This window comes from Burkholderia sp. MSh2 (assembly GCF_000731655.1).
Classification (GTDB): Bacteria; Pseudomonadota; Gammaproteobacteria; order Burkholderiales; family Burkholderiaceae; genus Burkholderia; species Burkholderia paludis.
Map to the genome: position 1 here is coordinate 1 of NZ_JPGM01000036.1, position 55,785 is coordinate 55,785.

Annotated in this window: 55 protein-coding genes (1 of these 55 only partly in view); 30 read left to right on the top strand and 25 right to left on the bottom strand. The window is 67.3% G+C overall.

Going from position 1 to position 55,785, the window contains the following annotated elements:
• Positions 1–1,002: efflux transporter outer membrane subunit (locus GQ57_RS22810; RefSeq protein ID WP_034199085.1), on the top strand; the 1,002-nt coding region annotated here is incomplete at its 5' end.
• A gap of 39 nt (positions 1,003–1,041) precedes the next feature.
• Positions 1,042–1,683 carry a TetR/AcrR family transcriptional regulator gene (locus GQ57_RS44280; RefSeq protein ID WP_052001434.1) on the top strand — a complete coding sequence of 214 codons (642 nt, stop codon included), beginning with the start codon at positions 1,042–1,044 and terminating at the stop codon, positions 1,681–1,683.
• Between the two features lie 356 nt (positions 1,684–2,039).
• On the opposite strand, the gene GQ57_RS22820 is transcribed toward GQ57_RS44280, so the two are convergent.
• A complete protein-coding gene (locus GQ57_RS22820) occupies positions 2,040–2,537 on the bottom strand; it encodes a MarR family winged helix-turn-helix transcriptional regulator (RefSeq protein ID WP_052001435.1) in 498 nt (165 codons plus the stop codon).
• Positions 2,538–2,841: 304 nt separating this feature from the next.
• Positions 2,842–3,792, bottom strand: coding sequence for an amidohydrolase family protein (locus GQ57_RS22825; protein ID WP_034199086.1), 951 nt, complete (start codon positions 3,790–3,792; stop codon positions 2,842–2,844).
• A 122-nt stretch (positions 3,793–3,914) separates the two neighbouring features.
• On the opposite strand from GQ57_RS22825, the gene GQ57_RS22830 reads away from it, so the two are divergent.
• Positions 3,915–4,799: a LysR substrate-binding domain-containing protein gene (locus tag GQ57_RS22830; RefSeq protein ID WP_031400440.1), complete on the top strand. Its 885-nt coding sequence runs from the start codon at positions 3,915–3,917 to the stop codon at positions 4,797–4,799.
• Positions 4,800–4,844: 45 nt separating this feature from the next.
• On the opposite strand, the gene GQ57_RS22835 is transcribed toward GQ57_RS22830, so the two are convergent.
• A complete protein-coding gene (locus GQ57_RS22835; protein ID WP_326929186.1) occupies positions 4,845–6,812 on the bottom strand; it encodes a sigma 54-interacting transcriptional regulator in 1,968 nt (655 codons plus the stop codon).
• A gap of 38 nt (positions 6,813–6,850) precedes the next feature.
• On the opposite strand from GQ57_RS22835, the gene GQ57_RS22840 reads away from it, so the two are divergent.
• From GQ57_RS22840 to dmpG, 13 genes are all read left to right on the top strand, one after another.
• Complete coding sequence (locus tag GQ57_RS22840; RefSeq protein WP_235215111.1) at positions 6,851–7,120, top strand: phenol hydroxylase subunit; 270 nt, start codon at positions 6,851–6,853, stop codon at positions 7,118–7,120.
• Between the two features lie 29 nt (positions 7,121–7,149).
• Complete coding sequence (locus GQ57_RS22845) at positions 7,150–8,160, top strand: aromatic/alkene monooxygenase hydroxylase subunit beta (protein ID WP_034199087.1); 1,011 nt, start codon at positions 7,150–7,152, stop codon at positions 8,158–8,160.
• Positions 8,157–8,429, top strand: coding sequence for an MmoB/DmpM family protein (locus GQ57_RS22850; RefSeq protein WP_031400444.1), 273 nt, complete (start codon positions 8,157–8,159; stop codon positions 8,427–8,429). The genes GQ57_RS22845 and GQ57_RS22850 overlap by 4 nt, the downstream gene beginning before the upstream one ends.
• 24 nt (positions 8,430–8,453) lie before the next feature.
• Positions 8,454–9,995, top strand: coding sequence for an aromatic/alkene/methane monooxygenase hydroxylase/oxygenase subunit alpha (locus tag GQ57_RS22855; protein WP_034199088.1), 1,542 nt, complete (start codon positions 8,454–8,456; stop codon positions 9,993–9,995).
• 67 nt (positions 9,996–10,062) lie between these two features.
• Entirely contained in the window at positions 10,063–10,428 is a 366-nt protein-coding gene (locus tag GQ57_RS22860; protein ID WP_034199128.1) for a phenol hydroxylase subunit P4, read from the top strand.
• Positions 10,429–10,439: 11 nt separating this feature from the next.
• Complete coding sequence (locus GQ57_RS22865; RefSeq protein ID WP_034199129.1) at positions 10,440–11,501, top strand: NADH:ubiquinone reductase (Na(+)-transporting) subunit F; 1,062 nt, start codon at positions 10,440–10,442, stop codon at positions 11,499–11,501.
• Positions 11,502–11,532: 31 nt separating this feature from the next.
• A complete protein-coding gene (locus GQ57_RS22870) occupies positions 11,533–11,808 on the top strand; it encodes a 2Fe-2S iron-sulfur cluster-binding protein (RefSeq protein ID WP_235215112.1) in 276 nt (91 codons plus the stop codon).
• A 41-nt stretch (positions 11,809–11,849) separates the two neighbouring features.
• Entirely contained in the window at positions 11,850–12,770 is a 921-nt protein-coding gene (locus GQ57_RS22875) for a catechol 2,3-dioxygenase (protein ID WP_031400449.1), read from the top strand.
• A 43-nt stretch (positions 12,771–12,813) separates the two neighbouring features.
• Positions 12,814–13,632: an alpha/beta fold hydrolase gene (locus GQ57_RS22880; protein WP_031400450.1), complete on the top strand. Its 819-nt coding sequence runs from the start codon at positions 12,814–12,816 to the stop codon at positions 13,630–13,632.
• 65 nt (positions 13,633–13,697) lie between these two features.
• Positions 13,698–14,588, top strand: a complete 891-nt coding sequence (locus tag GQ57_RS22885) for a SphA family protein (protein ID WP_200877993.1) — start codon at positions 13,698–13,700, stop codon at positions 14,586–14,588.
• Between the two features lie 29 nt (positions 14,589–14,617).
• Complete coding sequence (locus tag GQ57_RS22890) at positions 14,618–15,421, top strand: 2-keto-4-pentenoate hydratase (RefSeq protein ID WP_034199090.1); 804 nt, start codon at positions 14,618–14,620, stop codon at positions 15,419–15,421.
• A 13-nt stretch (positions 15,422–15,434) separates the two neighbouring features.
• On the top strand, positions 15,435–16,367 hold the full coding sequence (locus GQ57_RS22895; RefSeq protein WP_034199091.1) for an acetaldehyde dehydrogenase (acetylating): 933 nt from the start codon (positions 15,435–15,437) through the stop codon (positions 16,365–16,367).
• 4 nt (positions 16,368–16,371) lie between these two features.
• Positions 16,372–17,400, top strand: coding sequence for a 4-hydroxy-2-oxovalerate aldolase (dmpG, locus tag GQ57_RS22900; protein WP_034199092.1), 1,029 nt, complete (start codon positions 16,372–16,374; stop codon positions 17,398–17,400).
• 76 nt (positions 17,401–17,476) lie between these two features.
• Here the strand turns inward: dmpG and GQ57_RS22905 are convergent, their stop codons facing one another.
• Complete coding sequence (locus tag GQ57_RS22905) at positions 17,477–18,427, bottom strand: LysR family transcriptional regulator (RefSeq protein ID WP_235215113.1); 951 nt, start codon at positions 18,425–18,427, stop codon at positions 17,477–17,479.
• Between the two features lie 86 nt (positions 18,428–18,513).
• Between GQ57_RS22905 and GQ57_RS22910 the strand changes: the two genes are divergently transcribed.
• A complete protein-coding gene (locus tag GQ57_RS22910) occupies positions 18,514–19,386 on the top strand; it encodes an NmrA family NAD(P)-binding protein (protein WP_034199094.1) in 873 nt (290 codons plus the stop codon).
• 199 nt (positions 19,387–19,585) lie between these two features.
• On the opposite strand, the gene GQ57_RS22915 is transcribed toward GQ57_RS22910, so the two are convergent.
• Positions 19,586–20,212, bottom strand: a complete 627-nt coding sequence (locus tag GQ57_RS22915; RefSeq protein WP_031400458.1) for a TetR/AcrR family transcriptional regulator — start codon at positions 20,210–20,212, stop codon at positions 19,586–19,588.
• Between the two features lie 288 nt (positions 20,213–20,500).
• Here GQ57_RS22915 and GQ57_RS22920 point away from each other — a divergent pair, with 288 nt between their 5' ends.
• A complete protein-coding gene (locus GQ57_RS22920; RefSeq protein ID WP_034199130.1) occupies positions 20,501–20,836 on the top strand; it encodes an H-NS histone family protein in 336 nt (111 codons plus the stop codon).
• 4 nt (positions 20,837–20,840) lie between these two features.
• Here GQ57_RS22920 and GQ57_RS22925 read toward each other — a convergent pair whose 3' ends face one another.
• Entirely contained in the window at positions 20,841–21,503 is a 663-nt protein-coding gene (locus GQ57_RS22925) for a helix-turn-helix domain-containing protein (protein ID WP_034199095.1), read from the bottom strand.
• A gap of 331 nt (positions 21,504–21,834) precedes the next feature.
• Here GQ57_RS22925 and GQ57_RS22930 point away from each other — a divergent pair, with 331 nt between their 5' ends.
• A complete protein-coding gene (locus tag GQ57_RS22930) occupies positions 21,835–23,046 on the top strand; it encodes an alpha/beta hydrolase family protein (RefSeq protein ID WP_052001437.1) in 1,212 nt (403 codons plus the stop codon).
• Between the two features lie 92 nt (positions 23,047–23,138).
• Here GQ57_RS22930 and GQ57_RS22935 read toward each other — a convergent pair whose 3' ends face one another.
• Both GQ57_RS22935 and GQ57_RS22940 read right to left on the bottom strand, forming a co-directional pair.
• Entirely contained in the window at positions 23,139–23,897 is a 759-nt protein-coding gene (locus tag GQ57_RS22935; RefSeq protein WP_034199096.1) for an SDR family oxidoreductase, read from the bottom strand.
• Positions 23,898–24,036: 139 nt separating this feature from the next.
• Positions 24,037–24,981, bottom strand: coding sequence for a LysR family transcriptional regulator (locus GQ57_RS22940; protein WP_034199097.1), 945 nt, complete (start codon positions 24,979–24,981; stop codon positions 24,037–24,039).
• Positions 24,982–25,146: 165 nt separating this feature from the next.
• On the opposite strand from GQ57_RS22940, the gene GQ57_RS22945 reads away from it, so the two are divergent.
• On the top strand, positions 25,147–26,361 hold the full coding sequence (locus GQ57_RS22945; RefSeq protein WP_034199098.1) for an FAD-dependent monooxygenase: 1,215 nt from the start codon (positions 25,147–25,149) through the stop codon (positions 26,359–26,361).
• A gap of 127 nt (positions 26,362–26,488) precedes the next feature.
• Here GQ57_RS22945 and GQ57_RS22950 read toward each other — a convergent pair whose 3' ends face one another.
• Positions 26,489–27,424, bottom strand: coding sequence for an alpha/beta hydrolase (locus GQ57_RS22950; protein ID WP_031400465.1), 936 nt, complete (start codon positions 27,422–27,424; stop codon positions 26,489–26,491).
• 61 nt (positions 27,425–27,485) lie between these two features.
• Entirely contained in the window at positions 27,486–28,583 is a 1,098-nt protein-coding gene (locus GQ57_RS22955; protein ID WP_031400466.1) for an OpgC domain-containing protein, read from the bottom strand.
• A gap of 381 nt (positions 28,584–28,964) precedes the next feature.
• Between GQ57_RS22955 and GQ57_RS22960 the strand changes: the two genes are divergently transcribed.
• A complete protein-coding gene (locus GQ57_RS22960) occupies positions 28,965–30,119 on the top strand; it encodes a porin (RefSeq protein ID WP_031400467.1) in 1,155 nt (384 codons plus the stop codon).
• A gap of 27 nt (positions 30,120–30,146) precedes the next feature.
• Here the strand turns inward: GQ57_RS22960 and GQ57_RS22965 are convergent, their stop codons facing one another.
• A complete protein-coding gene (locus GQ57_RS22965; RefSeq protein WP_031400468.1) occupies positions 30,147–31,058 on the bottom strand; it encodes a LysR family transcriptional regulator in 912 nt (303 codons plus the stop codon).
• A gap of 141 nt (positions 31,059–31,199) precedes the next feature.
• Here GQ57_RS22965 and GQ57_RS22970 point away from each other — a divergent pair, with 141 nt between their 5' ends.
• The gene (locus GQ57_RS22970; RefSeq protein WP_034199099.1) at positions 31,200–32,201 is read left to right on the top strand and encodes an aldo/keto reductase; all 1,002 of its coding nucleotides are present in this window, start codon (positions 31,200–31,202) and stop codon (positions 32,199–32,201) included.
• A 112-nt stretch (positions 32,202–32,313) separates the two neighbouring features.
• The gene (locus GQ57_RS22975; protein WP_031400470.1) at positions 32,314–33,054 is read left to right on the top strand and encodes a sulfite exporter TauE/SafE family protein; all 741 of its coding nucleotides are present in this window, start codon (positions 32,314–32,316) and stop codon (positions 33,052–33,054) included.
• A 100-nt stretch (positions 33,055–33,154) separates the two neighbouring features.
• Here the strand turns inward: GQ57_RS22975 and GQ57_RS22980 are convergent, their stop codons facing one another.
• Both GQ57_RS22980 and GQ57_RS22985 read right to left on the bottom strand, forming a co-directional pair.
• The gene (locus GQ57_RS22980; protein WP_034199100.1) at positions 33,155–35,344 is read right to left on the bottom strand and encodes a hypothetical protein; all 2,190 of its coding nucleotides are present in this window, start codon (positions 35,342–35,344) and stop codon (positions 33,155–33,157) included.
• 484 nt (positions 35,345–35,828) lie between these two features.
• On the bottom strand, positions 35,829–36,725 hold the full coding sequence (locus GQ57_RS22985) for a LysR substrate-binding domain-containing protein (RefSeq protein ID WP_034199101.1): 897 nt from the start codon (positions 36,723–36,725) through the stop codon (positions 35,829–35,831).
• Positions 36,726–37,244: 519 nt separating this feature from the next.
• On the opposite strand from GQ57_RS22985, the gene GQ57_RS22990 reads away from it, so the two are divergent.
• From GQ57_RS22990 to GQ57_RS23000, 3 genes are all read left to right on the top strand, one after another.
• Positions 37,245–38,087 (top strand): peptidoglycan DD-metalloendopeptidase family protein, encoded by an 843-nt coding sequence (locus GQ57_RS22990; RefSeq protein ID WP_034199102.1) that lies wholly within the window; start codon positions 37,245–37,247, stop codon positions 38,085–38,087.
• A 175-nt stretch (positions 38,088–38,262) separates the two neighbouring features.
• Positions 38,263–39,162, top strand: a complete 900-nt coding sequence (gene bla, locus GQ57_RS22995) for a class A beta-lactamase (RefSeq protein ID WP_031400474.1) — start codon at positions 38,263–38,265, stop codon at positions 39,160–39,162.
• A 109-nt stretch (positions 39,163–39,271) separates the two neighbouring features.
• On the top strand, positions 39,272–40,144 hold the full coding sequence (locus tag GQ57_RS23000) for a LysR substrate-binding domain-containing protein (protein WP_031400475.1): 873 nt from the start codon (positions 39,272–39,274) through the stop codon (positions 40,142–40,144).
• A 34-nt stretch (positions 40,145–40,178) separates the two neighbouring features.
• Here GQ57_RS23000 and GQ57_RS23005 read toward each other — a convergent pair whose 3' ends face one another.
• The 9 genes from GQ57_RS23005 to sapR form a co-directional block, all read right to left on the bottom strand.
• Positions 40,179–40,514, bottom strand: a complete 336-nt coding sequence (locus GQ57_RS23005) for a type 1 fimbrial protein (RefSeq protein ID WP_034199103.1) — start codon at positions 40,512–40,514, stop codon at positions 40,179–40,181.
• Positions 40,515–40,896: 382 nt separating this feature from the next.
• Positions 40,897–41,151 (bottom strand): GlsB/YeaQ/YmgE family stress response membrane protein, encoded by a 255-nt coding sequence (locus GQ57_RS23010; protein ID WP_034199104.1) that lies wholly within the window; start codon positions 41,149–41,151, stop codon positions 40,897–40,899.
• Between the two features lie 129 nt (positions 41,152–41,280).
• A complete protein-coding gene (locus tag GQ57_RS23015; RefSeq protein ID WP_034199105.1) occupies positions 41,281–42,057 on the bottom strand; it encodes an ABC transporter ATP-binding protein in 777 nt (258 codons plus the stop codon).
• Positions 42,054–42,962 (bottom strand): ABC transporter ATP-binding protein, encoded by a 909-nt coding sequence (locus tag GQ57_RS23020; protein ID WP_034199106.1) that lies wholly within the window; start codon positions 42,960–42,962, stop codon positions 42,054–42,056. Before GQ57_RS23020 ends, GQ57_RS23015 begins: the two co-directional genes overlap by 4 nt.
• A 1-nt stretch (position 42,963) precedes the next feature.
• Complete coding sequence (gene nikC / locus GQ57_RS23025; RefSeq protein ID WP_031400480.1) at positions 42,964–43,878, bottom strand: nickel transporter permease; 915 nt, start codon at positions 43,876–43,878, stop codon at positions 42,964–42,966.
• Between the two features lie 66 nt (positions 43,879–43,944).
• Positions 43,945–45,015 (bottom strand): ABC transporter permease, encoded by a 1,071-nt coding sequence (locus tag GQ57_RS23030; RefSeq protein ID WP_031400481.1) that lies wholly within the window; start codon positions 45,013–45,015, stop codon positions 43,945–43,947.
• A gap of 10 nt (positions 45,016–45,025) precedes the next feature.
• Positions 45,026–46,627: an ABC transporter substrate-binding protein gene (locus GQ57_RS23035; protein ID WP_034199107.1), complete on the bottom strand. Its 1,602-nt coding sequence runs from the start codon at positions 46,625–46,627 to the stop codon at positions 45,026–45,028.
• Between the two features lie 70 nt (positions 46,628–46,697).
• A complete protein-coding gene (gene ddpX, locus GQ57_RS23040; protein WP_031400483.1) occupies positions 46,698–47,261 on the bottom strand; it encodes a D-alanyl-D-alanine dipeptidase in 564 nt (187 codons plus the stop codon).
• Between the two features lie 24 nt (positions 47,262–47,285).
• Positions 47,286–48,173: a sap1 transcriptional regulator SapR gene (sapR, locus tag GQ57_RS23045; protein ID WP_034199108.1), complete on the bottom strand. Its 888-nt coding sequence runs from the start codon at positions 48,171–48,173 to the stop codon at positions 47,286–47,288.
• 258 nt (positions 48,174–48,431) lie between these two features.
• On the opposite strand from sapR, the gene GQ57_RS23050 reads away from it, so the two are divergent.
• The 4 genes from GQ57_RS23050 (at position 48,432) to GQ57_RS23065 (ending at position 53,016) form a co-directional block, all read left to right on the top strand.
• The gene (locus GQ57_RS23050; RefSeq protein WP_031400485.1) at positions 48,432–48,680 is read left to right on the top strand and encodes a helix-turn-helix domain-containing protein; all 249 of its coding nucleotides are present in this window, start codon (positions 48,432–48,434) and stop codon (positions 48,678–48,680) included.
• A gap of 3 nt (positions 48,681–48,683) precedes the next feature.
• Positions 48,684–50,018, top strand: a complete 1,335-nt coding sequence (locus tag GQ57_RS23055) for a type II toxin-antitoxin system HipA family toxin (RefSeq protein ID WP_034199109.1) — start codon at positions 48,684–48,686, stop codon at positions 50,016–50,018.
• 354 nt (positions 50,019–50,372) lie between these two features.
• Complete coding sequence (locus GQ57_RS23060; protein WP_031400487.1) at positions 50,373–51,629, top strand: oxalate decarboxylase family bicupin; 1,257 nt, start codon at positions 50,373–50,375, stop codon at positions 51,627–51,629.
• 79 nt (positions 51,630–51,708) lie between these two features.
• Entirely contained in the window at positions 51,709–53,016 is a 1,308-nt protein-coding gene (locus GQ57_RS23065) for an Nramp family divalent metal transporter (RefSeq protein ID WP_034199110.1), read from the top strand.
• A gap of 20 nt (positions 53,017–53,036) precedes the next feature.
• On the opposite strand, the gene GQ57_RS23070 is transcribed toward GQ57_RS23065, so the two are convergent.
• From GQ57_RS23070 to GQ57_RS23080, 3 genes are all read right to left on the bottom strand, one after another.
• Positions 53,037–54,290: a hypothetical protein gene (locus GQ57_RS23070; protein ID WP_031400489.1), complete on the bottom strand. Its 1,254-nt coding sequence runs from the start codon at positions 54,288–54,290 to the stop codon at positions 53,037–53,039.
• A gap of 27 nt (positions 54,291–54,317) precedes the next feature.
• Complete coding sequence (locus tag GQ57_RS23075; protein WP_031400490.1) at positions 54,318–54,860, bottom strand: class I SAM-dependent methyltransferase; 543 nt, start codon at positions 54,858–54,860, stop codon at positions 54,318–54,320.
• A 172-nt stretch (positions 54,861–55,032) separates the two neighbouring features.
• Positions 55,033–55,785: the 3' portion of an ABC transporter substrate-binding protein gene (locus GQ57_RS23080; protein WP_034199111.1), read on the bottom strand. The gene runs 837 nt beyond the window's last position; 753 of the gene's 1,590 nt are visible here — the last part of the coding sequence; the start codon falls outside the window, past its right edge; its stop codon occupies positions 55,033–55,035.

Consider the following 55,785-nt stretch of genomic DNA (forward strand, 5'->3'; position numbering starts at 1 on the left):
GCACGGCAGGCGAGCGAGATCTCGCTGGTGTCGCAAGTCGCCGATCAGTACCTGACGCTCCTGTCGACCGACGACCTGCTGAAGGTCACGGAAAACACGCTGAAGACCGCGCAGGCGTCGTACAACCTGACGAAGCTGCAGTTCGACAACGGCACGGGCTCCGAACTCGACCTGCGCCAGGCGCAGACGGTGGTCGAGACGGCGCTCGCGAACCAGCAGTCGCAGGCGCGTTCGCGTGCGCAGGCGCTGAACGCGCTGGTGCTGCTGGTCGGCGAACCGCTGCCGGACGATCTGCCGGCGGGCATGCCGCTCGACGCGCAGAACCTGCTGACGGACGTGCCGGCCGGGTTGCCGTCGGACCTGCTGACGCGTCGTCCGGACGTGATGCAGGCCGAGCAGACGCTGCTGGCCGCGAACGCGAACATCGGCGCGGCGCGCGCGGCGTTCTTCCCGAAGATCTCGCTGACGGCGGCGTTCGGCACGTCGAGCACGACGCTGGGCGGCCTGTTCAAGGCCGGCACGGCGGCGTGGTCGTTCGCGCCGAACATCGCGCTGCCGATCTTCGAGGGCGGCTCGAACATCGCGAACCTCGATCTTGCACACGTGCAGAAGCGCATCGAGATCGCGAACTACGAGAAGGCGATCCAGTCGGCGTTCCGCGAGGTGTCGGACGGCCTGGCCGCGCGCGGCACGTACGACCAGCAGATCGCGGCGCTGGCGCGCAACGAGCACGCGCAGCAGCGCCGCTTCGACCTGTCGGACCTGCGTTACCGGAATGGCGTGGACAGCTATCTGTCGGTGCTGACCGCGCAGACGGATCTGTACTCGGCGCAGCAATCGCTGATCAGTGCGCGTCTGGCCCGCTGGACCAATCTGGTCGACCTGTATCGCGCGCTGGGCGGCGGGTGGATCGAGCGCGCCGGCGAGGCGCCGCGCGCGCCGGATGCGCCGGTCGAATATGGTTCCACCGGTTCGACGCCACCGTCTCCCCGTTCGAATTGATCTCCATCGGGGCCGATAGTGGCTAGGCGTACAAAGGAAGTGGCAACGCTCACTCGCGAAGCGATTCTCGACGCGAGTGAGCGTTGTTTCATCGAGCGCGGATATCGTGCGGCCTCGCTCGAGGAGATTGCCGAAGCAGCGGGGGTGACGCGCGGGGCGGTCTACTGGCACTTCAAGGACAAGAGCGCGCTGCTGTTGGGCGTGTTCATGCGCGTTCGTGCGCGCGTGTGCGACGAGTTGTCGAGACTCGCGGGCTCCGGCGAATCCGTACGGCCCGCGCGACGCCTGGTGCGCTTCTGTCGCGCGATGCTGGCCGAACCCGAGGCCGGGCGCATCAGTGCGTCCGCGGGAGCATGGATGATGCACTACGAATTGTTCCTGGCCGAACCCGTGACGGAAGGCCCCGCAAGGGAATTGTTCTGGACAACCCATGAAGCCCTGAACGACGTGTTGTGCCGGGATTTCGGGTTGGGCGCGCATGGGCGGAACAAGTCGGCCGAGCCGACTTCGGAAGCCGAGGCGTTGCATTTGCAGGCGTTGCTGATCGGGCTGGCGCAGCTTCGTCCGTCCGAGCGCTTCCTGCATCGCAAGAAGCTGTCCGGCGATCAGGTCATCCGCCAGAGCGTCGGCAAGATACTGGACGAAGCCGACGAGGTTTCCGCCACGCGGAAACGATCGTAGCAGCGGGGCGTGACTTGCCGGCCGGCAGCGCTCGCTGCAAGGCCGGCGCGCAACGGACGCCCGTGGGGCGATGCGTTCGTCGAGCGGGCACGGGATGGTGCAATCGCGAAGTCTTTATCTACATGGAAGGCACGCCGTCAGCCAGACCTGGCGCGCTATCGGCAACGACATTGAAGAACCCGACGCGGGCCCGATCGAACCGGACGTCGCCCGGCGCCTGCCTGGTGACGCTGCGGACACTCGGGTTCACGCGACATCCCCACCGATTCGAATCGTGCAGCGCTCCGGATTTCAGTCACTGAGCCGGGAGACCGGGCATGAGGAGGCGATTCGACGGCCAGCCCACCCCCTGCGTATCAGCCGTGACGCATCCCGTTCTCGACGACGCGGCCGAGCATGCTCTTGAGCGACAGGATTTCGTCCGGATCGAGCATCGACAGCAGCTCGTCGGAAACCGTCGAGACGATCGCCGGAATTCGCTCGGCGAGCAACCGGGCCTCCTGCGTGATCTGTAGTCGGACGATTCGCCGGTCACCGTCGCAGCGCTTGCGCGTCAGCAGGCCTTGCTGCTCCATGCGGCCGATCATCCGTGCGGCGGCGCCAGCGTCCATATCGAGTTCCCGTGCGAGATCGGCCGTCATGCAGAGCGGGCGATTGGCAAGCATGAGCAGGATGCGGGCCTGTGCGACCGTGATGCCCAGTCGGGCTTTCATGCGCGGCGAGATCGTGTGATAAATGGCCGCCCGGGTGCGGTACAGAAGAAGCTCCAGCCCGTCGCCGGTCGGCAGGGCTGCGGGGCTGACGTCGCGAGTTGAAGACGGATGGACCATCGTGCAGTGCTCGATTCGTTGCATGGCCCGGTCGATACGGGGCTTCTGCCGCCACCGCCTGCGAAGACATCGACGGCGGCAGGTTGACTGAACAGCGTGTGCGGACGGCCGCCGTCGACCACGGCGGCAGATCCCGGCGCCACGTCGGGCGCCGTATCGGGATATCCGCGCCGGACCCGTATTGGCGATTACCCGTCGGGTCACGATACAACCGTGAATCATGGCAGCAATCGGCGGCGTGCTTCACGCCATAGCCGGCCGGCAGCGCCCCGGCTGTCGGGACGTGATGCGCATGCCGCGCGCCGGGGGCGCGGCAGCGTGCAGCGCGTTACGGGTTCAACGCGGCGAGACGCGGGAACAGCGGCAGTGCGTTGCCGCGGTTGATCGCGGCGTGCTGGTCGGCGCCCAGCACGGTGCTGCCGTCTTGCTCGGCCGTAAACATCGCGCTGATGGGCGCGGGTGCGTACGGGAAATCGCTTCCGAACAGGATGCGGTCGGGCTTCGCGAACGCCGTGAGGCTCGGCAGCGCCGACGGAGACGACAGCGCGGTGTCGAAGTAGAACGACCGGAGCAGATCGAGCACGCCGTCGGCAGCCGGCACGTCGTTGCGTGCGAGCGGCGCCACTTGGGCGACGCGGTAAGCCGCGTACGGCAGGAACCCGCCGGCATGCGACAGGATGATGCGTACGTTCGGGTATCGGGAAACGACGCCGTTGAGAACAAGCTGCACCGCGGTGCGGGTCGTATCGAACGGATAGTCGAGCATCGGGCCGGGCAAGCCTGCCATCTGCGCGAGCGGGGGCATCGACGGGTGGATGAAGGCCACTGCGTTGCGGCGATTCAGTTCCGCCCACAAGGGTTCGAACGCCGCGTCGCCGAGGTAGACGCCATCGTAGTTGCTGAGCAGTACGACGCCGTCGACGTTCAGCGTGTCGAACGCGTAGCCGATTTCAGCGAGCGCGCCGTCGACGTCAGGCAGCGGCAGTGTCGCAAAGTTGCCGAACCGGGTCGGATGCTTCGCGACGACTTCCGCGGTGTAGTCGTTCACCTTGCGTGCGATGTCGCGCTTTTCCCGACCGTGCCATCCCTTCACGCCCGGCGCCGTCAGCGACAGCACGCCGGTTGCGGTGCCCACCGAATCCATGAAGGCGAGCGCGCTGTCCACGCTCCACGCGGGGCAGCTCCAGCCGGACGGATCGCCGCCATGCGCGGGCAATGCGTCGGCCCAGAAAGGCGGGACGATGTGCTGGTGAACGTCAATACGGTTGCGATCGGACATGATTGGACTCCTGTAAGAATGGGCTGTGTCGCAGCATCCGTTCACGAGTATGAGTGCAGTTGATTTTCCGATCTAATCGTTTAAATTTCAGGATTGATCGTTTCGAGTGATAAATAGACACCATGGATCTTCGTCATTTGCGCTACTTTCTTGCGGTTGCCGAGGAAGGCCATTTCGGCCGCGCGGCGGAGCGGCTGCATATCGTGCAGCCCGCGCTGAGCGCGCAGATCCGCGCGCTCGAGGAGGAACTGGGCGGGGCGCTGTTCGAGCGCAGCACGCGCAAGGTCGCGCTGACGGACGCCGGGCGACTGCTGGTGACCGAGGCGCGGCGCACGATCGAACAGGCCGAGCGCACGAAGACGCTGGTGCAGCGCGCGGCCAGCGGCGAGGCAGGCGTGGTGCGGATCGGCTTCGTCGGCAATGCGGTCGCGTCGGCACGGCTGTCCGAGGATCTCGCCGCGTTTCATGCGGCGTGGCCCGACGTGGTGCTCGACCTGCGCGAAATGGCGCCGGTCGCGCAGCAGGACGCGATTCTCGCGGGCCAGCTCGATATCGGCTATTGCCCGGTGTTCTGCAAGGACTTCGATGCGAAGCTCGACGTGCGAACGGTCGGCAGCTGGGCATGGGAAGTGGCGATGAGCGACCGGCATCCGCTGGCGAAACAGCGTTCGGTGAGCGTCGCGGCGGTGGCGGACGAGCCGCTCATCGTCTATGCCGCCGACCACGACAGCGAAGGGCAGCTGGAGATCCTGCGGCAGGTGCTCGGCAAGGAGCCGCGCGTCATGTACAGGATGGGCAGCACGCTGTCCGCGCTGGCGCTTACGGCGGCCGGTCTCGGGGTGGTGCTCGCGCCCGAGCCGGTGAAAAGGATCGCGCTGGCCAACGTGGTGTTCCGGAAGCTGGCGGGGCGCGCGCCGAAATCGGAGCTGGTCGTGATCAGCCGCATCGGCGGCGAGTGGGGCGCCACCCGGCGGTATCTGGAGATGCTCGGCGAGCGTGCGGGATGAAGGCGGCGCGCGCCGCGTATCGCAGCGCGCGTCCCGCGTCGTCGCTCATTCGGACGGAGTGGGCGGAATCCGCTTGCTGACGCGGTAGGCGATCTGGGCGCGCGACACGCCGAGCAGCCTGGCCGCGTGACTGAGATTGCTCTGGCTTCGTTCGATGGCGGCGTTCACGAGCAGCGTTTCGACGTCCTCCATGCGCATTCTCCTGTTCAGCGCATGTTCGATGAACTGCTCGACGATGTCGTCGCCCGACGACGAGATCCCGCCGTCGCGCGAGAGTCGCGCGGCTTTTCCCGTGCGCGTCGACGCGGGAAGTTGCGGGAACAACGATTGCAGGTCGATCCGTTCGCCGTCGGACGTGAGAATGACGCCGCGTTCGATCACGTTGCGCAGTTCGCGCACGTTGCCGGGCCATTCGTATTCGGACAGCGCAAACCGCGCCTTGTCGGTGAGGCCGGCGATTCGCTTTCCCTCGCGGGCGGCAAGCTCGCCCAGGAAGTGTCTGGACAGGACGGGGATGTCCTCCTTGCGATCCCTCAGCGGCGGGATGACGACGGGATAGGCATTGATCCGATAAAAAAGGTCCTTGCGAAAGCGTCCTTCGTCGACCGCCTTCTCCAGGTCCACATTGGTTGCTGCGACCAGGCGCACGTCGATCCTGCGTGTCGTGGTGTCGCCCAGGCGCTCGATCTCGCCCTCCTGCAAGACCCGCAACAGGCGGGTCTGCGCGCCGAGGCTCAGTTCGCCGATTTCGTCGAGAAACAGCGTGCCGCCGTTCGCACGCTCGAACCGGCCTTCCCTGGACGTCATCGCACCCGTGTACGCGCCTTTCTCGACCCCGAACAGTTCGGATTCGAGCAGCTCGGCGGGAAGCGCGCCGCAGTTCACCGCGACGAACGGCTTCTCGGCGCGCGGGCTGGCGTTGTGCAGCGCGCGGGCGAACACTTCCTTCCCCACGCCCGTCTCGCCGAGGAGCAGCACCGTGATCAGGCTCGGGGCCGCGCGCTCGATCAGCGACCAGGCGTCGCGGAACCGCGGGCTGTCGCCGATCAGCGAGGCCGGCACGCCGCGCTCCTGGATGGTCGAGCGCAGGGTTTCGACTTCCTGTCGCAAGGACAGGATTTCCTCGGCAATCGAATCCGCCTGGTAGTACTTGAGTTCGTCTGCGGCGTCGGGCCACTTTTCCAGCGGCATGCCGATGAACCGGCAGCCGTTGGCGGTGCGCTCCACCTCCCGGTGGAGCACGAAGCGGCCCATGAGCCCGCTGACGAAGCCGGTCGCGTGCCCGACCTCGGACCAGCAGACCGGGCCGTCGCTCGGGCCGAGCAGCTTGTCGTTGAGGTAGAGCTCGATCGAGTCCTTCCACAGGCAATCGACGTAGTAGTGGCCGCTCGCGATGTCGATTTCCATCCGGGTCGATTCGACTTTCGCAATGCCCTCGAGCGCATGAAGGAGCGGCCCCTTGTACAGCAGTTCGAGGTCGGAAATGCCCGGGTAGCGCTGGCGCACGATCCCGGCATCCCGGATGCCCGACGCATATCCCATGCGTGTCAGCACGCCCCTGGCGCGCTCGATGCCCAGGGTTTCGATGAGCTCGCCGCGCAGGCAGCACAGCGCGGAGGAGTGCATCAGCACCATCCGTTCCTCGTCCAGCCAGATCTGGGCCCTGTCGAACAGGAACCGGATCCGGCTCGCAACCTCCTCGATGCCCGGCGACCCGGGCTCCCACGTGGCTGTCTCCGCTCTACGTGCCTTGCTCATGCAATGTGCCTCTTCGGTTGAGGGTCGGTCTTGTGGGGCCGACGTCCGTCGTGATTCTCGAACAGCGGAGCTTACAAGCGCCGGCCCGCTCTGCAAAGTCAGGCCTTTACCGATCCCCGGATGCGCGGCTCGGCGCAGCTTGATGAATTTCGCAAGCGGCCGGCAATTGTCGAATTTTCGCAAGCCGCCTTCGCGGCACGTAGGCCGAGCCGCCCGGATTTCCGCAATGAAATCAACCGCCTCGTCTGCTGGCACGGGGGTTGCTAAAGGTCGTGCACACAACGGAGGCGATCGTGATCGATATCGAAGTTCCTGTTCCGAATCCGGGCGTGGTGCCCGATGCGTGTTTCGTACGCGTACTCGGCATGCGCAACGGGCGTTTCGTCGAGTTCGAGTTCTCGATCGGCGATCCCGACCTCGCGGTCGAAATGATCATGCCGACCCCGCTTTTCGAGGCGTTTTGCCTGCGTCACGGAGCACAGCGGCTGACCCCCGAGCAGGAGGCGGGGCTGGAACGGGATCGATGCAAATGGCAGTACGGGCAACCCGGTGTGCAGGACTGAGCCCGCGCGATTTTTCTGGAGGAGACAACGTGCAGATCGACATCAAGACCTCATCGGTGCAGCCGATCAGGAATACGTACGCCTATACGGCTCGACGCTTCGGCGACAAGCCGGCTTCGCGATATCAGGAAGCGAGCTTCGATATTCAGGAGGAGGTCAACTTCCATTACCGGCCCCTCTGGGAGCCCGAGCGCGAGCTTTACGACAAGGCGCGCAGCTCGATCGAAATGGCCGACTGGTACGCGTTGAAGGACCCGCGCCAGTTTTACTACGGCACCTACACGATGGCGCGCGCGCGTCAGCAGGACGTGTTCGAAAGCAATTTCGCACTCGCCGAACGCAGCGGCTTCGTCGCGCGCGTGAGCGCCGCCTTCCTGGAATTCGTGCGTGACGTGCTCGTACCGCTCCGGCATTACGAATGGGCGGCGAACATGAACAACGACTACGTCACCGCCTATGGCTACGGCGCGGCGCTGACCAACGCGACGATGTTCGCGACGATGGACCGGCTCGGCACGGCCCAGTACCTGACGCGGATCGGCCTGATGTTCGATCCGCAGCAGGGACCGCTGCTGGACGCGGCCAAGGATGCGTGGCTGCAAGGCGCGCAGTGGCAGCCGCTGCGTGCGGCCGTCGAGCGGAGTTTCGTCTGCCGCGACTTCTTCGAGCTGTTCGTGGCGCAGGACCTCGTGTTCGACGGGTATGTCTATCCGTTCGTGCGGCGATGCGTCGAGAGCTGGGCGGACGAGCGCGGCGGCATGGAGCTCGCGATGCTGACCGCCTTCATGAACGACTGGTTCGACGAGACGAAAGGGTGGGTCGATTCGGTCATCCGGACCGTGGTCGGGGAATCCGAGGCCAACCGCGACCGGGTGGAGCGCTGGACGAGCGAGCGACGCGCCGTGATTCAACCGGCCGTCGCGTCCATCGCGCAGGGTCTCGGGGAGCGGGTGCCGGAAGGCCTGCTCGCGGAGCTGGATGCGTCGTTCGAGGCGCGGATTCAAAAGCTCGGTCTGGCCGGTCGCGGAGGTGCGGCATGAGCAAGATGGTGTTCCTCGCGCTCCAGAGCAATGACGACACGCGGCCTATCGTGCAGGCGATCGAGGAGGACAACCCCCACGCGAACGTGGTCTACATGCCCGCGATGGTCAAGATCGATGCCGCCCGGCGGCTCTGCGTGAAGCGTTCGACGGTGGAGGCGCACCTCGGGCGCAACTGGGATGTACAGGAACTGCACGTGAACCTGATCAGCATATCGGGGAACGTGGACGAAACGGACGAAGAGTTCGTGATCGGCTGGTTCAACTAGCCGGAACAAGAGCGGAGACAGACAATGAATGCCCAGAATCAACCGGCAGCGGCGAAGAAACTGACCCTCAAGCAGCGGTACGGCCTGATGACGCGCGGCCTCGGGTGGGAGACCACCTATGCATCGATGGACGAGGTTTTTCCCTACGACAAGTTCGAGGGGATCAAGATTCACGACTGGGACAAATGGGAGGATCCGTTTCGTCTCACGATGGATGCCTACTGGAAGTATCAGGCGGAGAAGGAGCGCAAGCTCTACGCGATCATCGACGCCTTCTCCCAGAACAACGGCCATCTGAACGTCAGCGACGCACGCTACATCAACGCCATCAAGATCTTCCTGACGGGCGTCACGCCGATCGAATACAACGCGCACCGCGGCTTCGCGATGGTGGGGCGCCAGTTGCGCGGCGTCGGCCCGCGGGTGGCCTGCCAGATGCAGGCGATCGACGAGCTGCGCCACTGCCAGACGCAGGTGCACACGCTCAGCCATTACAACAAGTACTTCAACGGCTTCCATTCGTGGCCGCAGAATTTCGACCGCGCGTGGTACCTGTCGGTACCGAAATCGTTCGTCAACGATGCGATGACCGCGGGCCCGTTCGAGTTCCTGACCGCGACGTCGTTCTCGTTCGAGTTCGTCCTGACGAACCTGCTGTTCATGCCGTTCATGTCGGGCGCGGCGTACAACGGCGACATGGCGACCGTGACGTTCGGCTTCTCGGCGCAGTCCGACGAGGCGCGCCACATGACGCTCGGGCTCGAAGTGATCAAGTTCATGCTCGAGCAGGACCCCGACAACGTTCCGATCGTGCAGCGATGGATCGACAAGTGGTTCTGGCGCGGCTACCGCCTGCTGTCCCTCGTTGCGATGATGATGGACTACATGCTGCCGAAACGCATCATGTCGTGGCGCGAAGCCTGGGAGATCTACTTCGAGCAGAGCGGCGGCGCGCTCTTCGAGGATCTGTCGCGGTACGGCATCCGGATGCCGAAATACTGGGAGCAGTCGGTCAAGGAGAAGCACCACATATCGCACCAGACGTGGTCGCTTTTCTATCAGTACTGCTGGGGCGCGGGCGTGCATGCGTGGATGCCGCAGGACGACGAAATGGCCTGGCTCTCCGGGCAGTATCCGCAATCGTTCGATGCGCTGTACCGTCCGCGCTTCGAGCAGTGGAAGGCAGGCGAACAGGCCGGCAAGCGCTGGTTCAACACGAGCCTGCCGTGCCTGTGCCAGACCTGTCAGTTGCCGATGGTCTTCACCGAGCCGGACGACCCGACGCGCCTTGCGCACCGCGAAAGCCGCTATCTCGGCGACGCGTACCACTTCTGCTCCGACGGCTGCAAGGACATCTTCGACCACGAGCCGGAAAAGTACGTCCAGGCCCGGCTGCCGGTGCACCAGATCCTTCAGGGCAACGCCGGCGGGCCCGGGCTGGAGGATGTCATCCGCAGCGCTCATATCGACCCCGTCGCGGATGCCGGTGCGTTCGAAACGTCTCAGGACGCGCAGAACTGGGCGCGCTGGAAGCAGCCTGACTCGCCCGTCGTGCGCGCGGCCTGACGCCGCTCCCCGTCGATCCCGAAAAATATCGTGCGGTCACCGGAAGGTGACCGCCATGGAGACACTCATGCCTGTCGTATCCCTTCAGCCCGGTTACCAGGGCAACGTGACTGACCGTGTCGAGCATTTCCACGGTCAACAACTGCTGTTCGTCCGATGGGACGGCCATCTGAACTTCTGTTCGCCGATCACGTTGCCGGTCCCGCCCGACCTCACGTTCGGGGCGTTCGTCGAGACGGTTCTCCCGGCCACGACCTTCGCGTCCGATCCGGAATGGCCGCACATCGACTGGGCGCGCACCGAGTGGAGCGTGTCGGATCGGCGCGTCGATTTCGATCCGGCGCTGTCGTTTGCCGCGCTGGGCCTCGAACACAAGGCTTTCCTGTCGTTCCGGACGTTCGTCCCGCCGGCAGACCGCAACACGCTTTCCTGAAGGTGATGTCCATGACTTACCAGCTAACCATTGAGCCGATCGGTCAGGTCATCGACGTGGCGCAGGGGCAGACGTTGCTGGACGCCGCCCTGCGTCATGGCATCTGGTTGCCGCACGCCTGCTGTCACGGGCTGTGCGCGACCTGCAAGGTGCAGGTCGTCGATGGCGAGTTCGAGCACGGCGACCCCTCTCCCTTTGCATTGATGGATTCCGAGCGCGAAGAGGGGAAGTGTCTCGCGTGTTGCGCGACGCCGGTCTCCGACATCGTGATCGAGGCGGAGATCGAATCCGACGGCGATGCGCGGCCGATTCCGCTGCGCGACTTCGATTCGGTCGTCGAATCCATCGAGGACCTGACGCCGACGATCCGGCAGGTCAGGCTGCGCGTGCTCGACAGGGCGCTCGATTTCCAGCCCGGTCAGTACCTGAACCTGCACGTTCCGGGGGCCGGGCAACCGCGCGCCTTCTCGATCGCGAGCACGCCGTCCGCGGAGCTGATCGAGCTGCATGTCCGGAAAGTCCCGGGCGGCGTGGCGACGACGTATCTCCACGAATCGCTGCAGGCCGGCGAGCGCTTGCGCTTCTCGGGGCCGCTCGGCCGGTTCTACGTGCGCAAGTCGGATGCGCGCCCCGTCATCTTCGTCGCCGGCGGCTCGGGCCTCTCCAGCCCGAAGTCGATGGTCATGGACATGCTGGAAAGCGGCGACACCCGCGCGATCCATCTGTTCCAGGGGGCCCGCAATCGCGCGGAGCTGTACTACGCCGGGTTGTTCGAGGCGCTCGAGAAGGATTACCCGAACTTCACGTACGTGCCCGTCCTCTCGGACGAACCGGCCGATTCCGCGTGGCAGGGGCGCCGGGGCTTCGTGCATGAGGCCGCCGAGGCGGTGTTCCAGGGCGACTTCCGCGAGCACAAGGCGTACCTGTGCGGACCGCCGCCGATGATCGAAGCGTCGATCCGGGCGCTCATGAAGGGGCGCCTGTTCGAACGCGACATCTACCTGGAACGGTTTTTCAGCGGCGCGGACGCCGAGCAGCGCGGGACGCGCAGTCCGCTGTTCCGGAATATCTGAAGGGGCGTCCATGCACGAGACGGAATTTGTCGTGACCGTCGAGGACGACGGCGAGCGTTTCAGTTGCGGACCGGATGTCTCGCTTTTGCATGGCATGGAGAAGGCGCGCCGCGAGAGCGTTCCGGTCGGCTGCCGGAACGGCGGCTGCGGAATCTGCCGGGTCCGGATCCTGGAGGGCGCGTACCGCGTCCGGAAGATGAGCCGCGCACAGGTCAGCGAGGCGGACGAAGCCGAGCGGATCGTGCTGGCGTGCCAGGTCCTGCCGCTTTCCGACATCCGCTTGAAGAAGCTGGGAAGAAAGATTTAACAAGCACATCGGTACCCATCAATACATTCAGGAGACTTGAAATGAGCATGCAAGGTGTGTTGCGCCCGGGGCATGTCGCCCTTCGCGTGATGGATCTGGACGAGGCCGTTCGCCACTATTGCGACGTGCTGGGCCTGCTGGAAACGGGCAGGGACGCGGCCGGCCGCGTCTATCTGAAGGCGTGGGACGAGCACGATCATCACAGCGTCGTCCTGCGCGAGTCCGATTCGCCGGGGCTCGACTACATGGGCTTCAAGGTCGCCAGCGACGCGGCGCTGGACGAGTTGTCGGGGCGGCTTCGGGAGGCCGGCGTCCCGATCGAGTGGGTGCCGGAGGGGGAGCATCTCGAGACCGGGCGCCGGCTGCGATTCGTCGCGCCCACCGGCCACCTGTTCGAACTGTTCGCCCGGAAGACCCTGACAGGCAACGGCATGCCGACCACCAATCCGGGCGTGATGGCGGCGGGCCTGAAGGGCATTCACCCGACCCGGTTCGACCATTGCGCGTTGTACGGCGACGACGTGGACGGCGTGGCGGCGCTGTTCGTCGACGTGCTCGGATTCCAGGTCACCGAGAAGTTCGTCGACGGTGAAACGCTGGTTGCCGTTTTCCTGACGTGCAGCACCAAGCCTCACGACGTCGCGTTCATGCGTGCGCCCGTCAAGGGGAAGCTTCACCACGTGTCGTTCAACGTGGATTCCTGGTCCGACGTGCTCAGGGCGGCCGACCTGGTCGCGGAATACGACGTGTCCCACGATGTCGGGCCGACGCGTCACGGCGCGACACGCGGCGAAACGCTCTATTTCTTCGATCCTTCGGGCAATCGCAACGAAGTCTTCAGCGGCGGATACATCTGGTATCCGGATCGTCCTTCGTTGACGTGGACGGCCGACGAGATTGCAAGGGGACTCTTCTATCACGAAAGAAAAGTAAAGGAATCCTTTATTTCGGTCATGACCTGATTCGACAGATTCTCATTCTTGATCCGCATAACGGGATGTCATCATGAAAAGTATCGAAATTGCACACAGCATTCGCACGGGCTCGTTCGACACGAACTATCACGACCTTGGCGAGGGTTTTCCGATCGTCCTGATCCATGGATCGGGGCCCGGCGTGACGGCGTGGGCGAACTGGCGTCTCCTGATGCCGAAGCTTGCGGAGCATGCGCGCGTCATCGCACCGGACATGTCGGGATTCGGCTTCACGGAGCGCATTCCGGGGCAGGTTCACAGCATCGACGCATGGGTGCGGCAACTTGCCGATTTGCTGGATGCGCTCGACGTCGAGCAGGTTGACCTGGTCGGGAACTCGTTCGGCGGGGGCATCTCGCTGGCGTTCGCGATCCGCTATCCGGCGCGTGTGAGGAAACTGGTGCTGATGGGAAGTGCAGGCGCGCCGTTCACGCTGACGCCGGGACTCGATGCGGTGTGGGGATACACGCCGTCGAGCGAGAACATGCGCGGGATCCTCGACATCTTTGCCTACGACCGTACGCTGGTGACCGACGAACTCGCCGAATTGCGTTATCGGGCAAGCATCCAGCCCGGCTTTCAGGAATCGTTCGCGTCGATGTTTCCGGCGCCGCGCCAGCGGTGGGTCGACAGCATGGCCAACACGGAGGAAAGCCTGCGGCAATTGAAGATGCCCGCACTGATCATTCATGGCCGCGAGGATCGCGTCGTGCCGCTGGAAGCTTCCCTGACATTGTTCAACTGGCTCGAGCATGCGCAACTCCACGTTTTCGGGGAGTGCGGACACTGGGCGCAGATCGAGCACGCGGAACGATTCGCGAAACTCGTGAAGGACTTCATATCGGAATGAAGGCCGCGGTACCGAACGAATAACTAAAAGCAGTCGCGCATAAATTCAAATATTGGAGACAAATCTTGACGACGAAAGAGGTGCGGCGGGTTGCCGTTGCGGCGGCAATCCTGTGTGCGGTATCGGCCCATGCAACCGAGAATGGAGGGCAGACAGTGGGTTTGGGTGCGGAAGGGTTCGAGGCCGGCGCGCTTCCGCCCCCGGGGTTTTACGGGCTGATTTACTACAACACCTACAACGCGAGCCGGTTTTCCGGAAACGATGGAAATTCGATGATTCCGGGCTTCGGCGTGCATGCCAATACGATCGCGCCGCGACTGGTCTACATGACGGACAGGACGATTGCAGGCGGCCTGCTCGGGTTCTACGCATTGTTCCCGTTGACGACCCTCAGCATCAGCGCCGGAGGCCGTCACGACAGCCGCACGGGGCTGGGCGACAGTGTCTTCGCGCCGTTGCTGTCATGGCATCGGGGAAACTTTCACTGGGCGGTCGCCGCTGAAGTGGTGACGCCGACGGGGGCCTATGACAAGACCCGTCTCGCGAATCTCGGCAACCACTATTACTCGTTCCGGCCGATGGGCGGATTTTCGTATCTGGATCCGAACGGATTCGATATTTCGACGAAATTCTCGTACACCATCAATACCCGGAACAACGATACCGACTATCGATCGGGAGACTATTTCGCCGCCGATTACAGCATCGGCTACAACGTGCTGCCGCAACTGGCGCTCGCCGTCGAGGGGTATTACATGCAGCAACTGGCGAACGACACGGTGGGCGGCGTCGCGGTCGCGCCGGACGGATTCAAGGGGCGGGTGCTCGGCGTCGGCCCGGGTATCCGCTACCAGGCGAAGCACTTCTCGATCGAAGGTCGATTCATCAAGGAAGCGATGGTTCGCAACCGTCCGGACGGCAGCAGCGTCTGGCTGAAGGCGGTCGTGCCATTCTAGGAAAAGACAGGTTTGCAAAGGAGTACACAATGAGTACTGACGAGGTCATTCGCGCCATTGCGAATGAACTGTGCATCGCGGAATCGCACCGCACGCCGACCGGGCCGATACGCGAGCAATTCCCGGGCGGCGACAGCGGCATGTCCGCCGTCGAGTTCGCCTACGCGATTCAACAGCTCAACGTTTCCCGCCGCATCGAGGCGGGCGAGCGGCTGGTCGGCCGCAAGATCGGCCTCACGTCGCTTGCGGTGCAGCAGCAGCTGGGCGTCGACCAGCCCGATTTCGGCGCGCTGTTCGCGAGCATGGCGCATGGCGACGATCAGCCGATTGCGCTGTCGGAGCTGATCCAGCCGAAGGTGGAAGCGGAAATCGCACTGGTGCTGGCGCACGACCTCACGCGCGAACGGCATACGTTCGACGATATCGTCGCGGCCAGTGCCTGCGCGGTGGCGGCCATCGAGGTCGTCGACAGCCGGATCCGGAACTGGGACATCCGCTTCATCGACACGGTGGCCGACAACGCGTCGAGCGCCCGCTTCGTGATCGGCAGCCGGCAGGTGCCGCTTTCGCAGATCGATCTGACGGCCTGCGCGATGACGCTGTCGCGCGACGGTGACGTCCTTTCGCGCGGAAGCGGCTCTGCCTGTCTCGGCAATCCGCTCAACGCGGCCGTGTGGCTCGCCGACCGCATGGTCGAGCTCGGCACGCCGCTGCGCGCCGGCGACGTGGTGCTGACGGGCGCGCTCGGCCCGATGGTCGCCGTGACGGAACCCGGCGCCTACCTCGCGCAGATCGACGGCCTCGGCAGCGTACGCGCGACTTTCTCCGCCTGATACAGGAATTCCCATGGCTTCCGAAAAACTCAAGGTCGCGATCATCGGCTCCGGCAATATCGGCACGGATCTGATGATCAAGATCATGCGCAACAGCAAGCATCTGGAGATGGCGGCGATGGTCGGCATCGATCCGGCCTCCGACGGTCTCGCGCGCGCCGCGCGGCTCGGCGTCGCGACCACCCACGAAGGCGTCGTCGGCCTCACGAACCTGCCCGGGTTCAGCGAGATCGACTTCGTGTTCGACGCCACCTCGGCCGGCGCGCACGTGAGGAACGACGCGCTGCTGCGAACGTTCAAGCCCTCGATGCGCGTCATCGACCTCACGCCAGCGGCCATCGGTCCGTACTGCGTGCCGGTCGTGAACGTCGACGCTCACCTCGCGGCGCTCAACGTCAACATGGTGACCTGCGGCGGGCAGGCGACCATTCCGATGGTCGCCGCGGTGTCGCGCGTGACCAAGGTGCACTACGCGGAAATCGTCGCGTCGATCAGCAGCAAGTCGGCGGGCCCGGGCACGCGGGCGAACATCGACGAATTCACGGAGACGACGTCCCGGGCGATCGAGGCGGTGGGCGGCGCCGAGAAGGGAAAGGCCATCATCGTGCTCAATCCGGCCGAGCCGCCGGTCATGATGCGCGACACGGTCTACACGCTGTCCGAGCCGGCCGACCGCGACAAGGTCGAGCAGTCCATCGAGGAGATGGTCGCGAAGGTGAACGCCTATGTGCCCGGCTACCGCCTGAAGCAGAAGGTGCAGTTCGACGAGATTCCCGCCGATGCGCCGCTGAACCTGCCGGGCCTCGGCAGGTTCAGCGGCCTGAAGACGTCGGTGTTCCTCGAAGTGGAGGGCGCCGCGCACTATCTGCCCGCCTATGCGGGCAACCTCGACATCATGACGTCCGCCGCGCTCGCCACCGCCGAGCGCATGGCGCAAGGAGTTTAAGGCCATGAACCAACCGAACGGGAAGCTCTATATCTCCGACGTGACGCTGCGCGACGGAAGCCACGCGATCGGCCATCAATACTCGATCCGGAACGTGCAGGACATCGCGCGGGCGCTGGACCGGGCCAGGGTCGACAGCATCGAGGTCGCGCACGGCGACGGCCTGCAAGGATCGAGCTTCAACTATGGATTCGGCGCGCACAGCGATCTCGAATGGATCGAGGCCGTGGCCGACGTGGTCACGCACGCGCGGATCGCGACGCTGCTGTTGCCCGGCATCGGCACGATCCACGACTTGAAGGCCGCGTACGGCGCCGGCGCGCGTATCGTACGGGTGGCCACGCACTGCACCGAGGCCGATATCTCGAAGCAGCACATCGAGTACGCGCGCGAACTCGGGATGGACACCGTGGGCTTCCTGATGATGAGCCACATGACGACGCCGGAGAATCTCGCCGTCGAAGCGAAGAAGATGGAAAGCTACGGCGCGACCTGCATCTACGTGGTGGATTCCGGCGGCGCCCTCACGATGAACGACGTGCGCGACCGCTTCCGCGCAGTGAAGGCCGCGCTCAAGCCGGAAACGCAGACGGGCATGCACGCGCACCACAATCTCTCGCTGGGCGTGGCGAACTCGATCGTCGCGGTAGAAGAGGGTTGCGACCGAATCGACGCGTCGCTCGCGGGCATGGGGGCGGGGGCGGGCAATGCCCCCCTTGAAGTATTCATCGCGGCAGCGGAACGCATGGGCTGGAACCACGGCACGGATCTGTACGCGCTGATGGACGCCGCCGACGACATCGTGCGCCCGCTGCAGGACCGCCCGGTGCGCGTGGATCGCGAGACGCTCGCGCTCGGTTATGCGGGCGTGTATTCGAGCTTCCTGCGTCACACGGAAGTGGCCGCGAAGAAGTACGGCCTGAAGCCGGTCGACATTCTCGTGGAACTCGGCAAGCGCCGGATGGTGGGCGGGCAGGAGGACATGATCGTGGACGTGGCGCTGGACCTCCTCGAACGCACCGCGTCCGCGTAACCGTCGGCCCGGTGCAAGGCCGGGCCGTCCTGCGTGCGCGTCACGCCGGACGGTGCGGCGGGTGGAAGGCGGGCGATCAAGGCGCCGGGGGCGACGCCCGCGATTCCATCTCCTGCGCGACCTCCACGACCTGCTGCCGCAGCCACCGGTGCGCGGGATCGTCGTGCGTGCGCTCATGCCAGATCATCGACACCGTGAAAGACGGCACCTCGAGAGGCAGCTTCACGAGCGCGACCGGCATCGACAACGCGACATGCCGCGCAAGACGTTGCGGCAGCACCAGTGTCATGTCGCTTTTCGCGACCACCATCGGCGCCGCCAGGAAATGCGGCAGGCGCATCGCGATCCGCCGCTGCAGCCCCTGCCGCGCGAGCGCGGCGTCGACCCGTTCGCCGCCGCGGCCGCCGATCGTCACCAGCACGTGCGACAGCGCCGCGAAACGCTTCGGCGTCAGCCGCGCCGACAGGGCCGGATGCCCGTTGCGCACGATGCAGGTCAGACTGTCGTCGTAGAGCTTGCGGCGATAGATGCCGGCCGGCAACGTATCGTCGTCGAACGCGCCGAGCGCGATCCCGGCCGTGCCGTCCGTCACGAGTGCGGCGTTGTTGCCGCGTGACGGCGGCACCTCGAGATTCATGCCGGGCGCACGCCGTGACAGCCGCGCATTCACGTCCGGAATCAGCGTCAGCGCCAGGTGGTCGAGGCTGGCGATCGAGAATTGCCCGCGCGCGCCTGCCGGATCGAAGATCGCCGGCGCGACGATGCTGGCCGCCTCCGCGAGCACGCGCGACACGCGCAGCGCGAGCGACGCCGCACGCGGCGTGAATTCGAGCCCCTTCGGCGTGCGGACGACGACGCGATCGTCGAGCAGCGTGCGCAGGCGGCCCAGCGCGCGGCTCGCGGCGGGCTGGGTCAGGCCGAGCCGCACGCCGGCGCGCGTGACGCTGCGCTCCGTGAGCAACGCATCGAGCAGCTTGAGCAGGTTCAGGTCGACGGTGCGCAAATCCACTTCGTGCATGCTGGACATGATCGGTATGCATTTGAGTTATGGATGGCCAGCGTACATCATCGAAGCCATCGCTCCAACGGTTGGAGCGGCTGTCGGGAGAGCACATGTACGTTGTCACGGGGGTAACAGGGCGCACGGGGGCCGTCGCGGCCCAGGCGCTGATCGATGCGGGCGTGCCGGTTCGGGTGGTCGTGCGCGATGCCGCGAAGGCGGCGGGCTGGGCCGCGCAGGGCGCGCAGGTGGCGGTCGCCGATCTGGCCGACGCCGCCGCATTGACGCATGCGTTCGCCGGCGCGCGCGGCGCGTATCTGGTCAAGCCGCCCAACTATGCGCTGGAGAACCTGTTCGAACACGCGGACGCGACGGCGCGCGCCGTCGCCGAAGCGGCCCGCGCGGCGGGCTTGCCGAAAATCGTGCTGCTGTCGTCGGTCGGTGCGGATCGGGCCGGCGGCACCGGCGTGATCGCGACCAACCGCACGGCCGAGCAGCGGCTGGCGGAGCTGGGCGTCCCGGTCGTGTTCCTGCGCGCCGCGTATTTCATGGAGAACTGGGCGCGCGTCGTCGGTCCGGCTCGCGCGCAGGGCGTGTTGCCGAGCCTGCTCGCGCCGGTCGAGCGCGCGATTCCGATGGTCGCGACCGAGGACATCGGCCGCACCGCGGCAAGCCTGTTGCTGGAAGACTGGGCGGGCATCCGCAAGATCGGCCTGGCGGGGCCGGCTGCGTATTCGCCCGCGGACATCGCGGCAATCCTGGCACGCGTGCTGAGTCGGCCGGTGCGGGCGCTGGCGCTCGAACCTGCCGCGTGGGCCGGCGTACTCGCGATGAATCCGTTCTCTAGCACGGCAATCGACGGATTCATCGAGCTGAATCACGGGCTGAACAGCGGCCATATCGCGTTCGGGAGCGATGACGCAATCGAGCTTCGTCAGGGGCGTGTGCCGTTCGAACGTGTCGCGGAGGCGATCGCGAGCGTGTGACGACGGACATTCGTGTGCGGCGCATCGTCGTCGCGACGATGCACACGGACATGGCGGGTGGTCGGCGCACGCGAGAACGGCCCGGCGGCGCCGGGCGCCGTCGGGCACGCCGAACGGCCGCAACGGCTCGAACGGTGTCGCGCGCGATCCGGCTTCATCGCGGCGCCGGCGATTTCCCTGCCGCCCGTGACCTGGCCGGTCAGCGCACCGGCGCCGCAGCAGCCAGCAGGCTGCGCAGGAACACCATGATCATGCGCCCGATCGGCACCTCGGACAGGATCGACTGCTGCAGCGACAGCCCCTGCGAAAGGCCCATGAACGAGACGGCCAGTACGGTCGGCGATTCGGGCGGCACCTTCTTCATCCTCGCGAAAATCTGTTCGATGCAACAGGCGAGGCCATCGCGATGCGAATCGAGCAACGCCTGCGATGCCGTCGCGAACGCGGGGTTGCGTCGCCCCTGAAGCTTGAACTCGACGCCCAGCACCGACCACTCGGGTTCGGCGTCGACGGTTCGCGACCAGACTTCCAGCGCGTTCAGGATGTCGTCGCCGGACGCGGACGGGTCGCCCAGTGCCCGGGCGATATCTTCCACCTGCGTCCTTGAACGCTCCCGCATCAGTTCGACGAACAACGCCTCCTTGCTCGCGAAATTCGAATAGAACGCGCCCTGCGTATAGCCGGCCTCGGCCGCGATATCCCTGAGCGACGTGGCGCCGAACCCGCGGTCGACGAACAGCCGCTTCGCCGCGGCCAGCAAATGGGCGCGGGTCTGCAGTCGACTTTCTTCGCGGCTCGGCCGCGCGGGAAGGGGTGCCGTGGTCATGGCCGGAAGGATATCAGTTGATATTTGAGATAGATACCATTACGATTGCATTTCAAATATCACTTGATATGTGAAATGCGGCGCGCGATTGTGCATCCGACTGTTCACGTGCGGGGCTGGCCTCGTGCGGACGATCGTTCGGCGTGACGTTGCCGCCGCGGCGTCGGTTCACGGAGCGCGTCGCCTGGCGGGCAGGGGAATGCCTGCCCTCGCGGCGCATCGTGAGACGGTCTGTTAGTCATGCGAATCATGTCGGTTCTCATGCGGAAGCGGGGCAGGAAGCAGAAGATGAGCGTGAGCAAGACCTATGCGCAGCTCGTTGTCGAGCTGGCCGAACTGGACGAGCAAATCGAGCGCGCCCGTGCGCGCGAACGCGTCGATGCGATCGAGAAGGTTCACTCGTTGATGGACACGTATGCGATCAAGCATCGTGACCTGATCGGCCGCAACGGCCGCCGGGGCTCGTACGTCGTGAAAGCGCTGCCGGTGCGGTATCGCGATCCTGATAGCGGGAAGGAGTGGAGCGGGCGCGGCAACGCGCCGCTCTGGATTCGCGGCAAGGACCGCCGGCAGTTCGTCGTTCGCAAGCCGCCGCCCGTCGGCAGGAAAGCCAAGGCGGAATGACGCGCTACGGCGACACGGCTTTCGGCTGCGCATGGCCCGGCGGCGTCAGCACGACGAGCAGCATCGCGCCGTCCGGCGACGGCGCCACGTAGGCATGCGGTCGATGCGACGAAAACAGCGCGCTTTCGCCGGCCCGCAGCCGCGTCGGCTCGCCGTGCTCGAAGTGCAGCTCGAGTTCGCCCGACAGCACATAGCAGAACTCGTCGCCCTCGTGGCCGGCGAGCCCGCCGGCTTCTTCCACGGTGCGCGCGTCGACCTGCATGCGCAGCGTGATCATCCCGGCCGAACTGTCGCGATGCAGCAGCGCATACTCGTACGGAATGCCGGCGATCCGCGTCGTGACGATGTCTTCCGCGCGGTTGACGCTCAGCGAAGCGCGATGGCGCGGCTGGCTGGTCAGCACGTCGCGCCAGTCGAAACCCATGCCTTCGATGATCCGGTGCAGCACACCGAAGGTCGGCGACATCTTGTTCGTCTCGATGCGCGAAAACGTCGCCGCGGGCACGCCGGTCAGCCGGCTTGCCTCGTTCAGCGTGAGATCGCGCGACTGGCGCAGCGCGCGCAGCCGTTGGCCGATCTGGTCGGCGGGAACCTGCAGCGGCTCGCGGCGTCGCGGTTTGAGCGGCAGCGCCGACAGCAGCGACGCAACGCGGGTTTTCTTGCTCATGAACGTCCACCGGGGAGAAGGTTTTTACCGATACGTAACGGAAATATACCGCACCGGCACGAACCCGGGCGACGAGACGCATGACGCTTGTCGTGGCCCGTCATCGCGGCGTACACTTCCCGGGCGTTGGCGCGACAAGGACGGGGCACCCTCGATGCCTCGTTTTTTCGGCTCTTGAATTTACGTATATGTAAATTCAAGAGCAGGGGGCGCGACGCATCTAGCCCCGGCCGTCGGGACGCGATGCCGCACACATGATGACGGGAAACCCATGTTGCGACGCGGTCGCACGGCCGGAAATTTACGTATCGGTAATATCGGAGGGCATGACATGAATCGGCAGGACGACGGGATGACGGGCGCCTATCGCGCGGAAGGCTGGGTGCAGTGGCCCGGCGAGCCGGAGTTGAGTTTCCAGTTCGCGCGCACGCTGGGCGGGGCGCAAGAGGGCGCGAGCCTGATCGGCGAATGCTTTCGCGCGGCGTCGCGGATGACGCCGGGCGACACCGAGAGCTGGTATCGCGAATGGCAGGTGCTCGCGCAGGCCAGCGAGCGGCGCGCGCTCGACGCGTTCGAGCGCGGCTTCCTGCGCACCGCGAGCAGTAACTGGCTGCGCGCGGCCAACTACTACCGGTCGTCGGAGTTCTATCTGGCGCACGACGACGCGCGGCGGCGGGATACGTTCGACAGCGTCGAACGCTGCTCGCATCGCTATCTCGACGGGCTGACGCCCGCCGGCGAGGTCGTGCGGATCCCGTACGGGGACGGCGCGCATCTCGATGCGTATTTCATCCCGTGCGCGGGCGCCGGCGTGCGTTCGCCGGCCGTGATCGCATTCGGCGGGCTCGACGAGTACAAGGACGAGCTGCTCCACGAAATGCCGAAACACGCGCTCACGCGCGGCATGTCGCTACTGCTGGTCGATCTGCCCGGGCAGGGCGGCACGCTGCGCCGGCAGGGCATCGTCAATCGTCCCGATACCGAGGTGCCGGTCGGCGCGTGTGTCGACTACCTGCTCACGCGCGGCGACGTCGATGCCGGCCGGATCGCGCTGTACGGCGCGAGTGTCGGCGGCGTCTATGCAGCGCGCGCCGCGGCGTTCGAACGGCGCATCGTCGCGGTGGTGTCCGATTCGGTGATGTTCGACATGGCGTCGCTGTTCGCGGGCTGGCTCGATACGCCGGAGCGGCTCATCTGGCGACACCTGAAATGGGTGTTCGGCTGCACGACGCCGCAGGGCGTGGTGGACAAGGCGCGGGATTTTCGCCTGGCGGGCGTGATCGACCGGATCGCGGTGCCGTATCTGGTGCTGCAGGGCACCGAGGACTGGCTCGGGCTGAAGACGGCAACCGATACCTGGGAATACGCGAAGGCGCATGGCGTCGACGCGACGCTCCGGCTGTTCGATCCGGATGAAACCGGCGCCGCGCACTGCCAGGTCGACAATCCGACGCTCGGGCAGGAGTTCATCTGCGACTGGCTGGCGGCGCGCCTCGGCATCGACCAGCGCGACGTCCGGCGACGTACGCCGGCGCTCGCCTGAGCGATGCGCCGCGTGACGCGCGACGCGCGCCGGGGCCGGGAGACGTCGCGCCGCGTTCGGCGAGGTCTCCCGGTGCGGGCCGCTGCGCGCGTCTAGCCGCGCCCCACGAACGGCATCGCGGTCGCCATGATCGTCATGTTCAGGATGTTCGTGTCCAGCGGCAGATTCGCCATCTGGACGATCGCGTTCGCGACATGCGCGACGTCCATGCGCGCCTCGGGCGCGAGGCTGCCGTCGGCCTGCGGGACGCCTTGCGTCATCCGTTCCGTCAGCGGCGTCGCGGCATTGCCGATGTCGATCTGGCCGCATGCGATGTTGTACGGGCGGCCGTCCAGCGCCAGCGACCGCGTGATGCCCGTCACCGCGTGCTTGGTGGCGGTGTACGCGATCGTCTCGGGGCGCGGCGCGTGCGCCGAGATCGAGCCGTTGTTGATGATCCTGCCGCCCTGCGGCGTCTGCGCTTTCATCAGGCGCCACGCGGCCCGCGCGCACAGGAACACGCCGGTCAGGTTCGTCGCGACGACGCTGTTCCACACGTCGAGATCGTATTCGTCGAGGGAAAGGGGCGGGGCGTTGCGGCCCGCGTTGTTGAACAGCACGTCCAGCCGTCCGAACTGCTGCGCGATCTGCGCGAACGCGCGGTCGACCGACGCCTCGTCGGTGACGTCGGCGGGGAACATCCGCGCTTCACCGCCGGCGGCGCGGATCGCTTCCTCCGTTGCGCGCAGCGAATCCTCGTTGCGTCCGAGCAGCGCGACGGTGAAGCCCGCGCCGGCGAGCGCGACGGACGCCGCGCGACCGATGCCGGAACCGGCGCCCGTGACGGCGGCGAATTTCTTCGTGACAGACATGGCTTGATTTCCTGCTGGGTGAATGAGGGGCGTGGCGGCCGACGAGCGGGGCCGCCGCCACTTCGCCAATGTAGCCGAAATCCCCGGCGCGCACGGTCGGGCGCCGGGTCGCGCGCATTCGGTTGCGCGAACGCCCGGGCTATTTCTTCCGGCCGGGTGCGGCCTTGCGCGGCCGCGCGGGCGAATCCGCGAACAGGTCGACCACCACGTCGCGCAGCCAGCGGTTTCCTTCGTCCTGGTTGACCCGTGCATGCCAGAGCATATGGATCGGCGCGCCCGGCAGCGTGACGGGCAATGCGCGCCAGCTCAGCGAGAACGGCGCGGCGAGCTGCTGCGCGAGATGCTCCGGCACCGTCGCGATCAGGTCGGTGCGCTGCAGGATGTAGCCCACGCTCATGAAGTGCGGCACCGTCAGCCGCACCTGGCGCTGCACGCGGCGGCGCCTCAGCCATTCGTCCACCTGCCCGTGACCGGTGCCGGCCGACACCACGACGAGGTGTTCGGCCGCGCGCCACGCGTCGACCGTCAGCGGCGCCGCCTCGAGCGGATGCCCGCGCCGGAACAGGCACACGTAGCGCTGATCGAACAGCCGGCGCTGATAGAAGCCGCCCTTGAGCTGCGGCAGCAGGCCGATCGCGAGATCGACGCGGCCGTCGGCCATTTCGTCGCCGAGGTTGACGCTCGTGTTGCGCACGGTATTGAGCGCGATGCCCGGCGCCGCGCGCGACAGGTGTTCGAGCAGCGCGGGCAGGAACACCACTTCGCCGATATCGGTCATGCCGATCGTCAGCGTGCGCGACGCGCGCAGCGGATCGAAGCCGGTCTCGGGATTGAGCGCGGCATGCAGCGTCGCGAGCGCGTGCGACACGGGTTCGGCCAGGCGCAGCGCGAACGGGGTCGGCACCACGCCGCCGGGCCCGCGCACGAACAGCGGATCGCCGAGCCGGCGGCGCAGCTTCGCAAGCGCGTTGCTCACGCCCGGCTGGCTCATGTTCATCTGCTCGGCGACGCTCGACACGCGCCGCTCCTGCATCAGCCGCTGGAAAAGCAGCAGCAGGTTGAGATCGATATCGCCCAGTTCCATGGAGTCCGCCTTGCGTGAATCATTGCGTTTGGTGATGAAGTAGATTCAGGTCATTTTATTGCGGGATGAAAGTCCGCTTCCGACAATACCGGTACGGCGCATGCATTCGACACGACGCCGCGCTGGACCCTCACCCCACATCGGAAGACCGGAGACACTTTCATCATGCAGACGAACCTGAAGATTGCGATCGTCGGCGCCGGCATCGGCGGCCTGACGCTCGCGCTGGCGCTGCGCGAGCACGGCATCGACGCGCAGCTGTACGAGCAGACCGACGCGCTGCGCGAAGTCGGCGCGGCGGTCGCGCTGTCGGCCAATGCGACGCGCTTCTACGAACGCATGGGGCTGCGCGCGGCCTTCGATGCGGTGTGCGCCGACATCCCGGGCCTCGTCTATCGCGACGGGCGCAGCGGTGCGGTGATCGGCCGTCATCGCGGCGATCCCGACTATCGCCGGCAATTCGGCGGCGCGTACTGGGGCGTGCATCGGGCGGATCTGCAGGCCGTCCTGTCGAAGGCGGTCGGGCTCGAGTGCATTCATCTGGGCCATCGGCTGACCGATCTCGCGCAGCATGCCGATCGGGTCACGCTGTCGTTCGACAACGGCGTGCGCGTCGACGCCGATCTCGCGATCGGCGCGGACGGCGCGCGCTCGATCACGCGGCGCTGGATGCTCGGCTATGACGATGCGCTGTATTCGGGCTGCTCGGGTTTTCGCGGCGTGGTGCCCGCCGCGCGCCTCGACCGGCTGCCCGATCCCGAAACGCTGCAGTACTGGGTCGGGCCGCACGGGCATTTGCTGCACTATCCGATCGGCGCGAACGGCGACCAGAATTTCCTCCTGGTCGAGCGTCATCCGTCGCCGTGGCCGTCGCGCGACTGGGTCATGCCGGCGGAAGAGGGCGAGCAACTGCGCGTGTTCCGGGACTGGCATCCGGCGGTGGTGCAGATGATCACGGCCGTGCCGGTCAGCCAGCGCTGGGGGCTGTTCCATCGCCCGCCGCTCGGCCGCTGGAGCCGCGGGCGCGTGACGCTGATCGGCGACGCCGCGCATGCGCTGGTGCCGCACCACGGGCAGGGCGCGAACCAATCGATCGAGGATGCGGTGGTGCTGGCGGCGCAGCTGGCGCAGGCCGGCCCGGGGCGCTGGCGCGAAGCGCAGGAAGCGTACGAGCGCCTGCGCCGAGGCCGGACGCGCAAGGTGCAGTACGCGTCGATCTCGGTGGCCGACGTGCTGCACCTGCCCGACGGGCCGGCCGCGCAGGCGCGCAATGCGCGTCTTGCCGCACGCGACAGCGTGCTGCATCACCTGGACTGGATCCACGGTTTCGATGCGCTGGCCGGGGCGCCGAACGAACGGCAGGGCGGCACGTGGCTTTGAGCGTGCGGGGCGGGCCCGACGGGTGCGCCCGCGTGGCGCGGGCGGGACGGGGCGCAAGCCTGCGGCCCGCTGCCGGCCGGTTAGCGCGCGGCTCCGCCAAAATGGGCGGAGCCGTGCCCGTCCGCCGTCATTTCACGCATTCGAGCGCGTACTTCAACCCTTGCCCGAGCAGCCCGCGCCACACGTCCCACGTATGCCCGCCGTCGACGATGCGCAGCTCGGCCGGGTTCTGCGCACGGCGCAGGTGGGTGTACAGCACGCTCGATTCGGCCTGGATCGTCAGGTCGTCGTCGCCGGCCGCGATGAACATCGGGATGCGCCAGGTGCGAGCGAAATAGCCGCGCATCAGCGCCGGGTAATTGAGTTCATGCCACACGCGCGGATCGAACTGCCGGTCGCCGAACACGCCGACGTAGCGCGCGGCGGAATTGAGCGGCGGCTCGTTCGCATAGATCGCGGGGCTCAGCAGCATCGCGCCGCAGAACAGCCCGGGTTCGAGCAGCGAGAAGCGCAGCGCGCCGAAGCCGCCCATCGACACGCCGCCGATCGCTCGGCCCGCGCGCTGGTTCGACACCGCGAAGTGCGCCTCGACCTCGGGCAGCAGGTCGTTGAGGAACGCGCTCTGCATCTTCTCCTTGCGGTCGACGTACCAGTCGGTGCCGCCCTGCGGCATCACGATCACGACGGGCGGAATCTCGCGGCGCTCGATCAGCGTGTCGGCGGTGGCCTGCAGCCGGCCTTGCGTGATCCAGTCGTTCGCGTTGCCGGCGTTGCCGTGCAGCAGGTACATCACCGGGTAGCGCGCGCCTTCCGGGTTGTAGCCGGGCGGCAGGTAGACGGTGTACGACCAGTCGCGCTTCAGCGCCGCCGAGCGGAACGTGCGCAGCACGATGCTGCTGCCGGGATTGAGCTGCGGCTGCTCCTGGGCGGCCGACGGCGTCGTCGCGGTCTGGGCGGCCGGCGGCGGCGCGGGCGCGATGACGGGCGCGGCCGGCGTGGCGCGGGCGGTGGCGATGGAGCCGGCGAGCAGGGCAACGGCGAACGGAAGGGCGAGTCGGCGCATGTCGAATCGTTTCAGGAAAAATGCCGGCTAGCGTAGCAGCGGCGCATGACGGCGCGGCGCGTCATCGCCGCGAACGGAACGGCAGCCGCGCGACCAGCGGCCCGTAGAGTTTGGCCACGAGATACAGCAGGCCCATCGCCACGACGTCGGCGGCCAGGCCGAGCGGCACGTCGAGGTAGCCTTCGGTCGCCTGGTACAGCACCGAATCGACCGCGAGCGAAATGCCGGTGCCGGCGACGAAGCACAGCAGGCCCTGCCGGCCGATGGTGCCGATCCACGGCATCGCGTGCGCGACTTTCTTCATCCAGCCGAGGTGCACGAGCTTGGCCGCGAGCCACGCGATCGCGAGAAAGTTCACGAGCCGCACCGTGCCGAGGTTCTGCTTGATGGACGGATCGGTCGGGAACGGTTCGATCCGCAGCCGGTAGTACGCGCCGGCCGCGACGACCGCGAGCGAGGCGGCCGTCAGCAGCCAGCCCTGCGGCTTGGGCGCGAGCGTCTGGTAGACGGGCCGGCAGCGCGCGATCACGCCGATCACGAACAGGAACTGCCACGCGAACGGATTGAAATCCCACGGCGCGCCCTCGACGGTCGGCAGGAAGCGCGCGACATGCGGCGCCGCGTACCACAGCGATCCGCTGAACGCGACCAGCAGCCATGGCTGCGTGCGCGCGAGCGGCAGCGCGAGCGGGACGAGCAGCGCGAAGAACGCGTACATCGGCAGCACCGACGCCAGGTACGGCTGGCGGCGGAACAGCAGGATGTCGCGCAGCGCGGCGAGCGGCTTGTGGAGCAGGCCGTCGAGGTCGTTGGTCGGCATGTTCGGGCCGTCGATCGCGAACGCGTTCAGCGCGGCCGTGATCAGCAGCATCAGGCCGGCTGTCACGAGGAACGCGCGGTAGATCTCGAACGCCCGGCGGATGAAGCGCTGGCGCGCGGCGGCTTCGTCGTGCCGCTCGGCGAGCGAGTTGTACGCGATCGCGGTCGCGAAGCCGCCGAGGAACACGAACACCTCGGCCGCGTCGCACAGCGCGTACGCGTGCAGCGTCACGCGCGACAGGATGCTGCCGCCGATGTGGTCGACGACGATGACGAGCAGCACGAGGCCGCGGAAGAAATCGAGTTCGGCGTAGCGCCCGGCCCGGGCCGGTGCGGTCATCGGCCCGGCTCCCGGCGCGGGCGGCGCGCGCGGGCGGCACGCGCCGCGCATGAATCGGGGTGAAGCATGACTTCGTGAAGAAATGACGAACGGATGCGCATTGTGCCACCGATGCCGGGGATATCGGGTTTACGCGGATGGCCGGCACGCGCGTCGCTGCCGATAAGCCCGGTCAGGCAGTCTGCGCAACGGGGCAGTTGGACGAGCGCAACGTTTTGCGCAGGGTTCACTTACCCCGATGGACGGACGGTTTGCGACGTGACACCATTTTGTCCTCACGCGGCCGCACACCGCGTCGTCCGCCCTGCGGGCCACACATACAACAGACCAAACATTCGCCGGGCGCTCGACCTGCCCGGCCCCCGGCTCCGGAGATCCGTCATGAAGAAGCACGTCATTATTACCGCCGCGCTCGCCGCTTTCGCCGCGCCGGTCTTTGCCCAGAACAGCGTGACGCTGTACGGGGTGATCGACGAGGGCTTCAATTACACGAACAACGTGAACGTCAACGGGGTCGGAAAGACGAACTACCAGCTCGCGAGCGGCTACGCCCAGGGCAGCCGCTGGGGCCTGAAGGGCAGCGAGGACCTGGGCGGCGGGCTCAAGGCGATCTTCACGCTGGAAAGCGGTTTCGACGTGAACAACGGGCGGCTCGGCCAGGGCGGCCGCATGTTCGGCCGCCAGGCCTTCGTCGGGCTGAGCGATTCCCGCTTCGGCACGCTGACCTTCGGCCGTCAGTACGACTCGGTCGTCGACTATCTCGCGCCGCTGACCGCGAACGGCAACTGGGGCGGCACGCTGTTCTCGCACCCGTTCGACAACGACAACACGGACAACTCGTTCCGCGTCAACAACACGGTCAAGTACGCGAGCAACGACTGGAACGGCCTGACGTTCGGCGGCACCTACAGCTTCAGCAACAGCACGGGCTTTTCGAACAACCGCCAGTACAGCCTCGGCGCGCAGTATTCGCTGGCCGGGCTGCAGGTCGCGGCGGCGTACCTGCAGGCGAACAATCCGGGCGCCGGCAGCGCGGGCGCGATCGCGGCCGACGACGCGAACTTCATCGCCGACCGCCTGCGGATCTTCGGCGGCGGCGTCAACTACACGTTCGGGGCGGCCACGATCGGTTTCGTCTACACGAAGGCCGACATGAAGAACCCGGTGTCGACGGTCTACCTGCCGGCCTCGACGTTCGCCGGCCTCGGGCTGACCGCGACGAAGTTCCAGAACTTCGAGATCAACGGCAAGTACCAGCTCACGCCCGATTTCTATCTCGGCGCGCAGTACGTGTACACGGACGGCAAGTTCGATGCCGCGTCCGGCTCGATCAAGCCGCAGTACCACACGGTCGGCCTGATGGCCGACTACAGCCTGTCGAAGCGCACCGACGTCTACCTGCAGGGCGCATGGCAGAAGGTCGCCGGCGACAAGACCGGCACGGCGGCCGACGGCGGCTACATCGTCGGGACCGACGGCCCGTCGTCGTCGTCGAATCAGTTCGCGGTGCGCGCCGCGATCCGCCACAAGTTCTGATCGGGCGGCGCCCGGCGCCGGCCGTCGTCAGTCCGTCCGGGGCGTGCCGCGGAGCGTTTCCGCCAGCCAGTCGACGAAGATCCGCACGCGCGGCGCGAGATGCCGGCCGCTCGGAAACACCACCGACACGGGCAGCGGCCCGGCGCTCCATTCCGGCAGCACCTCGACCAGCGAGCCGTCGGCCAGCAGCGGCGCGAGCCCGTCGCGCGGCACCTGGATCAGCCCGAGGCCGGCCACGCAGCAGGCCAGGTAAGCCTGCGAGCTGTTGACCGACACGGTGCTGCGCATCTTCACGGCGTGCATTTCGCCCGAATCCATGTCCATGTATTCCCAATCCAGCTCGCGGCCGGTACGGCTCGAAAAATAGCCGACCGCGACGTGGTCGGGCAGTTCGTCCGGCGAGCGCGGCGTGCCGTGACGCGTGAGATACGCGGGCGACGCGCAGTTGATCTGCGTCATCTCGCCGACGCGCCGGGCGACGAGCGACGTGTCGGACAGCACGCCGATCCGCACCGCGCAGTCGATGCCGTCGGCCACGAGATCGACGAGGCGATCGGTGGTGCTGATCGCGACGCGCAGGTCGGGGTAGCGCGCGTGGAAATCCGGCAGCGCCGGAATCACCTGGTTCAGCGCGAAGCGTTCGGGCAGGTCGACGCGGATCACGCCGCGCGGCGATGCGCCGGCGTCCTCGAACAGCGTCTCCGCATCGTCGAGATCGGCCAGCAGCCGCACGCAGCGCTCGTAATAGGTCGTGCCCTCGACGGTCAGCGCGACGCGCCGCGTCGTGCGCTGCAGCAGGCGGATCTTCAGGTGCTTTTCCAGGTACTGGACGGCGTTGCTGACGGTGGGGCGCGGCAACTGGAGTTGCTCGGCCGCTTTCGTGAAGCTGCCGAGGTGGGCGACGCGCGCGAAGATGCGCATTGCTTGCAGATGGTCCATGCGGGGCGGGTGCGTTGACGGATTGGAACAGCCTCCATTGTTAATCAGCGTCGAACGGTTTGGTGGAGCGTTTCGCGTTTATCGCGCGCGGCCATGCGCCCAGAATCCGGTTCATTCACCCGCCACCGGAAGGAAACGAACATGGACACGCGTCAACTGGGCCGCACCGGCCCGCAGGTATCGGCGATCGCGCTCGGCTGCATGGGGATGTCGGATTTCTACGGGCCGACCGACCGCGACGAAAGCATCGCGACGCTGCACGCGGCGCTCGACAACGGCATCACGCTGCTCGACACCGGCGATTTCTACGGGATGGGCGACAACGAGATGCTGATCCGCGACGCGCTGCGCGGTCGGGCGCGCGACCAGGTGCTGCTCAGCGTGAAGTTCGGCGCGCTGCGCGATCCGGCAGGCGGGTTCGCCGGCTACGATGCCCGGCCCGACGCGATCCGGAATTTCGTCGCGTATTCGCTGAAGCGGCTCGGCACCGACTACATCGACATCTACCGGCCGTCGCGCGTCGATCCGGCCGTGCCGATCGAGGACACGGTCGGCGCGATCGCCGATCTCGTGAAGGCCGGGTACGTGCGCCATATCGGCCTGTCGGAAGCCGGCGCCGATACGGTCCGCCGCGCGGCGGCCGTCGCGCCGATTGCCGACCTGCAGATCGAATACTCGCTGCTGTCGCGCGGCATCGAGGCCGACATCCTGCCCGCCTGCCGCGCGCTCGGTGTCGGCGTGACGGCCTACGGCGTGCTGTCGCGCGGGCTGCTGGGCGGGCGCTGGAGCACGGCGCGGCAGGGCGAGCGCGATTTTCGCGCGGCGAGCCCGCGCTTCCAGGGCGAGAACCTCGCGCACAACCTCGCGCTCGTCGACGCACTGCGCGCAATCGCCGACGAGAAGGGCAGCAATCCCGCGCAGGTCGCGATCGCGTGGGCGCTGTCGCGCGGCGCGGACATCGTGCCGCTGGTCGGCGCGCGCAAGCGCACGCAACTGAAGGACGGCCTGCTCGCGACTGAATTGCAACTAACGGTCGATGATCTGGCTCGCATCGAAGCGGCGGTTCCCGCCGGGGCGGCTGCCGGCGAGCGCTATCCGGCCGCACAGATGGCGCACCTCGACAGCGAGCACGGGCGGGGGTGATGCAAGGGGCCCGATTCGGCGGGCCCGAGCCAGCCTCAGGCAAAACCAGATGGCGGACGGCGTGGCGGAGCGGCACCATCGGCGCCTGACGTGACCTGACGGGATGCCTTCCATGCCAATTCATACGCTGACGATCGTCGTGCTGGTGTTCCTGCTGGCCGGCGCGGTCAAGGGAATGATCGGGCTCGGCCTGCCGACCATCGCGATGGGGCTGCTGACGCTCGCGATGCCGCCGTCGGCCGCGGCGAGCCTGCTGCTCGTGCCGTCGTTCATCACCAACGTGTGGCAGTTGTGGCTGGGCCCGTCGTTCGGGCCGTTGCTGCGCCGGCTGTGGCCGCTGCTGGCGGGCCTGGCGATCGGCACGCTGACGGGCGGGCTGCCCGCGCTCGCGGCCGGCAGCACGTGGACGCACGCCGCGCTCGGCGTGGTGCTGATCCTCTACGGGCTGTGGGGGCTGGCCGCCGCACGGCTGCCCGCGCCGGGGCGCCATGAGCGATGGCTGTCGGCCGCGGTCGGCTACCTGACGGGTGTCGTGACGGCCGCGACCGGCGTGTTCGTCGTGCCCGCCGTGCCGTACCTGCAGGCGTTGCGGCTGTCCCGGGACGACCTGATCCAGGCGCTCGGGCTGTCCTTCACGGCGTCGACGATCGTGCTCGGCGTGCAGCTGCACGTGACGGGGGCGCTGCAGACGGTCGATCTCGGCGTGTCCGGGCTCGCGCTCGTGCCGGCGCTGGTCGGGATGGCCGGCGGGCAGTATGCGCGGCGCGTGATGAGCGAGAAGGCGTTCAAGCGCTGTTTCTTCGTGGGGCTGATCGCGCTCGGCGCGTATATGAGCGCGTCGGGGTGGCTGTGAGCGGGCGTCGCGCGGCGGGCGAGCCGTCCGCCGCCCCGGCCCGCCCCGGGCCTCGACATCCGGGCCGGGGACGGTCGCGGGACGGCGGCCGTCACGCCGCTCAGGCCGGGTCGGCGTACTTCAGCGTCCACCCGAACGTGCGGGTCGCGCCCGCGCCGAGCGCGAACGGCCGGGTCGTGCAGGCGAAGTCCGAATGCAGCTGGCCGATCGGCGTCGTCGACAGCGGATTCGTCGTCCCGTTCACCGTGTCGAAGGCGGACAGCGCGCAGTTGTCGAACCCGGAAGCCGTGTAGCCGGTCGCGGCGCCGTTCGCGTACGTCACCGACACGCCGTCGCCGTTCGCCCGCGTCGACGCGAAATCCGCGAACGACGTGAAGTCCGTCTCGACGGCGAGGTTGCCCGCGAGCGTGCCCGAACTCAGCGTATCGCTGCGCGCGATCGCGCCGTGCGCGAAGGTCAGCACCGTATGCACCTGCAGGTCGAGGTCCGTCGTGTACGCCGCGTTCTTCGATGCAAGCCGGAACTTCGCCGTATCGAACGACACGATCACCTGGCCGTTGCGCTGCTGCACGTTCAGGTTCCGGTAGTAGGTGACGGGAATGTAGGTTTTCCCGTTGTACGTCACCTGCGGCACCAGCAGCGCGTAGCCGAGATCGGTCGTGCCGTAGATCAGCTTGTCGGAGAACGGCACCGGGTAGTACGGCGTGTACGAGTTGTAGTCCGGCGCCTGGCTGAGGTTCAGGTTGATCACGCGCCGGCCGTCGCGCACGGTGAGCAGCGCCGCGTTGTACGGATGCGCGGTGTCGCCCGGCTGGTTGTACCAGGTGAGCGTGTAGCGCGGCAGCGCGTCGAGCCATGCGCCGTAGTCCGCGTCGGCCATCGGCGCCTTGCCGCCGAAGCCGAGCTTGTTCCACCACGCGTTCACGTACAGGTACTGGTGCAGCAGGCTGAAGTTCTCGCCCATCACGCGCGGCTTGCCGCGATACGCGTCGGTGCCGCGGCCCTTGACCCACATGTTCACCGACGGCGTCGGCAGCGTCGGGTCGTACCAGACCGTATCGAAGCGTTGCGCGGCCTTGTAGATGAACGCATACGCGATCTGCTTCTCCTGGTCGGACAGCACGTCCGCGTTGGCCGCGGCCGTCAGCACCTCCATGAACGCGGAATCGCCGTACGGGCCGATCGAGCGGCCGTAGTTGAAGCCCTCGCCATCCGCGTTGAGCTGCGGCAGGATCAGGTCGACCGACTTGCGCAGATAGCCCTTCAGCTCGGGCGTGAGGTTCGCCTCGTTGCCCATCTCGAACGTGCGCTCGGTCACCTCGCCGATCAGCAGCGTGCTGTAGCGGTCGAAGCGCGCCTGGTCGTAATAGGTCGTGTGCGTGTTCGACGCTTCGTCGGAGAACCCGCCCGACGAGTCGTTGCGGATGTGGTTCGTCAGCGTGTACAGCAGCGCATCGCGCGCGCCCATCGTCGCGACGGACGGATCGGTCTTCGACGCGAACGACGGGCTGCTCCAGCCGAGCTTCTGGCGCAGCCCGGCAATTCCGTAGGACACCGCATAGTAGTTCTGCGCGGTGTTGAGCGACGCGATGTCGATCGGCGTGCCGGCGGCCGGGCACGTATCGGTCTTGCCGCTCGCGTCGGGGCCGAACATGTCGCAGAACGTGAGCCGCTGCTGCAGCGTCGCGAGCATCGCGTCGCTGAACGCTTCGCCGAGCATGCCGTGCGCCTTCAGGTTGTTCAGCGCGACGAGGTAGTAGTACTCGCCCCACGACGTATTCGCATACGTGTAGTTGCCGCCCGACTGCGCCATCATCGCGGTCGTGATCGTCCGGTAGGTCGCGAGGTAGCTCGCGTACTGCGGGTCGTTCTTCGCCTTCATGTCGATCAGGATGTACGACAGGCCGAGCGCGAGCTTGCCGGGCAGGAATTTGTCGCCGGTGTTCGTGTCGAGCACGTGGACCGGCGTGCCGTCGCCGAGATCCATCACGACCTGCGTGAAGTCGGGCGATTTCCGGATCAGGTCGAACAGCGCGCGCATCTGGCCCATCATCGTGGCGGGAACGTTCGTGCCGGCCGGCACGCTGGTGTCGGCCGCGCCGTAGACGAGCGCCTGCAGCGAGTTCGGCGCGAGCGCGGCGGCAGGCGTCGAGCCGGAAGGCGGCGCCGGCGTCGGCGAGGGCGGCGAGGGCGGCGTGGCGGTCACGTCGTTGCCGCCGCATGCGCTGACGAACAGGACGGAAAGGGCGCTGAGCGCGGCGCCGAGCGCGAATCTGCTGCGCGGATGCATTGTGTCTCCAGTTTTTGAATGGTGATGAAGGACGGGCGGGTGCGGCTGTTGCCTCGCTCGGTGCCCGTACCCGGCCGCCGCCTTGCAACCCTGATCCCTGAAGGCGGACGGCCTGAATCACGACGCGAGCGGGCAAGCGTTCTCCCTGCGCGGGCCGTGTCCGGTGCCGCGCCGTTACGATGGAAAACGTTTTCCAAATTTAGGCATCGATCGGCATGATGTCAATTAACTTTCACGCTGGACGGGCCGGGAAAAACCCGAATGAGGATCAGGCTGGAGCGGGTGAGGGAATCAGGATTGTGCGGAAATAGCGGGAGTTTCTTTCGGAATTCGATGGTGTGTCGCGACGAGGGCAGGCACGGAAGCGGCAGGCTGCTGGATCGTCCGGCGGCGCCTGTTGGCTGATGTTGAAGAGAAAACGTTATCCATAAGGATCGAGACGACTCGATCCATGAAACGGGGCGTCGCGTGCGGGCGGCGCCCGTTACCGGGGCGCGGCTTCGCCGGACAGGAACGCGACGAACTCCCGCGTGTACTTCGGCAGCGCGTCGAACGACCGCGCGCACAGCGTCAGCTTGCGGTGGCTCCACGGATCGGACAGCTCGACGAGCCGCACGTCCATCGTCTGCATCGCGCGCTCGGCCGCATGCCGCGACACGATGCCGATGCCCACGCCGCTTGCGATCACGCGGCAGATCGCGTCGAAGCTCTTGAGCTGCACGCGATAGCGGATGCGCTTGCCGAGCGCGCGCGCCTGATCGGCGAGATGCACCTGTAGCGCGCTGCCGTCGGTGAGGCCGATGAAGTCGGCGTCGGCGATCGCGTCGAACGAAACCGCGTCGCGCGACGCGAGCGGATGCGCGGCCGGCACGACCACGATCAGCCAGTCCTCGCGGAACGGCTTCTGTTCGAGCCCGCCGAGCCCGACCGAATCGGCGACGATGCCGACCTCGGCCGTCTTGTTGCGGATCGCATGCACGATCTCCTGGCTCGAGCGCTCCTCGACGCTGATCGACAGCTTCGGATGATGCGGCAGGTAATCGGCCAGCGCGTCGGGCAGGTATTCACTCAGCGACGCGGTGTTGCACAGCAGGCGGATGTGTCCGCGCAGCCCCTGGCCGTATTGCTGCAACTCGCCGCGCATGTGGTCGATCTGCTGCAGCACGGTGCGCGCGTGGTGTTCGAGCGCACGGCCCGCGTCGGTGGCTTGCGCGCCCGACTTGGTCCGGTGCAGCAGCGGCACGCCCAGTTCGTCCTCCATGCCGCGGATCCGCTCGCTGGCGGCCTGCAGCGTGATGTGGGTCCGCTCGGCGCCGCTCGTGATCGTGCCGGCGTCGCAGATGTTCAGGAAGAGGCGCAGGTCGGTCAGGTCGAAACGCATGATGGGCGGGGCGATCGTATTGGAATGGCCGATAAGGTAGCAGGGAACCGCGGCCCCGGTCTCAGGCACAGCCTGAGGCCCGATTCGCCGCTTCCGCATTTTCGGGGCAGGATCGATGGACGATCATGGGCGCACTTCAACCGGGGAGCCCGTCATGCGGATCGATCCATCGTGGGGCGTGTCGTTCAAGATCGCGCTGCATCTGCTGTTCCTGTGCATCGGCATCGCGTGGGCCTGTTCCGAAGGCGTCGCATGGCTGCATTGAACGCCGCCGCGCGCGGCGGGTGCCGTCCGATGTCTATCGAAATGTGTTGTGCCATAGTTTTTTAGAACGAAAATCCTTCCGCTTTCCTGCGATTCAACCATCAAGTTTTTCCGGAACGGACCGTATTACCGGTAGCCAATGCTGGCCGGCATCCGGTTCGTGATCGTTTGTCATCACTGTTTGCATCCGGTTACACGTCGGCCGTTCCGTTTTTGAGATGCTTGAAAGATTGTCAAACCGGAGTCGGATCGTCCATGAAAACGCGCGGGATTCATCGTCACGCGGGGTGGTTGCCGGGCCTGGCCGCCGTGCTCGTCATGGCCGGCTGCGCGGGCCCGCAATCCGCCGCGCCGGGTGACACGCAGGCGGGCGGATCGCCGTCGGGCCCGTCCGCCGCATCGCCGGCCGCCGCGTCGGCCATGCCGCCCGCGCCGATTCTCGTCGCCCGGCAGTACGTCGTGAAGCGCGGCGACACGCTGGCGCGCATCGCGTCCGCGAACGCGTGCAGCGTTGCCGACCTGCGCAGCTGGAACCGGCTGAACGCGCGCGGCAGGCTGCGCACGGGACAGGTGCTGCGCATCGTCAGGCGGCAGACGCCGCCATCGGATGCGGCCGGGGTGCAAACCGCGGGCAATGACGCGGCCGGGCGCCCGGCGGCCGAGCAGGTCACGGCATCGAGCGCGAGCGACCGTCAGGTCGTCAAGGAAATGCGCCGGCATGCCGGCGGTGTCGCGCTCAAGTGGCCCGCCGACGGCAAGATCGTCGACGGGTTCCGGCCGGGGCAGAACCGCGGCATCCAGATCGCCGGCCGGCCGGGCGACCCGGTTCGCGCGGCGGCCGACGGCCGCGTGATGTACGCGGGCACCGGCCTGAACGATTACGGCAGCCTGATCATCGTCCAGCACAACGCGGATTTCCTGACCGCCTATGCGCACAACCGCAAGCTGCTCGTCAAGACGGGCGACATCGTGCGCCAGGGCGACGAGATCGCCGAGATGGGCGACCTCGACAACTCGCGCGTCGCGCTGCTGTTCGAAGTGCGGCGCGACGGCAAGCCGGTGAATCCGGTGCCGTACCTGCCTTCGTCGCAAGGGTGACGCGGGGCCGTTGCGCTGGATCGTGGCGGCCGTCGCTGCTACGCTAGGGACTGTTCATGCGAATCCCGCGCTGCCCGCAGGGCCGGCGGCCGTCTTTCGCGGATGCACGGCGAAGGCCGCCGGTGCGCGCCCGCGTTGCTTCGTGCCATCGTTTCCGACCGAACACACCTCATCCATGGAACACTCTCCGACTCGCCGCTCGCTGTTGCTCGCCGCCGTCGCCGCGCCGTTCGTCGCCGCGTGCACGTCCGCGCCGGTTGCCGACCAGGGGCATGCGCATACGGCGCAAGCCGAACTCGGCGCGCTCGAAAAGGCGTCGAACGGCCGGCTCGGCGTCGCCGCGCTCGATACGTCGAACGGCGTGCGCATCGCGCATCACGCCCGCGAGCGCTTCCCGCTGTGCGGCACCTACGCGGTCGTCGCGGCCGCCGCGATGCTCGCGCGCGGCTCGCTCGACGCGTCGCTGCTGCCGCGCCGCATCCTGTACCGCCGCTATGAAGTCGTGTCGGGCTCGCCGGTCACGGAAAGCCACGTCGACACGGGCATGACGATCGCGCAGCTGTGCGCGGCGATGCTGCAGTCGGGCGACAAGGGCGCGGGCAACCTGCTGATGGGCGTGCTCGGCGGCCCGCAGGCCGTCACGTCGTTCGCGCGCGCGAGCGGCGACACGACGTTCCGCCTCGATCGCTGGGAGCCCGAGTTGAACCGTGCCGCCCCCGGCGACGAGCGCGACACGTCGACGCCGGTCGCGATGGTCGACACGCTGCAGCGGCTGCTGCTCGGCGATGCGCTGCAGGAGCCGCAGCGCACGCAACTTGCGGAATGGATGGCCGTCGGCGCGACCGGCGCGACCGGCATCGCGGCGGGCGTGCCGCCCGGCTGGCGCGTGGCCGACAAGGCCGGCACGGGCGGCTACGGCACGACCACCGACGTTGCGGTGCTGTGGCCGCCGTCGCGCGCGCCGATCGTGATGGCCGTGTCGTTCACGCAGCCGCAGGCGGACGCGGCGGCCCGTGCGGATGTCGTCGCATCGGCGGCCCGCATCGCGGCAGGCGCGCTGACCACGACGGCCTGAGCGAGCGGCGTCTCGCGCAAAGCGGGCGTTTGGCTTATCGTGTCGGTCTGCGCGCGCCGTCGTCGGCGCGCGGTTCTTCTCCCGCGCCGTTCCTCGTTCTCCGCTCGCCATGCGCCGACTTCCGCCCCTGCACGCGCTGCAGATCTTCTCGACGGTGGCCCGCCACCGCAGCTTCACGCGCGCGGCCGAGCAGCTGTGCATCACGCAGGGCGCGGTGAGCCGGCAGATCCAGACGCTCGAGGCGCATTACGGCTTTCCGCTGTTCAAGCGGCATGCGAAGGGCCTCACGCTGACGGCGGAGGGCGAGCAGTTGCTGCCGGTCGTCGACGAGAGCTTCGCGCGGATCGAGGACATCTCGATGAAGCTCACACGGCAGCGCACCGATCTCGCGCTGAAGGTGCCGACCTGCGTGATCCGCTGGATGCTGCCGCGCATCATGCGCTTCCAGGGCGAACATCCCGATCTCCACGTGCAGATCACGACCGCGTGGCAGCATGTCGTCGATTTCTCGGCCGAGCCGTTCGATGCGGCGATCGTCTACGGCACGTCGCCGGGCGCGGGGGTCGTCGCGCTGCCGCTGTTCGACGAACGGCTGACGCCCGTCTGCGCGCCCGAGTTGCGGCAGGCGTCGCCGCTCGGCGCGGTCGGCGATCTTGCGCGCCATACGCTGCTGCACCCGACCCGCGACCATCGCGACTGGCGCGCCTGGCTCGAACATGCGGGCGAGCGCGGTGTCGATCCCGCGCGCGGGCCGACGTTCGACACGCTCGATCTCGCGACGAACGCGGCGATGCAGGGCTTCGGCGTCGCGATCGGCGACGTGACGCTCGTCGACGACGACGTCAGTGCGCGCCGGCTGGAGCGGCCGTTCGACATCGTGCTCGAGACGGGCGCGCGCTACTACTTCGTGTATCCCGAGACCATCGGCAGCCAGCAGAAGATCCGCGCGTTCAGCGACTGGATCGCCCGTCACCGGGATTGACCGGCGGCGCCGCCGGCCGCGTCGGCGAACGGCTTTACTGGTAGGTCACGACCGCGATGATCGGCGCATGATTGTTGCCCGGACGGTCAGGTAAAACGATTGCGCGCGAGGCCTGAGTAAAGGTCGTGGTCTTGATTGCCTGCTGGCTCGCTGCATCGACGAACGCGATCTGGCCGGTTGCCGGGCGCGGGCAGTCGGGGCGCACGCGAGCGGAGGCGGCGTCGGTCGTGTCGAGCGCGAACGAGCAGGGCGGCTCGACGATCATGCCGGAGAAGTGGATGATGCCGGACGTGCCGGCGGCGAAGGACGAGGAAGTGGCCAGAAGCGATGCAGCCAGGATGAACGCGGCGGCGACGGGACGATGCTTCATGACAGGCTCCAGAGAGGAAGCGCGTCGCAGCGAGGCCGCTCGGGTGGCAGTCCGTCAACGCTGCGAGGCTGTATGCGTAAACGGCAAATCCATCGGGTCTCTTGAATGAAAAATCGGAAATAGCGGTAATAAGCAAATAACGCGGCGTTGCCTGTTTCAATGTAGGCCGGATTTGCGGGAGCACAAGGCGGGAGTCGCGCCGGGCTTGTAAGCTGAACGGAAGAACCGTCCGCCGGGGCGGGCCGTCGCCGGTCGTTGCGCAGTCAACGAGTTGACGGATGGACGGGCGATGCACGGATGAATTTCCCGCGCCAAGGACAAACGGCCGCTCGTGCGAGGAGCGGCCGTGTTCGCGAACGGCGTGGCGCCGTGCGGCGGCGGATCAGGTCATGCGCTTGCGCACCGCGCCGACGACCACGAGCAGCACGATCGCGCCGACGATCGACGCGAGCCAGCCCGCGCCCTGGCCCGGCGCGTACCAGCCGGCGGCGCGGCCGACATAGCCGGCGAACAGCGAGCCGACGATGCCGAGCACGGTGGTCATCAGGATGCCCATCTTGTCGTCGCCGGGCTTGAGCGCGCGGGCGAGAAGGCCGACGATGAGCCCGACGACCAGGGTTTCGATGAATTGCAGCATGAACGCCTCCCTATTGCAGTTGAGCGATGGTCGAAAGGAAGTGGACCCCCGCGGCGCGCGAGGGTTCCATGCGGCGGCGGCCGCACGCGCGGCGTGCGGCGTATCGCGCGCCGGCGCGTCGCCCGGAGCTCAGGCGGCCGGCGTATCCGCCACCGGGTCGAGACGGCGATAGCCTTCGGTCGCGTTCAGCAGCGTGCGCGTGTAGTCGCGCGCGACCCGCCCGGCCCGCACGTCCTCGATCCGCAGTTGCTCGACGATCTCGCCGTGCTGCATCACCGCGACGCGCTGGCACAGGAAGCCGATCACCGCGAGATTGTGGCTGACGAGGATCATCGTCAGGTTGCGTTCGCGATGCAGGCGGCGCAGCAGGTTCAGGATCTCGGCCTGCACCGACACGTCGAGCGCGGAGGTCGGCTCGTCGAGAAGCAGCACGCGCGGCTCGACGATCAGCGCGCGCGCGATCGCGACGCGCTGCCGCTGCCCGCCCGACAACTGGTGCGGGTAGCGGAACCGGAACGCGGGGCCGAGGCCGACCTCGGACAGCGCGCGGGCGATGCGGGCGTCGGCGTCGTCCATGCCGTGAATCGACAGCGGCTCGCGCAGCGTCTGGTCGACCGTGAAGCGCGGATGCAGCGACGCGTACGGATCCTGGAACACCATCTGCACGTGGCGGCGAGCGGCCCGGTCGGGCTTGCCGCCCACCGGCCGGCCGTCGATCGACAGGCTGCCGGACGCGAGCGGCACGAGGCCCGTCAGCGCGCGCAGCAGCGTCGACTTGCCGGAACCCGATTCGCCGACGAGCCCGAACACCTCGCCGTCGCGCACCGCGAAGCTGGCGTCGCGCACGGCGTCGACGTGACCCGTGCGGGTCGGGAAACGGATCGATGCGTGATCGACGTCGATCATCGTGCGGCCTCCTGCCGGTCGGCATGCGGTGCGGGATCGAGCCACGCCGGATCGCGCCGCAGCACGGGCAGTTCGTCCGGCGGGTTCGCGAGCGGCGGATTCGCCGCCAGCAGCCCGCGCGTATAGGGATGCGACGCGTCGCGCAGGTCGCGCGCGGCGCAGGTTTCGACCACGCGGCCCGCGTACATCACCGCGACCCGATCGCAGAACGACATCACGAGCGGCAGGTCGTGGCTGATGAACATCAGGCCCGTGCCGTGCCGCGCGATCATTGCGTCGAGCACCGCGAGCACCTGCATCGACACCGCGACGTCGAGCGCGGAGGTCGGCTCGTCGGCGATCAGCAGGCGCGGGCCGGTCGACACCATCATCGCGATCATCACGCGCTGGCCCATGCCGCCCGACAGCTCGTGCGGATACGCATCGGCGACGCGCGCCGGGTCGCGGATCTGCACGGCCGCCAGCGCATCGACGATCCGCTCGCGCAGCGCGCGGCCGCGCAAGCCCGGCTCGTGCCGCCGGAACGCCTCGCCCATCTGCCTGGCGACCGTCATCACGGGGTTCAGCGAATACTTCGGGTCCTGCAGGATCATGCCCATCTGGCTGCCGCACAGCCGCCGGCGTTCGCCGGGCGACATCGCGAGCAGGTCGCGGCCCGCGAAGCGCATCGTGCGGGCGGACCAGCGGGCGGCGTCGGGCAGCAGGCCGAGCAGCGCGCGGCCCGTCAGCGATTTGCCGGAACCCGATTCGCCGACGATGCCGAGCCGTTCGCCGGGCGCGAGCGTCAGCGACAGGTCGCGCACGGCGTCGGACACGACGCCGTCGTGTCCGCGAAAGCCGATCTTCAGGCCGTCGATCTCGCAGAGCGGCGCGGGCGCGGCGGCGGTGGCGGTATGGATCGGCATGTCAGGCTCCGTGGCGGGGATCGAAGACGTCGCGCAGCCCGTCGCCGAGCAGGTTGAACGCGAGGCTCACCAGCAGGATCGCGCCGCCGGGCAGCGTCGAGACCCACCACGCGTCGAGCAGCACGTTGCGGCCCGACGCGACCATGAAGCCCCACTCGGGGCTCGGCGGTTGTGCGCCGAGGCCGAGGAAGCCGAGGCCGGCGACGGTCAGGATGATGCCGGCCATGTCGAGCGTCGCGCGCACGATCACCGACGACATGCACAGCGGCACGATGTAGCGCAGCAGGATGCGCGGGCCCGATGCGCCCTGCAGCCGTGCCGCGTGGATGTAGTCGGCCTGCGCGATGCGGATGGTCTCCGCGCGTGCGAGCCGCGCATACGCGGGCCACGCGGTGATCGAGATCGCGACCACCGCGTTGATCACGCCGGGCCCGAGCGCGGCCGCGAACGCGAGCGCCAGCACGATCTTCGGGAACGCGAGCGCGACATCGGTGACGCGCATCAGCGCGCTGTCGACGAAGCCGCCGCAATAGCCGGCCGTCGTGCCGATCAGCAGGCCGATCGGCACGACGATCACGACGACGAGCAGCGCGATGCCGAGCGTGAGGCGCGACCCGGCGATCAGCCGCGAGAGGATGTCGCGGCCGAGCTGGTCGGTGCCGAGCCAGTACGACGGCGAGCCGGGCGGCAGCAGGCGGTCGGACAGCACCTGGCGCAGCGGGTCGTGCGGCATGATCAGCGGGCTGACGATCGCGACGACGATCAGCACGACGAGGATCGCGAGCCCGAACAGGTTGAGCGGATTGGCGGCGAACCGGCGCCAGCGCCGGTACGCGAGGCCGAGCGCGGCCTGCGAGCGCGACGCGGGCGTGTCGGACAGCAGCCACGCGCGCAGCGTGAGGTGCTCGGCGTTCATGATTGGACAACCTTCGGCATGGACGATGAAAGAAGCAGGGGGGAAGCGGTCATGTCGGAGCCGCCCTCAGCGCGCCCGCGGATCGAACACGCGGTACAGCGCGTCGGTCAGCAGGTTGACGGTGATGAACATCGCGCCGATCACGAGCGTCGCGCCGAGCACGGCGTTCATGTCGGCGTTCAGCAGCGCGCCCGTCAGGTACGAGCCGAGCCCCGGCCACGCGAACACGATCTCGGTCAGCACGGAGCCTTCGAGCAGGTTGCTGTAGGTGAGCGCGATCACGGTGAGCAGCGGCACCGCGATGTTGCCGAACGCGTGACGCCAGATCACGCGGCGCTCGGACAGGCCCTTCGCACGCGCGGTGACGATGTATTCCTGGCTCAACTGGTCGAGCATGAACGAGCGCGTCATGCGGCTGAGGTACGCGACCGAGTAGTAGCCGAGGATCGCCGCCGGCAGCACGATGTGCGACAGCGCGTTGCGAAAGACGTCCCACTCGCCCGCGAGCGCCGCGTCGATCAGCAGGCTGCCCGTGTGCGGCTCGACCATGCCGTCGTAGACGGGATCGAGCCGGCCCGGCCCGCCGACCCAGCGCAGCCGCGCATAGAACAGCAGCAGCCCCATCAGCCCGAGCCAGAACAGCGGTACGGAATTGCCGATCAGCCCGACGAAGCGCGCGATGTGGTCGATCGGCCGGTTGTGCTTCACGGCGGCCGCGACGCCGAGCGGCACGCCGATCGCGATGCCGATCAGCGTCGCGATCGTCGCCAGCTCGAGCGTGGCCGGGAATACGCGCTTGATGTCGTCGAGCACCGGGTTCGCGGTCAGCAGCGAGACGCCGAGATTGCCGTGCAGCACGTCGCGTGCATAGATCAGGAATTGCGTGACGAGCGGCTTGTCGAGCCCGAGCGCGATGCGTTCGGCCGCATAGGCTTCGGCCGACGCGCGATCGCCGAGGATCGCGAGCACGGGATCGATCGGCACCTTGCGGCCGATCACGAACGTCAGCGCGAGCAGCCCCGCGAACGTGACGGCGAGCGTGAGCGCCCAGCGCAGCCCGCGCAGTGCCCAGCGTACGGCCGGGCGCCGCGCGGGCAGCGTGCGCAGCGCTTCGAGGGAGGAGACGGGAGTCGACATGCGGCGAATCTTATTGCTTTTTCAGGTTACGGTACGACACGAGATCGTTGATCGGCCCGATTTCGAGCCCGCTCACGCCGGGCCGCGTCGCGACCTGCGCGACTTTCTCGAACATGATCACGAACGGCGAGCGCGCGAGCATTTCCTTCTGCATCGCCTGATACTGTTGCGCGCGTTTCGCGGCGGTGGGCTCGGCGAGCGCGGCGTCGGTCTCCTTCGTCAGTTGCGGGATGTCCCAGCTGTTGCGCCAGGCCAGCATTTTATAGCTCGACTTGTCGGAATTGTCGGGATTCCACGCAAAACCCTGCGCGTTGCTGTGCGGGTCGATGTAGTCGGCCGACCAGTCGCCGATGTAGATGTCGTGCTGGCGCGCGCGGTATTTCGCGAGCGTCTGCTTGTTGTCGCCGGGGATCAGCTGCACCTTGATGCCGGCCTGCGCGAAGTTCGCCTGCACGGCCTGCGCGATCTCGGTGTACGGGTAATCGTTGCGCACGTCCATCGTCACCTGGAAGCCGTTGGGCACGCCGGCCTTCGCGAGCAGCGCCTTCGCCTTCGCGACGTCGAGCCGGTACGGGGTCGCGTTCAGCGTGCCGAGGAAGCCTTCGGGCAGGAAGGTCTGGTGCACCTTGTAGGTCGTCTTCACCACGTTGCCCTGGATGCCGGCATAGTCGACCAGCCACTTCAGCGCTTCCTGCACGTCGGGTTTCGCGAGCGTCGGGTTCTTCGTGTTCAGGCCGAGATACAGCAGCGTCGCCTGCGGCGAGGCCGACACCTTCGCCTTGCCGGATTTCGCGATCGACGCCAGATCGTCGGGGCTCAGGTCGCGCGCCGCGTCGACGTCGCCGCTTTCCAGCAGCAGGCGCTGGCTCGCCGCCTCGGGCACGTGGCGCAGCACGATCCGCTTCATCGCGAGCGGCAGCCGGTAGCCGTCGAAGCGCTGCAGCACGAGGCTGTCGCCGGCCGTCCACTTGACGAGCCGGTACGCGCCGGAGCCGGCCTCGTTGGTCTTCAGCCACGCGTTGCCGAAATCGTTGCCCTGCTGGTGCGACAGCAGCAGCTTCTTGTCGAGCACCGACGCGGGCCACGAGCCGAGCACGTTCAACACGAAGGTCGGCGCGTACTTGCGGTCGGTCGTGACTGCCACCGTCAGGTCGTCGAGCTTCTTCACGTTCGCGGCGACGTTCGCCTTCGTGAGCCCGATGCCGGTCAGCACGGCGGCGGGGCCCTTGTCGAGCAGCACCGCGCGCTGGATCGACCATGCGACGTCGTCGGCCGTCAGCGGGTTGCCCGAGTGGAACCTGAGGCCGGGGCGCAGCCTGAACGTGTAGGTCAGCCCGTCGGCGCTCACCGTCCACGACAGCGCGACGTCGCCGTTGAATTTCGCCGGATCGCGCAGGTCGACCCGCACGAGCCGGTCGTAGGTGTTCGCGACGTATTCCTCCGGCACCAGCTCGTAGATCTCGCCCGGGTCGAGCGTCGTGAATTCGTCGAGCAGCGTGGCCATCACGAACATGTCCTTCGGCGTTTCCGCGCGCGCGGCGGCCAGCGGAACGGCGGTGAGTACGGACGCGGCGGCCAGCGCGGCGACGAGCCGGGATGTCAGGGGTTTCATGTGCGCTCCATCTGTCGTTGAAGTCTTTCGAGTCGTTGAACCTGCGCGCCGCGGGGCATGCGCGTGGCGGTCACATCAGGCGCCACGGGCCGCTCGCCGCGTTGTCGATCTGCGGCAGCGCGCGCGAGCCGGGCAGCTCGTAGTGCCACCACTCGCTGTCGATGTGGGCGAAGCCGGCTGCCTGCATCACGCCGAGCAGCAGCAGGCGGTTGCGTTGCACGGCTTCGGGCAGCCCCGCGTGAAAGTGGCCCGACGCGGCGACCATCTCGTCGAAGCCCGTGCCCATGTCGAGCGGCTCGCCGCTTGCCGCGACGAGCGTCAGGTCGAGCGCGGTGCCGCGGCTGTGATTCGAGCCGCGGCCGGGATCGGCGATGAAGTTCGGATCGGGCAGGAAATCCCACAGCACCTGTTGCGCCTGGGGCGGCCGGTACGCGTCGTAGATGCGCAGCGTGAGGCCGGCCGGCGCCGCGATCGCCACGGCGCGCCGCAACGCGGCCTCGGCCGGCTCCAGCAGCAGGCAGTGCGCGTGGCGGTAGATCGGCTTGCCGGTCAGGTTGCGCCCGGTCGCGTAGACGAGATCGATCTCGACGCGATGCGTGGCGGGCGTGATTTCGACGAGGCGGGAAGGAGTCATCGGCGGTTCGGAGGTTACTTGCCTTCAGGATTCGAACTGGTCGAACGTGTGCTGCAGCTCGCGATTGCGCGCGACGCGCCGGTCGATCGCGGAGCCGAGGCGGTCGACCACGGCCGTGATCAGCAGGTTGAACAGGCAGGTGAGCGGCGCGAGCGAATCCCAGAACTGGCCGACGTCGGTCTTCACCTGCAGCAGGTCGGCCGGCCATTCGCGGGCCCACGGGCACGAGAGATCGGTGACGAGCGCGAACGGCTGCCCGCGTTCGGCGGCCGCCTGGCAATAGCGGCGTGCGCCGCGCGAATACGCGCGGGTGTCGGTGACGATGGAGTACGGTCGCTCGAATTCGGAGTTCAGCGAATCGACGTACGAGCCCGACTGGCCATCGGAATAGAACACGCGCGGCCGCAGGTATTCGAGGTAGCTGCTGAACGCGTTGCTGATCCCGCGCGTCGACTGGATGCCGAGGATGAATACCGCGTCCGCATGCGCGATCCGGTCGGCGACCTGCGCGAACGCCGGGCCTTCCGCGAGCCGGTACACATGGCGGATCGCGTCGAGTTCGCGTTCGAGCGACGACGCGAGCGCGCCGTCGCTGCCGTTGCCGTTGCCGTTGCCGTGTGCCGGTTGCGTGCCGGTGATGCGGCGGTATTCGTCGAGCCGGTCGGTGATCATCCACGGACGATCGCCGCCGCCGCGCAACTCGCGCTTCAGGTCGTCGAGATTGCGATAGCCGACGCTGCGCAGGAAGCGGCCGACCGAGATGCCGCTCGTGCCGGCCTGCCGCGCGATCTGGTCGGCCGTTTCGAGCCCGAGCCGGTCGAGGTTCGCGAGCATGTAGCTCGCGATGCGCTTCGCGGTCGGCGTAAGCTCGGCATAGCGGGTTTCGACGGTACGGGCGAATGCGCAGGTCATCGGCTGTTAGATCGTTGTCGTCTGATGTTCGAATGTCATGCATCTAACGAAGCCAAAATCATTCGCGCCAGCGGATAAAAACTATGGTGTGACGATAGACGATAGGGTCGGATGCGCGTTCGTCGGTGAGGGCGGACGGATGCGAAGGCGGTGTGTTTATTCCTGTCAGACATATATCACGTTTATTTCTGACAGGAATAATTTGCGTATATGCCTGTCAGGCATATACTGCATCGATCGTCTTCCGGGAGCCATGCCGTGAACTTCATCGTCAATACGCCCGCGCAACTGGGCGAAATCCTGTCTTCCGCGCGTCAGGCAAAGGGCCTGACGCAAGCGGAAGCGGCCGGGCGAATCGGCGTGGGCCAGCCGCGCCTGTCGTCGCTCGAAACCACGCGCACCGAAAGTCTGTCGCTCAGCCAGTTGCTCGAGCTGACCGCGCTGTACGGCCTCGAAATCAGCATCCGCACGAAGGACGGGCGCGACGCAGCCGACGTCGAGTGGTAAGCGATGGGGCGCAAATCGCACACGCGCGCGTTGTCGATCTGGACGAACGGCCAGCGGGTCGGTACATGGCGGATTCCCGCGCGCGGCGACACTGAGCTGCTGTACGACGCCGGCTGGAAACAGTCGGCCGCTGGCCGCCCGTTGTCGCTGTCGCTGCCGTTCGGTGTCGGCGAGGCGCCGTTGCGCGGCGAACGCGTGACGCACTTCTTCGACAACCTGCTGCCGGACAGCGATGCCATTCGGCGCCGCCTGGCGGCCCGGTTCGGCACGGCGACGACCGAGCCGTTCGATCTGCTTGCCGCGCTCGGCCGCGACTGCGTCGGGGCCGTGCAGTTGCTCGACGAGGACGATGCGCCCGCCGGCCTGGATCGTATCGACGGTACGCCGCTCTCCGACGACGACGTCGCACGCGTGCTGGATCAGGCGAGCGGGGTGGCGACGGCAGCCGGCGACGACGACGATTTCCGGCTGTCGCTGGCCGGCGCGCAGGAAAAGACCGCATTGCTGTTTCATCGCGGGCGGTGGATGCGCCCGCACGGCGCCACGCCGACGACGCATATCCTGAAGTTGCCGCTCGGGCTGGTCGGCAACAAGCGGGCCGACCTGACGGCCTCGGTCGAGAACGAGTGGCTGTGTCTCGCCATCCTGCGGGCGTTCGGCCTGCCGGCCGCGCAGGCGGAAATCGTGCGTTTCGGCGCGCATCAGGTTCTGTCCGTCGAGCGCTTCGATCGCGCGCTGCATCGCGACGGCCGGTGGCTGTTGCGCTTGCCGCAGGAGGATTTCTGCCAGGCGCTCGGCGTGCCGCCTCATCTGAAGTACGAGTCGCAGGGCGGCCCCGGCGTGCCCGATCTGGCCGGCCTCTTGCGCCGCTCCGAAACGGCGCGCGAGGATCTCGACACGCTGTTCGCAGCCCTGATCGTGTTCTGGATGCTCGCCGCACCGGACGGGCATGCGAAGAACTTCAGCCTGCGCTTGCTGCCGGGCGGCCGCTTCCGGCTGACGCCGCTCTACGACGTGATGTCGATCTGGCCGGTCGAGGGCGACGGCGCGAACCAGTGGTCGTGGCACAAGGCGAAGCTCGCAATGGCCGTGCACGGCAAGCGCAAGCACTATGCGATGCGCGACATCACGCGGCGCCACTTCAGCGCGATGGCCGAGCATTGCCTGCTCGGCGATATCGCGACGCCGATCGTGGAACGGCTCGTCGCGATGACGCCGCAGGTGATCGAGTCGGTCGGCGCGGCGTTGCCGCCGGGTTTTCCGGCGCGGGTCGCGGAGCGGATTCTGGGCGGCTTGCGCCTCGCCGCGCAACGGCTCGACGCGATGCCGCGAGGCTGAACCGCTTCAGGTTGCGGCACCGGTAGCCGGTAGCCGGCGTACCGGTTTCGGCCATATCGAATCGAAACGATCAGCAATCCGAATCGTATCGCATGTCATGCATGCCCTCATGACCGGGCGCATCGCATTCCCGCATCCATCGAACGCCTTCCGCATTCGCCATCCCGCTGCACCGCAATAATTACAAAAATAAAGCAGATCAGCTTAAATCATTAATTCATATTAATAATTCATTTAAGTTTTTCGACGAACTGTATTTAACTTGCGTGACGGGATGTTCGATTTTCGATAATCCGAAAACGGCATTTTTCCCGTAATGGGAATTCACTCGATCGAAAGAATGAAGGAGAAACCATGACGAATCTTTCTCGACGCAAAATGCTGGCCGGGACGGCCGGCGCCATTGCCGCCGCGGGTCTCGCGGCATCGGCGAAGGCCGCTTCGTTCGGTAATCCGGACCGTCCGCCGGAAGGCGCGGTCAATGCGCGCAATCGCCAGAGCCTGACCGATCCGGGGCCGAAGAACCCGGCGATCGCCAGTCAGTTTCCGTCTTTTCAGGATCCGCCCGCCACCGATATCAACGGCATGCCGTTATTCTGGGCGTCGTTCAATAATGCCCATAAAAGAATTCAGGATGGCGGCTGGGCGCGTGAAGTCACGCAGGACGATTTTGCGATTTCCGAAACCATCTCGGGCGTGAACATGCGCCTGACGCGCGGCGGCATTCGCGAGATGCACTGGCACCAGCAGGCCGAGTGGGCGATCATGCTCGACGGCCGCTGCCGGATCACGGTGCTCGACGAACTCGGGCGGCCCTCGGTGCAGGACGTGAAGACCGGCGATCTCTGGTATTTCCCGCCCGGCCTGCCGCATTCGCTGCAGGGGCTCGGCGCCGACGGCGCCGAATTCCTGCTCGCGTTCGACAATGGCCGCGCGTCGGAATTCAACACGTTGCTGCTGACCGACTGGGTCGCGCATACGCCACCCGAGGTGCTCGCGCTCAACTTCGGCGTGCCGGCCGATGCGTTCGGCAACATTCCGCTCGACAACCTGTGGATCTTCCAGGGCGACGAACCGGGCCCGCTCGAGCAAGCGCAGCGCGCGGCGGCATCGTCGGCCGGGGCGCCGCCGCATCCGTTCGTGTTCGCGCTCGGCGACATGAAGCCGGTCAGGAAGACGCGCGGCGGCGAAGTGCGGATCGCGGACAGCACCAACTTCAACGTGTCGACGACCGTCGCGGCGGCGCTCGTAACCGTGCATCCGGGCGGCATGCGCGAACTGCACTGGCACCCGAACGCGGACGAATGGCAGTACTACCTGCAGGGCAGCGCGCGGATGACCGTGTTCGATACCGGGCCGAAGGCGCAAACGGCCGATTTCCGCGCGGGCGACGTCGGCTACGTGAAGAAAAGCCTCGGGCACTACGTGCAGAACACCGGCGCCACCGATCTGGTGTTCCTCGAGATCTTCAGGACCGACCGTTACGCGGAAGTGTCGCTGTCCGACTGGCTCGCGCATACGCCGCCGAAGCTCGTCGAGGCGCATCTGAACGTCGCGCCGGAGGTGCTCGCGCAATTCCCGCGCACCCGTCCCGACGTCGTGCCGCTGTAACGTCGCCGCCGCCGCCGCGGCCGGCCGGCTGCGGCGCCCGAATGTCAGGAACACTCCCTCATCCGAACGGAACGTCACCATGATTCCCGTCACGAGCAAACCCGCCGGCGGCTTCGCGCTGCCCGGCCTGTCCACCGCACGTACCGACAGCGCGGCATGCGCGGCGCTGGAAGGGCGCCGCACCGGCGTCGCCGCGCTGCTGCCGTTCGTCGGCCCGGCGGTGATCGCGTCGATCGGCTATATGGATCCCGGCAACTTCGCGACCAACATCCAGGCCGGCGCCGCGTACGGCTACCGGCTGCTGTGGGTCGTACTGGCCGCGAACGCGATCGCGATGCTGTTCCAGGCGATGTCGGCGAAGCTCGGCATCGTGACCGGCCGCAATCTCGCGGAGCTGTGCCGCGACCGGTTTCCCGCGCCGGTCGTGTGGGGCATGTGGATCGCGTCCGAGATTGCCGCGATGGCGACCGACCTCGCCGAATTCCTCGGCGGCGCGCTGGCATTCGGGCTGCTGTGCCATTTGTCGCTGTTCGCCGGGATGATCGCGACGGCGTTCGCGACCTGCGCGATCCTCGCGCTCGAACGGCGCGGCTTCCGGCCGCTGGAGGCCGCGATCGGGGCGCTGGTCGGCGTGATCGGCGCGTGCTATCTCGGCGAACTGCTGATCGCGCCGCAGGACTGGCGCGCGGCCGCGTTCCACCTGGTCGTGCCGCAGATTCCCGATCACGCGGCGCTGACGATCGCGGTCGGGATCGTCGGCGCGACGATCATGCCGCACACGCTGTATCTGCATTCCGGCCTGACGCAGGATCGCACCCCGCCGCGCGACGACGCGCAGCGGCGGCGCCTCGTGCGCTTCTCGAACCGCGAGGTCGTCGTCGCGCTGGGGCTGGCGGGGTTCGTGAATCTCGCGATGGTGATGATGGCGTCGTCGGCGTTCCACCTGGGCGCGCCCGGCATGACCGACATCGGCGACGCGTATCGCACGCTGGTGCCGGTGCTCGGGCCGGCTGCCGGCGCGCTGTTTCTCGTCGCGCTGCTGACGTCGGGCGTGTCGAGTTCGGTGGTCGGCACGATGGCCGGGCAGGTCGTGATGCAGGGCTTCATCCACCGCCGCCTGCCGGTGTGGGTGCGGCGCGCGGTGACGGTCGTGCCGGCGTTCGCGGTGGTGGCGCTTGGCTGCGACGTCACGCGTGCGATGGTCGCAAGCCAGGTGGTGCTGAGCTTCGTGCTGCCGATGCCGATGATCGCGCTGCTGATGCTGTCGGCGCGCGAGGACGTGATGGGCGCCTACGCGATGCGGATGCCGCTGCGGATCGTCGCCGGTGCGGCGACGGTCGCGATCGTCGGGCTCAATGCGTACCTGGTGTGGGCGGCATTCGCCTGAACGGGGCGGCGGGCGGGCGCCTACTGCTGCATGTCCGGCGCCTCGCGCAGCCGCCAGATCGCGTTGCACTGCTGGCCGCCGAGGCTCGTCGAGCGCAGCGTGACGACGGTGCCGGCCACCACCTGGTACGCGAAATGCGCGGTCAGTTCGGTGCCCTTGCGCTGCGCCTGCCCGTCGACCAGCACTTCGCTCAGCAGCGGCGACGGCGAGCCGGACGGGTGCGTGACATAGACATTCAGCTTGGCGATGTCGCGTGTCGCGGTGAATACGACTTCATGATTTCCGCTGCCGACGAGCATCGTGCCGCCCGGCTCGTCGAGCGCCTGCAGGTAGGCGCCGGCGCTCCCCTCGAGCGACGCGGACGACACGGACAGCCCGGCCGATCGCACGTAGTCCGTTGCCGCGATCCGGGCGGCGATCGCGTCCGCCGGGGCCCGCGTGCCGTCGGACAGCGCGAACGGCGCGCCGTCGCGCAGCGCGGCGTCGATGTGGTTGGCGTAGTAGCGCCACCGGTCGAGGAAGCGGATGTCGCCGGTCATGTGCAACGCGCGGATCGGCTCGCCGTGGTACCGCAGCGTCGTGCGGCCGTCGTGTTCGTCGAACGACTCGTGGATGCCGTACTTGCTGACGAAGTTCTGGACCGGGTCGAGCAGCGCCGTTTCGCCTTGCGCGCTCCACAGGTGCAGGAACGTCGTGTCGAGCCCGAAGCACTCCTGGAAATCGGTGCCGACGCGGGCGATGCAGTCGCGCAGGTGGTTCGCGTAACGCGCCCAGGCGTCGGCGGTCCCGGCAACGAGCCCGGCCTGCAGCGCGCCGCCGTGGCGCGCCCTGACTTCGTCGACGACGAGGCGCCAGTGATGGTCGCGTCGCTCGCCGATCAGCGGCGTGACGACGAACGTGCAGAACAGCGGGTCGGGGCACGCGTGGATCCGGTCGTCGCCGATGTGCGAGAACAGGTCGAACGTCGGCGCGCAGAACCAGATGTCGGCGTCGTACAGCGCGAGCTTGCGGATCTGCGGGTGGCGCGCGCAATATTCGGCGGCCTCGATGAAGCGGCCGACCGGCAGCGCGTACTCGGCCGACGCTTCGATCACGTCGACCGACTGGCTGGCGAGGATCTGCCGCTTGCGTTCGGACAGCCCGTAGCCGATCACCGCGATCCGCCCGTCGTAGCCGGTCTGCCGCAGCGACAGCAGGAAGGGCACGAGCATTTCGTACCACGCGCGGTTGTTGTCGTTGATCGCCACGCAGACCGCGTGCTCGCTCGAATGCATGTTCTCCCCCTGTTGCGCGCGCCCGGCTCAGTAGCCGACGTGGCGCTCGCAGACCACCGCGCCGCAGCCGCGGCTGTCGTGATACGTAATATGAAATTGCCGGTTTTCCCACAGCCACTGGAACACGGCCTGGTACACGCCGGACTCGCTCATGTCGTGCAGCACGATCTTCTTGCGAGCCAGCGGGCCGAACCGGTTCAGTTCGGCGAGCGTCTGCTCGTAGGTGTGGGTGGTGTCGATGAACAGCAGGTCGGATGCCAGCGGCTCCATCGCCAGATCGTCGGCAACCCTGAATTCGAAGTCGACCGACAGATCCTTCGCCGCCTGTTCCAGTTCGTGCCGGATGTGGAAATACTCGTCGGAGATGTCGACCGACACGAGGCGCCTGGGCTGCGCGAGCAGGAAGGCCGTCGTGGTCAGCCCGGTGAATACGCCGAGCTCGAGGATGCTGTCGCACCCGAGCGCCGTTTCCGTATAGAAGTCGAAGCGTGAAGGGCTGTCGCCGAGCCAGCCGGTCGGTTCGATCTTGTACTGCAGGAATTCCATCCGCAGTTGCTGTAGCGTGCGCATCCTGGTGTCCTGGGCGAAGTGGATTCGATGGCGGGGGCGCCGCCGGGCGGGCGCTCCCGCCCCGGCGGTGCCGGCCATTGTAAATCGCCGTCGCCGCAGGGCATAGCGCCGGCGCGGCGGGCCGCGGCGATTGCCCGCGCGCCGGCAGGGCTGGCCGCGCGGGCAGGCCCGATTACTTCGCGAGCGTGCGGTATGACACCAGGTCGTTGATCGGCCCGATTTCCGGCCCGGTCACGCCCGGGCGGGTCGCGACCTGCACGACCTTCTCGAACATGATGATGAACGGCGAGTTCGCGAGCACGGCCTTCTGCAGCGCTTCGTAACGCTGCGCGCGCTTCGCGGGCGACGGCTCGACGAGCGCGTCCTCGGTGTCCTTCGTCAGTTGCGGAATGTTCCAGCTGTTGCGCCACGCGAGCATCTTCGTGGGGGACTGGTCGGAGTTGTCCGGATTCCACGCGAAGCCGCGCGCATTGCTGTTCGGGTCCATGTAGTCGGGCGACCATTCGCCGACGAAGATGTCGTGCTGGCGCGCGCGATACTTGCCGATCGCCTGCTTCGCATCGCCGGGGATCAGCTTCACGCGGATGCCGCCGAGCGCGAAGTTGGCCTGCAGCGCCTGCGCGATCTCGAGGTACGGATAGTCGTTCGGCATGTCCATCGTCACGTCGAAGCCGTTCGGCAAGCCGGCCTTGGCGAGCAGCGCCTTCGCCCTGGCGACGTCCTGCCGGTACGGCCGCGCGTTCGACGCGCCGAGAAAGCCTTCCGGCAGGAAGGTTTCATGCACCTTGTAGGTCGTGCTGACGATGTTGCGCTGGATGCCGTCGTAGTCGACGAGCCACTTCATCGCCTGCTGCACCTCGGGTTTCGCGAGGTTCGGGTTCTTCGTGTTCAGGCTCAGGTACAGCAGCGCGGACACCGGCCACGA

What these genes read in the sequence shown, in the direction of transcription:
- GQ57_RS23075 (WP_031400490.1), bottom strand. Translation starts at nt 54,860, where the DNA reads ATGCGCACGCTACAGCAACTGCGGATGGAATTCCTGCAGTACAAGATC.
- GQ57_RS22825 (WP_034199086.1), bottom strand. Translation starts at nt 3,792, where the DNA reads ATGTCCGATCGCAACCGTATTGACGTTCACCAGCACATCGTCCCGCCT.
- GQ57_RS22975 (WP_031400470.1), top strand. Translation starts at nt 32,314, where the DNA reads ATGCCAATTCATACGCTGACGATCGTCGTGCTGGTGTTCCTGCTGGCC.
- GQ57_RS23035 (WP_034199107.1), bottom strand. Translation starts at nt 46,627, where the DNA reads ATGAAACCCCTGACATCCCGGCTCGTCGCCGCGCTGGCCGCCGCGTCC.
- GQ57_RS23060 (WP_031400487.1), top strand. Translation starts at nt 50,373, where the DNA reads ATGACGAATCTTTCTCGACGCAAAATGCTGGCCGGGACGGCCGGCGCC.
- GQ57_RS22935 (WP_034199096.1), bottom strand. Translation starts at nt 23,897, where the DNA reads ATGTCTGTCACGAAGAAATTCGCCGCCGTCACGGGCGCCGGTTCCGGC.
- GQ57_RS22915 (WP_031400458.1), bottom strand. Translation starts at nt 20,212, where the DNA reads ATGACCACGGCACCCCTTCCCGCGCGGCCGAGCCGCGAAGAAAGTCGA.
- GQ57_RS23030 (WP_031400481.1), bottom strand. Translation starts at nt 45,015, where the DNA reads ATGTCGACTCCCGTCTCCTCCCTCGAAGCGCTGCGCACGCTGCCCGCG.
- GQ57_RS23005 (WP_034199103.1), bottom strand. Translation starts at nt 40,514, where the DNA reads ATGAAGCATCGTCCCGTCGCCGCCGCGTTCATCCTGGCTGCATCGCTT.
- GQ57_RS22855 (WP_034199088.1), top strand. Translation starts at nt 8,454, where the DNA reads ATGAATGCCCAGAATCAACCGGCAGCGGCGAAGAAACTGACCCTCAAG.
- GQ57_RS22955 (WP_031400466.1), bottom strand. Translation starts at nt 28,583, where the DNA reads ATGACCGCACCGGCCCGGGCCGGGCGCTACGCCGAACTCGATTTCTTC.
- GQ57_RS22910 (WP_034199094.1), top strand. Translation starts at nt 18,514, where the DNA reads ATGTACGTTGTCACGGGGGTAACAGGGCGCACGGGGGCCGTCGCGGCC.
- GQ57_RS22895 (WP_034199091.1), top strand. Translation starts at nt 15,435, where the DNA reads ATGGCTTCCGAAAAACTCAAGGTCGCGATCATCGGCTCCGGCAATATC.
- GQ57_RS22980 (WP_034199100.1), bottom strand. Translation starts at nt 35,344, where the DNA reads ATGCATCCGCGCAGCAGATTCGCGCTCGGCGCCGCGCTCAGCGCCCTT.
- GQ57_RS22830 (WP_031400440.1), top strand. Translation starts at nt 3,915, where the DNA reads ATGGATCTTCGTCATTTGCGCTACTTTCTTGCGGTTGCCGAGGAAGGC.
- ddpX (WP_031400483.1), bottom strand. Translation starts at nt 47,261, where the DNA reads ATGACTCCTTCCCGCCTCGTCGAAATCACGCCCGCCACGCATCGCGTC.
- GQ57_RS23015 (WP_034199105.1), bottom strand. Translation starts at nt 42,057, where the DNA reads ATGATCGACGTCGATCACGCATCGATCCGTTTCCCGACCCGCACGGGT.
- GQ57_RS22970 (WP_034199099.1), top strand. Translation starts at nt 31,200, where the DNA reads ATGGACACGCGTCAACTGGGCCGCACCGGCCCGCAGGTATCGGCGATC.
- GQ57_RS22925 (WP_034199095.1), bottom strand. Translation starts at nt 21,503, where the DNA reads ATGAGCAAGAAAACCCGCGTTGCGTCGCTGCTGTCGGCGCTGCCGCTC.
- GQ57_RS22875 (WP_031400449.1), top strand. Translation starts at nt 11,850, where the DNA reads ATGAGCATGCAAGGTGTGTTGCGCCCGGGGCATGTCGCCCTTCGCGTG.
- GQ57_RS22865 (WP_034199129.1), top strand. Translation starts at nt 10,440, where the DNA reads ATGACTTACCAGCTAACCATTGAGCCGATCGGTCAGGTCATCGACGTG.
- GQ57_RS22905 (WP_235215113.1), bottom strand. Translation starts at nt 18,427, where the DNA reads ATGTCCAGCATGCACGAAGTGGATTTGCGCACCGTCGACCTGAACCTG.
- GQ57_RS22960 (WP_031400467.1), top strand. Translation starts at nt 28,965, where the DNA reads ATGAAGAAGCACGTCATTATTACCGCCGCGCTCGCCGCTTTCGCCGCG.
- GQ57_RS22950 (WP_031400465.1), bottom strand. Translation starts at nt 27,424, where the DNA reads ATGCGCCGACTCGCCCTTCCGTTCGCCGTTGCCCTGCTCGCCGGCTCC.
- GQ57_RS23055 (WP_034199109.1), top strand. Translation starts at nt 48,684, where the DNA reads ATGGGGCGCAAATCGCACACGCGCGCGTTGTCGATCTGGACGAACGGC.
- GQ57_RS22920 (WP_034199130.1), top strand. Translation starts at nt 20,501, where the DNA reads ATGAGCGTGAGCAAGACCTATGCGCAGCTCGTTGTCGAGCTGGCCGAA.
- GQ57_RS22880 (WP_031400450.1), top strand. Translation starts at nt 12,814, where the DNA reads ATGAAAAGTATCGAAATTGCACACAGCATTCGCACGGGCTCGTTCGAC.
- GQ57_RS22930 (WP_052001437.1), top strand. Translation starts at nt 21,835, where the DNA reads ATGAATCGGCAGGACGACGGGATGACGGGCGCCTATCGCGCGGAAGGC.
- GQ57_RS23070 (WP_031400489.1), bottom strand. Translation starts at nt 54,290, where the DNA reads ATGCATTCGAGCGAGCACGCGGTCTGCGTGGCGATCAACGACAACAAC.
- GQ57_RS22850 (WP_031400444.1), top strand. Translation starts at nt 8,157, where the DNA reads ATGAGCAAGATGGTGTTCCTCGCGCTCCAGAGCAATGACGACACGCGG.
- GQ57_RS22990 (WP_034199102.1), top strand. Translation starts at nt 37,245, where the DNA reads ATGAAAACGCGCGGGATTCATCGTCACGCGGGGTGGTTGCCGGGCCTG.
- GQ57_RS22940 (WP_034199097.1), bottom strand. Translation starts at nt 24,981, where the DNA reads ATGGAACTGGGCGATATCGATCTCAACCTGCTGCTGCTTTTCCAGCGG.
- dmpG (WP_034199092.1), top strand. Translation starts at nt 16,372, where the DNA reads ATGAACCAACCGAACGGGAAGCTCTATATCTCCGACGTGACGCTGCGC.
- GQ57_RS22860 (WP_034199128.1), top strand. Translation starts at nt 10,063, where the DNA reads ATGCCTGTCGTATCCCTTCAGCCCGGTTACCAGGGCAACGTGACTGAC.
- GQ57_RS23065 (WP_034199110.1), top strand. Translation starts at nt 51,709, where the DNA reads ATGATTCCCGTCACGAGCAAACCCGCCGGCGGCTTCGCGCTGCCCGGC.
- sapR (WP_034199108.1), bottom strand. Translation starts at nt 48,173, where the DNA reads ATGACCTGCGCATTCGCCCGTACCGTCGAAACCCGCTATGCCGAGCTT.
- GQ57_RS23020 (WP_034199106.1), bottom strand. Translation starts at nt 42,962, where the DNA reads ATGCCGATCCATACCGCCACCGCCGCCGCGCCCGCGCCGCTCTGCGAG.
- bla (WP_031400474.1), top strand. Translation starts at nt 38,263, where the DNA reads ATGGAACACTCTCCGACTCGCCGCTCGCTGTTGCTCGCCGCCGTCGCC.
- nikC (WP_031400480.1), bottom strand. Translation starts at nt 43,878, where the DNA reads ATGAACGCCGAGCACCTCACGCTGCGCGCGTGGCTGCTGTCCGACACG.
- GQ57_RS23010 (WP_034199104.1), bottom strand. Translation starts at nt 41,151, where the DNA reads ATGCTGCAATTCATCGAAACCCTGGTCGTCGGGCTCATCGTCGGCCTT.
- GQ57_RS23000 (WP_031400475.1), top strand. Translation starts at nt 39,272, where the DNA reads ATGCGCCGACTTCCGCCCCTGCACGCGCTGCAGATCTTCTCGACGGTG.
- GQ57_RS22945 (WP_034199098.1), top strand. Translation starts at nt 25,147, where the DNA reads ATGCAGACGAACCTGAAGATTGCGATCGTCGGCGCCGGCATCGGCGGC.
- GQ57_RS22965 (WP_031400468.1), bottom strand. Translation starts at nt 31,058, where the DNA reads ATGGACCATCTGCAAGCAATGCGCATCTTCGCGCGCGTCGCCCACCTC.
- GQ57_RS22985 (WP_034199101.1), bottom strand. Translation starts at nt 36,725, where the DNA reads ATGCGTTTCGACCTGACCGACCTGCGCCTCTTCCTGAACATCTGCGAC.
- GQ57_RS22820 (WP_052001435.1), bottom strand. Translation starts at nt 2,537, where the DNA reads ATGCAACGAATCGAGCACTGCACGATGGTCCATCCGTCTTCAACTCGC.
- GQ57_RS22890 (WP_034199090.1), top strand. Translation starts at nt 14,618, where the DNA reads ATGAGTACTGACGAGGTCATTCGCGCCATTGCGAATGAACTGTGCATC.